Consider the following 57,671-nt stretch of genomic DNA (forward strand, 5'->3'; position numbering starts at 1 on the left):
ATTTGTCGCCATTACTTCGGGCCGGAGACATTGAAAAAAGTCATTGACCAAATGGCGCATTACAAAATGAATATACTGCAACTACGCCTCAACGAGGACGAAGCCTGGCGCATCGAAATCCCCAGCTTGCCGGAATTGACCGAGATCGGTTCCAAGCGAGGCCACGTGACACATGACGCGGACGGAAAAGTCGTGCAATTGCCTGTCGTTTTAAACGACGGCGGCACCGGCCCTTCGGGCTATCTCACCCGCGAAGACTACATCGACCTTTTGAAATACGCCAAAGCGCGGCATATCGAAGTCATTCCCGAAATCGCTGTCCCCGGCCATGCGCGATCCGCCATCCAGGCGCTGCTCGACAAACCGGGCTACTTAATGATCGATCCGGAAGACAAATCCGAGCACCTCAGCCCGCAAGGATTTGACGACAACATTCTCAATCCAGCGATGGAGGGTGTGTACCCCTTCTTGGAAGAAGTTTTCACCGCTGTCAACGAGATGCACGATGCGGCCGGTGTTCCGTTGGCTCACGTGCATATCGGCGGCGACGAAGCCCCGGAAGAAGCCTGGACGCTTTCCCCGGCCATAGCTGCCATGGGATATGAAAACGTCGATCCCAAAGTCGATCCGGAAAAATCGGTCGCCGTGCATCGAAAAATCCGCGATGACTTCTCGCAAAAATTGTACGAGATCATCGACAACACTTCATCGGGAACCGTGCATGTCGGCTCTTGGCATGAAAACGCACCGTTTGTCACCGCACGGATGGCCGACGGGAAAGCCTATATCACCGAATGGGACTTCGACGGTGACGCGACGTATGCGCGGCTCAAAACCGGACAGCCCACGGTACTCTGCAATCCTCGTACAAGCTATTTTGACATGGCCTACGAAAACAACCCCACCGAGCGAGGGCATTTCTGGTCCGGCTTTACGGATACCAAGGATGTCTACGAATACCGCCCCTTGGCGCTGACCGATAAGCCGTTACCGCAGAAAGAACGCGATCTGATCCTGGGAATTCAGTCTCAACTTTGGACCGAGACGATCAATACGCCCGAGATGCTGGAGTGGTACATGCTCCCCCGGCTGCTACCGTTCGCCGAGCGCGCTTGGAATCCCGATGTCAGTGACGAAGACGTCGCCGACCAATGGCCGGCGTTTGCGGCATTTGTGGGCAACTATGCGTTACCGCGACTGGAACGCGAGGGGGTCCATTTCCGGATTCCCAAGCCGGGAGCGATCGAAGAGGACGGAAAACTCAAAGCCATCGTCCCTTACCCGGGACTGGAAATTCGCTATACGACCGATGGCAGTGATCCGGTCGTCGAGTCTCCGCTCTATGATCCGCAAGATCCTCCGGCATACGACGCCAAGATCAAACTCCGCGCCTTCACTCCCGAGGGTCGCGGCAGTTCAACCGTACCGGTTGAGGAATAGCGCCAGCCAAGATCCGGCAATAGCAGCCGTGATCGACAGACGCGCGCAAAAAAACAGAGAGCAATGGAATCGTCCATTGCTCTCTGTTTCGTATTTACCTGACTCTCAGGACGTATCGCCAATCTGATGCGGAGACTTGGCGACTCAACTAGCGTGTCCAGGTGAAGCCGGCGACGAGTCCGCCGACGTGCCATGAGTCACGGCTATCGTTTAAACGTGGTTCCGGAGCGTAATAGGTAATGGCTTGAGCAGGCCGACGGATACGCCAAGCTTGCGTGTAGTTATAACCGATCCGGAACTTCGAGCTGTTGAATCCGGGCAATCGTTTGAAGACCGGCAGGTTTTGCATCACTCCAAGTTCTGCCATGAAGGAGACTTCGAAGATTGGTGCATAAGTGACATCCGTATCTTCGTCACGACCATTCAGCGGATCCTGGTTTTTGAGGTCCGATTGCAGTGTGGGGTCCAGTCCGTATCCCGTGTACCGCAACTTGTTTGATTCGAAGTTCGCAGCGATAGAACCTTTGACCTCGGTGATCAATTTCAAGTTATCGCCACCAAGTGCCCATTTCAGTCCCATTTGCGGACCAACCATATTGCTGGTCATGTGGCTGCTAATATCGGTCGTGTACGGGCTGATTTGATATTGCCGTCCGTCCGGGGCGACAACCGCTTCGGAATAGCCGGAGTCGGAACCGCGATAACCGAATTGCTCAGAGATTCCTAAGTAACGCACACCAAACGATGCGTGGAAGTTACTCACCCCGTTTTTGTATTGTGCCGGGGTCGTGTAGAAGTTCAATTCACTCCCCCAAGATTGGGAGTTAAACTTCATCACCACACCTTCGTCGAACGGCAACCGTCCAAAGTCGGGGAATCGACTAGCCAGTGTGAAAACCGGGTTTCCATCGCCATCAACATAGAAGATGTCGAAAGGACCTTCTCCGTTGGACGCGAAGTCATCAGGTGTCCGATCAAGCGAGCCTTGCGCAGTGAAGGTGGTTTGCTCGTCGCCGGGAACCCAAAAGCCCACGACTTCCCAACTACTATCGTCAGGATTGATGACTCCAAATCGGCCACGAATAGCGGGGCGCGAATTGTTGTACCCAAACTCTTGCGTGGATACAGGATTGTTGATGTCCTTATCAGGCAAGTGCATGATTTGCCCCAAGAACTCACGAGCCGTCCAGTCATAGACCGAAGTTTCGTTGGAGACTTCTGCTCCTACGAATCCGCCGTCATTCCCACTGTGGGGACGTTTGACTTGAGCGTTGAAGAAATCAACACCAATGTAGAAGTCTTGTTGACGACGATTGGTGCGGCGGTACCACATCCCTTCGTCGTAATAAGTTTGATCAAACGAGTTGTCAAACGGTGAGACTTCGGGCCAAGGTTGGACCGGGTCTGAACCGTACCCGCTTGAGTAACCGGTGAATTGCCCAGCATCCATCGGCGTACCCATCTGGGTCGCCTCAACGGTGCCGGTCCCGGCTTGTGGTTGATAGACGCCGGATTGATCCGTGACGTCGACGGGGTAGTCTTGAGCGTGGGCTGTGGCAACGCATGCCGCGTTCACCAATAACGCCATCACCCATTTTGACCAGTGTTGCATCCGCATCAGATTTATCCTTACTTAAACGCATGGTCTGCATTCAAGAACAACGCCAGCCCCCCCCATGATTTGGCGACAAGCGTACGACAATTTCGTCCTGCGAGTTGTATCGGTCAGGGAAGTTGGCATTCTGTAGCGATTGTCCGGGAATTATCCATTCTCGGTCTTGTCGCAGCTGTAATGATGCTGGCGGTCAAAACAAACATCACGAATGAAGCGGCAGCCATGCCGGTCCATCTCAATGCGACATCACCCGCGCTAAGTCGAAAAACTTCAAAGAGTTGCGAGCTCAATCAACTCTGCTTTGCACAAGCAATAAGAAACAAGCGACACCTCCTCCGCACGGAACTGGGGCGCCAACAAAAAATTGAGATGAGCGCAAAACACTCCCCTACTTTTTCGAAATCCCAACCTAAATTGCCGTCGAAGACCCCAAATCCACCATCGCCTCAACAACAGCAACCACCCCATCAGCCATCAGCCATCAGCCTACTGCCTACTGCCTACTGCCTACCGCCTACCGCCTCACAACACCGGACCAATACTCCAAGGGCAAAACTCTTCGTCGCCAATGCCCTGAGCCTCGCTCTTGGTCTTCTCGCCGCTAGCGGTCGCTACGATCATCTCAAAGATCTCCGCTCCGACGTCTTCAACGGTGCTGCCGTCTAGAACCTTGCCGGCGTTGATGTCCATGTCGTCAACCATCCGTTCGTACATGGGCGTATTGGTGGCGACTTTTATAGAGGGAACCGGCTTGCAGCCGAAGCAACTCCCGCGACCGGTCGTAAACACCACCACATTGGCGCCGCCGGCCACCATGCCGGTCACTGAAGCGGGGTCGTAACCGGGGGAATCCATAAAGACAAAGCCCTTTTCGGTCACCGGTTCGGCATACTGATATACCGCTTTGAGAGCAGTACGGCCCCCTTTGGCGATTGCTCCTAACGATTTCTCATAAATCGTGGTCAGCCCCCCCTTTTTATTGCCGGGTGAGGGGTTGTTGTTGATCTCCACACCGAATTTCGCCGTGTATTCCTCCCACCAGCGAACCCGCTCAATCAATTTCTCGCCGACCTCCTTCGTCGCCGCCCGCCGCGTGAGGGTGTGTTCTCCCCCGCAAATCTCCGGCGTTTCGGCCAAAATCGACGTGCCGCCATGCGCGATCAGCAAGTCGCTGGCAATCCCCAATGCCGGGTTGGCGGTCACACCACTATTACCATCGCTCCCACCGCACTCGCATCCCAAAATCAATTCCGAGACCGGAATCGGTTCGCGGCGGACCTTGTTGGCTTCGGGGAGTAGTTCTTTTAAGACTTCCACGGTCCGCTCTACGGTTTTGCGGACGCCGCCGACATCTTGAATGTTCAAGATTAACGGCAACTCTTCCGGTTGCTGGCCGGGAATTTGCAATTGCACCAGACCCGTTTTTTCCGCCAAAAACGAACCCGGTCCCGTTTCGCACCCGAGTCCCACAATGACATAGGCCCCAATGTTGGGATGCTTGGCGAAACCGGATAAGACGCGGTTGAGTTGATAGTGATCGTCTCCGCCATACTGCATCGCGCAACCCGCTTTGTGCACCAGCGGAATGATGCCGTCAACGTTTTCGTATTGCTCCAGCAGCGCTTGGTCGAATTGCGCGGCGGCATATTTCGAGGTGCTGGCCGAACAGTTCACCGTGGAAATGATTCCTACATAGTTCCGCGTCGCAGCGCGGCCATCGGGGCGGCGGTAGCCCATAAACGTGCGTCCGGTGATCGGCGCCGGATCGGGTGGAATGTCGCTGGCGCAGGCGTAATCCAATTCCAGTTCGCCAATGACCACGTTGTGGGTATGCACCCAGGTCCCCGCTGGGATATCGCGGGAAGCGAAACCGATCGTCTGTCCGAATTTCTTGACCGGCTGCCCTTTCGCGATGGCTGTGACCGCAACTTTGTGCCCCAAATCGATCGTGTCGTTCGTGGTCAAGCTGTGACCCGCAATTTCTAATGTTGTCCCTGCGGGGACTTGTCGCGCCGCAACAGCAATATTGTCGTCAGCATGCAGCGAAATAAACGGGTTGGTCGTAACGGCGGACATCGATCATGGCTCCCGGGGAATCAATAGTTTGGAAGTCGCCAGTATAACGCCGCGCCGTTTCTCTCGTCCACGCAGTGAATTCTCCGCAGTGAATTCTTCCCCGCCACTTGCATCCAGGGGGCAGGACAGCTTCAATGGAAGGCAACATAAGTGGTACTTTCACCACACCTGCCTCCCTCGAAAAACTTCTCAATCGCACACCCCTATAATCCTCCGCGGAGCAAGAACCCCATGACACGTCGCTTGTTAATTCTACTAATGGCAGGCATTGCCCTGTTACCCGCCACACTGACATTTGCCGCTGACAAAGAGTTGCGGGTGGGAATCATCGGTCTCGATACGTCCCACGTACTGGCCTTTGCTGGAATGCTCAACTCCAATGATCCTGGACCAGAATTTGCCAATTGCCGCGTTGTGGCGGCCTATCCCAAGGGGAGCCCCGACATTGAGAGCAGCACGAGTCGCGTTCCGGGATACACTGAAAAAATCAAAGCGATGGACGTGGAGATCGTCGATTCCATAGATGCTCTGCTGGAAAAAGTCGACGTGGTGCTGCTGGAAACCAACGATGGACGCCCGCACTACGAACAAGTTCTGCCGGTTCTCAAAGCAGGCAAACCGGTTTTTATTGATAAGCCGATCGCCGGCTCGTTGACCGATGCCGTCGCGATTTTTGATGCAGCCCAGTTTTATGACGTACCGGTCTTTTCATCCTCGTCGTTACGCTACTCCGCCGGCGCCCAGGCAATTCGCAACGGTGCCATCGGCGAGGTCGTCGGTTGCGACGCCTATAGCCCATGTTCACTCGAAGCGACGCATCCCGACTTTTATTGGTACGGTATTCACGGCGTGGAAACGCTGTTCACCTGCATGGGCACCGGTTGCAAATCGGTCGTCCGCGTGGGCGCCCCCAACATGGATGTTGCCGTTGGGACTTGGGACGGGGGACGCATCGGTACGTTTCGCGGTATTCGCGGCAAAGGGGGATACGGCGGCACGGCGTTCGGCACGAAAGAAATTCGACCGATCGGAAAATATGATGGCTACAAACCGTTGCTCGTCGAAATCGTGAAATTCTTCCGCACGGGCAAACCGCCGGTGAGTGCAGCGGAAACTCTCCAAATTTATGCCTTCATGGAAGCGGCCGACGAAAGCAAACGCCAAGGGGGCGTGCCAGTCACCCTGGCCAGCGTGATGAAAACCGCCCGCGCCGCAGCCGCTGAAAAAAGCCTAGCAACCCCCAATCAACTCACAGAAGCCGAAAAGGCCGACGGTTGGCGGTTGTTATTCAACGGCAAAGATCACACGGGTTGGCACTGCAACAACGGTAAAGAGATCGCCACACCGGTTGAAGAGGGAAGTCTGGTCCCGTTCAAATCGGGCGGCTATTTGATTATCCATGAAGATCAATTCGGCGACTTCGTGCTCAAGTGCGACGTCAAAATGAGCAGCGATGATTGCAACTCCGGAATTTTCTTCCGCGTCGCCGACCCCAAAAATCCCGTAATGACCGGGTTCGAAGCCCAGGTGTATAGCGGCGGAACGGGGATTCACGATTTCGGCGCGATATATGACCTTATGCCGGCCACCCGCGATGTTGTTGCTGAACCGGGCGATTGGAATTCTCTGCAAATCACCTGCAAAGGCCCGCACATTCAAATCGTCGCCAACGGCGAAGTCGTTTCGGAAATGAACTGTGATGATTTCACCGAAAAAGGCCTACGGCCCGACGGGACCGAGCACAAATTCGGCTCGGTGATCAAAGACGCCGCCCGCAAAGGCTATCTTGGTTTTCAAGACCACGGCCAAAAAGTGTGGGTGCGGAATGTGAAAATCAAAGAGCTCGACTAACCTGACCGTTGCGGTCGAAAATCGTGCAGACGGCCCTCTCCCGACGGATTCGGGGGAGGGCCCACTTCTTTGTCCGGGCTTGGTACGCTGCCCAGCCATCTGCTATAACGCCACCATTAGATCGGACGCTTTTTCGAGACCCGCATCACACAGGGCACGGATGAACTATGGCAATTCTTGAAGCGGCACGCAAAGTCGGATTACTCACCACAGACAACACGCTCTACATCGGCGAAGTCGCCGCGACCGACGAAGCTCTCGGCGTTCGCATAACGTTGCTGGATGAATCGACAGGGCTGTTTAATGGGCACGACCTATTCGTCACCTGGACGCAAGTCCGCCGGGTCTGGATTTGCAACAACGAACACGAGGTCGGACGGTTTGTCCACGAAATGGAACAAATGGTCGGTGCCACGTAGTCATTCTCAAAACAGCGGTTAAATCCGACGATCCACTGCGGTTGTTTTCTAAAGATTGGGGCGTTCCCGATAGCCTTTAGAATTGAGAAACCGCGATGGAAAATGTTTTCGCCAGACCAACAATAGCGTCGTTGCCATCTTGCAACGCTGCATGCAAAACCGGGCAACGCGCTGCTCGGCGGGGGAGCCTGGTTTGGCTGATCGCCATTGTCGCCCTCTCAATGACACCAGACCCGTTTGAGATGCGCTGGGCGGCCGGGCTTTTCTTGTTGGCCCCCTTGGTGCTCATGCCGCTCACATTGCCGCTGACGGCAGCGCCGATGCCGTCGAAGTCCGTCTCGCAATTGTGGGCCCTTCTGTGGCGAATCCAATTCCCCGCAGCCACCCTGGCCGCAATCTCTTTTACACTACCCACCGGCACGTGGGCGGGAATACTGGCAACTCCGTGGTTGCTAACGACCGGGCTGATCGCCCTCATCGGTCTGTTGGATTTCTACACGGGTCAAGGTCGGTCACTGGAACGTCTCTGCTCCCAGGTGGCGATGCTCTACCTGCCGATTGGCGGTGTCGCAACCGTGATGGCGCGTTCGGAACTGACGGTCTTTGGTTTCAGTGACATCATCATTCTGGCGACAGCGGTCCACTTTCACTATGCGGGGTTCATCTTGCTGATACTCGCGGGAAAAGTCATCCGTCATCATCGCGGCAACATCGTCCGCTTTGCCACAGCTTTGGCGTTGTTCGGAATCCCGGCGCTGGCGACGGGGATCACCTTATCGCGGTTCAATTACCGGTATCCCGAATGGCTGGCCGCCGGGGGTCTGTCCACCGTGGCGATGATCATCGCCTGGGGCCAATGCCGCGTGGCGGTGCGGAACTTCTCCGGGGTGCGCCGGTCCCTGCTGCTCATCTCCGGGCTGTCGTTAATCGCAGGAATGTGCATGTCCATTCTTTTTGCCGCCGGCGTTTTTCGCGGCGTGCATCTACTAGGGATCGACATACCGTGGATGTTGCGTTATCACGCGGTGATCAATGCGTTCGGGTTCGCGCTGTCCGGCGTGTGCGGTTGGCATTTCGTTGAGCAGCAAACCATGACTGAGCCTGGGCCAAACTAAATTTTGTGTGGAAGGCATTCACAATGCAAATCCTATTTCGCCCACTGGGTGGGAAGCCTGACTTAGCCCCCTGGCTGGAACGGGAAACCTGGGAAGCGACGCGACCGCGTGAGGAGCGGTTAGTGCGGGAGAATGCCTACACAGGCATCGCAGGCCGCGAGCCGCCCGGCGAGCCGATGCAAGCGGGACTGCATCGGGCCTTAGCAGAAGTCGTGTTCTCCTATCGCGCTTTTCCAGAGTCGCTGGTCACGCCGAATTTATTGCGGACTCCCCTCGAATCAGGCGACACGGTTGGCACGCAATACCATCTGTTCCCCGGGATCGATCTGTTTTTCGCATCGCGGGTATTGGAAACCTTTGATGCTCCCCAAGACGGTATCTGGCGGACCGGGTTTACCTACACCACGATTGTCGGACATCCAGTGATGGGCAGCGAAACCTTCAGTGTCGAAAAAAATCTCACCACCGGCGAAATCACGGTCGCCCTGCGGTCCTGGTCGCAACCAATCACACGGTTGGCCCGCTGTTTCGCGATTCCCTGTCGCATCCTCCAAGCCCGCGCCGGACGCGCCGCTGTCGAGCGACTACGTAAATTGGCGGAGGAGTTTCGCTGCTCTACGGACGACGCCTCGACAATTCCACAGTCAGCTTGAGCACGCAGTCTTGAACCATGAAGCGTTAGGGGGAAACGAACAAAGCGACGCACCCCACGATCAGAGGGTACGTCGCTTCTAGATTCGCTATGACAAGCTCGCTGCGAATTAATCCTTCGGGGAAATTGCGTACAGCTTGCTCTTGTTGCTGATAAACAACACATTATTAGCAACGATCGGCGTACTGTACACCGACTCTTCCATGTTGATCACGCCCAATTTGGGGAGCAATTCGCCGTCGACTTCATGGAATGCTTCTTCAGGATCGGTGGTCAACGGAAAGATCGAAATGTCACCATCTTCGTCGCCGATGTAGACGCGACCTTCCACGATCAACGGCGAACCCCAGGCGGGTGAGAGCATGTCGTACGTCCAATGTACTTTGCCTGTTTTGGCATCCAAGCAGTGAAACAGACCACTGAAGTCGGCAATAAACAAGATATCGTTTTTGATTGCCACCGTGCCGCAGGAGCGATGCATCTCTTCCATGAAGTCAGCAATCTCTCCGTCGCCATCCCAGTCGAACTGGCTGTAATGCCAGACGGCGGCCGAGTTGGGATTGGGAGTCGTTTTTTCTCCATTGGCTTCGTTGACGGCTTGAATGCGTTGATGGGGAATCGGTTCCCCCTTAGCGTCGACGGCGAGTTCTTCACTCACGTCGCCGCGCTTCGTGGGATCAATGCACCAGAGATGGCCCAGGCCCTCTTCGTGTTCCGGATCTTGACCCACGGCGACATAAACCAGACCGTCATAAACCACGGGCGTGGCAATGATGTTATTACGGGTTCCGCGGCCACCCAGTTTCCATTCCGATGTCTTGGGATTGCAGTCGAACTTCCACAGCATCTTGGAGTTGCCTTGCCCATCCCCTTTGGGATCGAAGCTATAAATCCAGCCGTCACCACCGGCGAACAATGCCTGCGGCTGCCCACCCAAGACCGCATAGGTTGGCGAGGACCATTGGCCGTGCAGGATGTTTGTCCCGGGCGACTTGTCGGTCCATATCACCTTGCCCGTGTTGCGATCCAACGCAATAAAGCTGGGTGCGTCGGGCGAGGGCAAGTTGATGTGTGATTCGTCGAGGCCGTTGGACGTATTGACCAGCAGGACGTCGCCGGCACAGGTGACCGAACAACTGCACATGTTGTGCTGCGAAACCTGCAGGTCGTCCATCATGTTGAACTTCCAAATCACGTCGGCTTCGTCTTTGTTTTCGTTCGGCTCTTCGGTGTAGGGTCCGTTGTTTTTTCCGTCTTTAAAACCGGCCGTATCCAAGCAGACGACTTCACCACGGCTGGAGACGTACCACAAACGTTCGCCATCGGCGTAGGGAGCACAACAAATGCCTTGCAGCGGCCAGTCGTGCACGCGGCCGGTGGGGAGCTTTTCACTGGAGTGCTGCCACAAAAACTCTCCGGTTTGTTCATCGAAACAAAGCAGGCAGCCCAGATCGACCCGTGCCGGATAACGCTTGACGTGACCGGCGCCGTTGTTCGTTCCCACATAGACTTTTCCGTTGGCGACCACCGCGTTGCCGTAGGTCTGCGAGCCGAGATCGGCCGACCATTTGATGTTTTCTCCCTCAGCCACATCCCACTTCGTGGGGATATTTTTACCGGCTGGAGTGTTATTGCGTGCCGGACTGCCGCCCCATTGCGGCCAGTCGAGCGGCTGGACGTCCATTTTAGAAATCGCTTCGAGAGCCAGTTCCGTTGGACCGACCTTGGGTTCCGACTCGGCCGAAGGGAGGACCGCAGTCACGACGCCGACGAGAGTCAACACCGAACAGCCGACGAGTACCTGTGACAACTTGCGTTTCATGGTCAAACACCTTGTTGGATTTTGTATGAGATCAATGAGCACTACGTTATTTTGAGGCTCGATGATTGACGATTGTTATTTTTGTATACAGCCGCAGTGTGGAATTGGGCGGGTTTTTAGGTGGGGAAAGCCCAACTTTGTGTGGCCCTCACCCCGGCTCTCTCCCGATGGAGAGAGCGGAATAGGGCTGCCGGCAGTTCACTGGTTACTTGTTGCCGATAACTTGGACGTTATCGATGAATAACTCCGCCTCCTTGGCATTTCCAAACAGGCCGGGGCTTCCGGTCAGATTGGGGACCATGTCGACCGCTTCGACGAGCCATTGCTCCGGTTCCGCCTCGTCCCGCTTCCAAACCTTGCCGCGTAGGACCGCTTTGCCGTCTTCAATCGCGGATTGCAGTTTCATTGTGTACCACACCTCCGGTTCCCATGTGAACGGAATCGTTTGGGCCATCCGCAATTGCGGCGGCCATGTGCGGATCTGCAATTGCTGACTATTCCCCATCAAGTCCAGCGTGTACCGCTGACCAATCAAACCGATGTCGGGCATTTTTCCATTTTTGCTCGCACCGAGCACGTCGGCTTGAATCGTATAGTCATGCAACCCAACGTGTCCCATCCAAGATTGGCTACGCGCCCCTTTGGGAATGGTTTTGATCTTGGTCATCACACCATTGCCATCCACCGGTCGTGTCCCTTGTTTGACAGTCAATTGAATGACGTCCGGTGTCGGCGTCGCCCAATCCCATTCGGCGACCACTTTTTCATCCGCCAATAACTGCAGCGCCGGATCGAGTGCCGCTTTCGCTTCGTCTAAAGTACGAATCGAATCCGAGCCATCCAGCCGTTCCAAGAACCGCAACAACGCGCTCCAAGTCATCCGTGGAGAATCGTCGGCGAATTTCGCAACCGGCCGGCCGCTGTTGATGTAACTGGTCATCAAGTAGATATACAGCTGTGAGGCCAACGGACTTTGCTGTTCCAGTTTTTTGAGCAAATCAAAGTCCAGAGCAATGTGCCGATAGCGCGCCCCCACCCAGGTCACCGGGACTTGGCCATCGTCGAATTCGAACTTCCACGGCAACGGCGGCACGATACGAATTCGAGCCGTGCCGGACAGATCGCCAACGTTGGCTGTGACTTTGACTTCGGAATGCGCGGGATCGTTGGAGGCTTCGTACTTCCCGTCTCCGCTGATTGTGCCAATGCCCTCGATGCTAAATTTCGCATCGTCGGCCACCTTGAGAAATTGCCCCCGTGCGTTGTAAAGCCGCGCTTGATACTGCAGCTTTTGTCCCGGCTTGAGCAAGGCTTCGACCGGTACAACTTGCACCTGCGTGGCGACATCATCTGCGGATACGGGAGTCACCTCCGCAGGGGCGGGACGCGGATCAGCTGTCGGCTGTTGATCCTTTTTCCCAATGCAGTACATGCCTTCGATGAACGGGATATAAATCCGACCATGCGAAATGACTGGCGAGCCATGTGAGCTTCTGTCTTTCAACATCAGCTTATGGACGATCTTAATCCGATCGTCTTCCAGTTTGAGGATGTGCCAGCGCCCGCCTGTGCTACAGACGTAAATCTTTCCGTCGGCATACACCGGGCTGCTCCGCATCATGCGGCCGATTTTCTTTTTGGCGATCGTCTTGCCTGTCTCAGGGTCAAGCACAATCACGCCGCCGCGGTCGTCGACCGTGACCAACTTGCCGTCCACCATAATGGGCGAACTTTTGCCGACCATCATCCGTTCGTTGCGCCAAAGTTCTTTGGATTTTGTCACATCTCCTTCACCAGTGCCGTCAATGGCGAACACAGCGCCCATTTTGGTGCCGACTAGGTTTTCTTCGCTATGCCCGGCAAATACCCGGTCTCCCACTACCAACGGCGTTACATTGATGCCTCGCCGTGAAACGTCGTAGGACCAAATCGGCTTGCCGGTTTGTGGTTGAAAGGCGTGCACGCCGCCATCGCCCGATCCGAAGACCAAGACTTCTTGGCCATCAATCGTCGCTAGCACTGGGCTACTGTAGTTTGTGTCATACGGCAGTAAACGTGTGCCGTTGAACCACACTGGCTGCCCGTTGCGTTTGTCGAATGCGATGAAGCGATGCGCCGGTTTGGCCATGTCGCCCCAATCAATCATAATCGCACTGATGATCACCAGGTTTCCATGGATGACCGGAACGTTGGTCCGTCCACCGTACGTGGTCAGCGCGCCGTACTCTTCGGACAAGGAGTGCGACCAAATCGTCTCGCCGGTCTCCCCATCGATGCATTGAAACAGTCCGCAGACACCCAATGCATAGACCCGCCCGGTTGTCGGATCGCCAACCACCGAGGACCAGCCGACCCGTTCCGCCGGGACATCCGAGAGATAAACATTAAATTTGTTTTCCCAAATCTTCTCGCCCGTCACAGCATCGGCGCAGACCACTTTTTCGCCTTCGCGGGGACTTGCCACGTCGTCCCGCGTGATGGTGTACAACTTGCCCCGCATGATGATCGGAGTCGAACGAGAGCCCAGGTACTCTTTGAACCACAAGACATTCTCACCGTCCGGTGACCAGGAATCCACCAGTCCCGTCTCGCGGGAAATCCCGTTGTATTCCGGACCACGCCAATGCGGCCAGTCAAGCGGATCGACTTCAAACGTCTCCTCCGCAGGCAGGGAACCGGGAACGGTGACCACGGCCGTGGCCAACGCTACAACGGCCAGACAGCGAACAATGCAAGTGAATCTCATGGCGGCCTCGCGAGTTGACTTGGTGGTAGGGGCCTCTGGGCAGAAGGCAACGTGTCGAAGGAGGGACCGTTGGGCAACGATCGCTTTGCCCTGGTTTGTTATCGTTAAAAATAACTGAACGGCGGCTGACCGGCAACCGGGTGGGAGCGGAATTGCGAGCGCAATCACGTAAACATCGGCACATATTTAACGAAAACAGCCCGCGGAGCGATGGGCTCAGCGGGCTGGACATTTGTGGAATAAAACACGGAGACGCGTTTATTCAGTCTTCTCTTCAGTACCGGCTGCGGCTTCAGGCGCGGGAACGTCGACACCCGTTTCTCCCTCAGCAGCTTCTTCAGCCGGTGCATCGGTCGTGCCGGTCGTGCTTCCGGCAGCCGGGGTTCCTTCCGGTTTCACACATCCGCCCATGCACGAAACCACAAACGCCAGCGACAACGCACCAGCCAACCATTTTCCTTGCAACAATTTCATCAGTCACTTGCCTTTACGAGGTTTTTGAAAGTCGCGAGCCATCAAATCAGCCCGGTCCCGGGACCGCAATTCACGCCGACATCTGGTGAATGGGTTTCGTACCGGGAAGCACCCACTTGTGCGCCGTTAATTATTAAAGAACACGGCCGAGCTTTGCAAGGACCCCGCCCGCTTCAGCGATGACAGCGAAATATCGCCCACTTGCCGTGGAATTGCCGGTTTTCTCCGGAAATCCTGGCAAGATTCCCCAGCGCCAACCGGCCAGGCGAATTCTGAACAAATTTGAACTTTGTCAGGCAACCGGCTAAAAATCATCTGGGGCCGCCCCTACTGCGGCATCGCCATCGTGCGGCATTTCGTCGCCATCGTCTTGCAATACCGGAGCCGACATGGGTGAGGGCATAGCCGCATCAAGCTCCGCCTGGACGAGACGATACAAGTTGGCAATCAACCCCGCAGCGACATCGGCATGGTGTGTTTCCAACACAACTTGCAGCTGATGAATCGTCTCGCGCTTGCGATTGATCTTGCGGGCGATCTCCAACACGCCTTGCTCGGTCAATGGACCACCGACGCCGAAAGTGCTGTAGAGTTCGTCCCACTCTTGCTGTGACCACCCCGCGAAATGCGCAGCTGCACCACGATAGGCGGCTTTTATGCAGGTATTTGTGCGCAAGTCGAACTTCGCCCGCGGATCGTCTTGCCGCCGTTCTCCCTCGGGCGGCCACCCCGGACCACCGGCGTCGACCGGCATCGCATCGGGTGAAAGTTCGTGCGGGTCGATCTCCAGCGCAACTGCCAGCTTATAGAGTGTAGAAGCCCGCGGCTTGGCGATGTCGCCCCGCTCGAGGTGATACACGGTTGTGCGCGAAACCCCGGCGACTTCGGAGAGCCGGTCCATATTCCAACCTTTGCGCATCCGAAACGCTTGCAACCGAACAGACAGGCTCTGCCGCGCGTTGACCGGCTCCCGCAAATCGGATTTTGACCCCATGGGCAATTCCCATCAATTTATCACAAATATGAACAAATCAGAACTTTGTTCTTGAATGATGTACAAATAGACAGTACCCTATCGGCGACAGAAAGTCAAACCGTTACGAAATATGAAACGCGGAAGGCTCTGCACGCTGCGAAACACATCGGCTTTCTGTCACGTTTGTCCCGTTTCCTGGTCCCCGATCACAAGGAAGAGAACAGCCATGGTTAAAGAAGCACGTTTTTCGTTCCCCGTTGATGAAGCGGGATTGTCTCCCAGAGACCTCTGTGACGATGTCGATGACGATCTGGATGATCTGGTCGACGACCATGACATGCCCCCGGCACCGGCGAGTCAAAAACGGACAAGTCGGCGACAGACGCCGATCGACAAGCGGACCGATCGGCGGCACCTTGCCGGAGCGGACTGGTTAACTGACGCCGATTTTCTGGATGAAGAATAGCCGACAGCGCGTAACCGGATTTGGAGTCCGCAGATCTCCTCCACATTCGCTGCTTAAAAAAGTACGCTGCCTAAAAAACAAACTCTGGAAATGAAGCCCGTTTCGTCAAGGAGAAGTTGCTCACATGCCAAATCATGAACTCCGCAAACAGATTTCACTGTTCGTACCACTCTCGCACTGGAAGGCCATCCGTCAAGAAGCCGCTCGCCGGAATATCCCCATGACGGAACTTTGCCGACGCTGGATGAAATCCGAGCTGACGGCTTTGTTGGATCAAAGCGGCACAAACAATCGCGGCCAGTAACACCGGCCAGTATCCCCCACGGCCCAGCGGGCGGGCCCACCGCCCTTCGAGCTTCGAGCTTGTGCAGGCCAAGCTCGGGGGCTTTGACTGGATTTTCTCGTAAGCGATCGATTCTCGGAGATAAGCAATGCTCGTTTGAATCGCCAAGACCGTTAATCCCGCTTGTGGGGCAATTTTGGGGGTCGAGTGGGTGCCCGATAACATGCGGAAGCGGCGAACGCCTAATAAACACTGGCAATAAGCAGCAAGTTATGTTCTCAGATCTCGGTCGGCTCACGGCCGTAGGCATTTCTTGCTAGCTACGCATATCGATGCCCACTGCGACGACATATTTCGGCGCAATCACAACGCTGGTATTGGAATCGATTTGGCGTCTGGTGACAGCCTGCCCTGTGTCATCTACCCACGACTCAGCCATGTCAGCAGAGGTCTTCAGGCCAACCAAACCGATATGGTAAAAACATTGAAATAGCGTTTTACGAAAGTCCTCAGGCTTGATCAGTTCATCGACTACACCGCGTGCAGAACTATGCAATATGCCTTTTCCGCCAGGAATATCAGAAACGATGTTAAGACACAAATCAACCACGTGTGCACTTCTAACAGTGTGAATCTTAAATGAAGTCGTGCGGCCGGATAGCAACTCAGTGAAGTCAACTAAGTCGGGATAATCTGCGTGCCACTCGTCTGCAAGAGCTCGCAGCCTGGCACGCGAATACTCCGCAACGGCCTTAGTAAATTCAGTTTCCGATAGTCCAGATTTATCAATTGCAACTAAAACGCAGATATTGAACAACGCAATGACATCACGAGGACGATCTGCAATTGAATAAATATATTCACCCAAGGATTCACCACGGTAGGTCTTTGGCAGCAAGTCCTTGTAGCCGACAGGCTTCTTTGTGTATCGTCGCCGAACGAGTTTCCTAACACGACTATCGAGCACTTCAAGAATTTGCTGCTTGCTCCAAGATAATGGTAGATAGAGGCCTTGGTATTTTTCTTCTTGAAAGCCAGACTCACGCGTTCGGCGGAAAACACGCTCAATTAGATCACGACGCAATGCAATTACAATTTTGGCGTGACTGACGGGGATAAACTCCCTCGCTGTCATTATCAGCCCCATAATGAGCTTGTAACGAAGGCGCTCCTCAACCCAATTCGCGTCTAAGCCGTCAATTACGATGTAGTATGTTTTTTGTTTGTCACTTAGCACCTTGTCAAGAAGCGAAAAGACTTGATGGAGGTCACGAACCTGCGTTTTGCTTACGACTTCTTGACCACGATTAATGACTTCAGCACGCTGCTCTTCGGAGAGTTTTTTGCCCTTTGACAGCTCGCCGCCAACATGCAATACATCTGTGCCAATGGTCGCCTTAAGTGATTGCTGAAGATCATTTTCTACTTTCTGCGTGATTTCTTTGATGCGAAACTCCGTCTCACTCCAGAAACTTTTGCCCCATTCTTCGAGGTAATCAATCGATTGTCGTAAGTCTGAGTCTTCTCTGTTGGAATGCGAAAAGAGCGTGCGAAGGCGATCGTAAATCGTTGGAGAGTTATCGCCGACTGGATGTTGGTCAAAGAATCGGGTAAGGATTTCTACGGTAAACACATGGCGCCAGAGGAGCTTATAGAACGGATCCAGATTTATCCCAAGTTCTGTAAAGAAATTCAACACGTTGGAGTTTGCAATATACGTAAGCGCAAGGTTCTCGGGCTTTATTTCAATAACACGAGCGCCGTCTGTCGTCTTCAGCTTATGTATGAGAGCAGTTTTCCCGGTACCAGTACGGCCAAGAATAATAACGTGCCGGTCTTCAGGGTTCGATAACAATTCCAAATCGCCTGTTTCAACGAAGCAGGAGTTGAGGAACTCTGCATCTTCCTCAGCACCGGGAGCACCGATGTTATCTGTCTTGCAGAAACGAAACTGTTTTGATGGTTTTGCACTCAAATATCTGCATCCTACTCTATGATAGCCCACGTCACCGGATGTGAACCCAAAATTAAATTTCGAGTGAGTACGACTGCCCGTGATACTTTTGTACCATCAGCAACATATTCAAAATGCCACGTTTAGTCCAGCATTATCGGCTAGGCGAACGCCAACGCATGCGTCAAAGGTCGTTTCGTAAGTCCGCTGCGTGACCGCCCCACTACCAGCGTGTGCCGGGGTCTGTTACGACCAAGACATGGAAACGCTCATAATCGCCGCGCCCCCAGGATATCGGCAAATAGCCAAAATAATTGCTGTAGAACCCTGCCCCATTGCTCATGACTTGTCCGCCCGGCTGCGTCTCTTCCAGCAATGAAATTGCCCGGCAGTGATACTTGGCCGTTTGTATGAAAAACGTTTCGCTGCAGACAATAGAATCGCCCTTGCGCGGCTGAAAGGCGGGACTCAGCACTGACTTGGCCCCAGCTTTTTCTGCATACCACTGAAAGCCCCAATGCCCCCCATACCAAACCGAGCCCTCAAGCGGTTTTGTCGCGACAAGTTCGCGAGCTGCGCGGCGACCGAAGTCGGTTCTGCTTGCATCGAAATCAATGATAAGAAATCCTAACAGCAGCGATCCCGCTAACCAGACTCCCAAACCGGCCCGACGGATCGAGCGTGAATAGTGACGGCTCTCCAGGATTAACAGCAATGCCAGGGCCGGGACCGACAACACCAAATACTTGCTGGGCATATGAATGTACAAACAGATGGGTAAGGTAATCAGCAGCCATAAGCCAAGCAGAATCCGTAGCGCGTCGCGACGTTGACACGCGTCATACAAGATGTCCACCAAGCTGACCGCCCCCAGCCCCGCCATGACAAACACCCACCAAGGCATGAGCGTGACCCAACAGATCAGCGTCGTGGGCAGCAGGGCCACCAGTGTTTGCCAACGAAACAGCTGCTTGCCCCGCATCAGCAACCACGGCACAGCCAATGGTAACGCTAAAGTGAAGTGACCACAGAACGCCAGAAAATTACTGCTCGCACTTCGCAGGTTCAGAAAGCTTGTGGTTTGAGCCAGATTATTTGTCTCTGCCGCGGTATCCCCTGTCACCCAAGACACAACAAGCACAGCGGCCGGAATGGCAGCCAAAGCAGCCACGCTCAACCACCAGACAGATCGTTTTGCAATTTGCCCCTTTAGAGGCAGTACCAGCGTCAGCGCACAAATCCCGACAATCCCCGCCGTATGCGAACGGGTCAATACCGCGAGGCTCAAAAACACAAACGCCAAAAATGCCTGATGCCACTTTTGATGAGCCTGAAATGCCAGCCAGCGTTCCAGCCCCGCAAGGGCAAACGCAAGCCCCGGAATGTCCGGCATCGCAGTGCTGCTCATCGCAATCACGGTGGGCGTGGCCACCAACATCAGTGAGGAGACGAGAGCCTCATTGCGGGAAAACCCGAGCAACAAGGCAATCCGCACCATGGAATAGGCCGACCAGCAGAGGAAGAGGGTCACCGTCAAATGCGCAACCCACTCCGCCCCATCCGCCAGCACCGTCGGCACTAAGATGTATGCCATCATCGGCCCCGTCGGCGAGAGGATGGAAGCGCGATCAAAGCGATCATTCCAAGCGATGTCGAACGAGGAGGGATGCCAAGGGTCGGTCAAGACATGCTGTGCTTGAAACAGAAAGTAAGGATCATCAATCGCGAATGCTTTGTTGTAAAAATAGCCGAAAAATGCGAACGCGATGATGATCGCCGGTAAGGCGGAGACCAAGGAGGTAGACGGGTTCAACTTCAATACTCACCTCGGTGCGGTGCAGTGATCCCGCTGCGTCTTATTGATGAAATGACTGATCTGAAGAATCGAGTCGTGCTCTTGAATCGAAGACAGGATGGGTCGGTGCGTGAAATGGGTCAAATTCGCTTGGGAGCGGGTAAGAACCTATGCTTCAGAAGCCGCTTGATCCACCGCTCGCATGCAATGTGATGTTATCCCAGGGTATCACACTGGTTCGAGAATTTCGTAGTCTTTTCCCGCCGAATTCGGTAATTCCATGTCGTAACGAATTCCAGTCAAAGACGCGAATAAATCAATGGGCACGTCGAATACGTGATCAACATCGTCGTCATCGTCAGCCTGCTCTCGGAGCTTGGCATCGCGGATTGCAACGTATCCATCAGGAGGTTCACCATCCGTTACCAAATGTGCTGGCGATTGCTGTGCGTCATGGAAGACAATCCACTTTTCCACTCCGTTTTCCCATCCCGTTGCAAAACTCGACATGCACGTCTCGTTCACATCGCAGAACAACAGTTCAGAATTAGCAGATAATTCGGCCAAGGCTTCGCTATGAGGTCGCGGATAGTCATTTAGGTACAACAGTTCCCAGCCAGTGGAAACCGTGGCACCGCAAACCGGAGACTCGGCAATCTCTTCATGCTGGCCAGTTCGTCGGACGCCATATCGTTCGTATAGCGTATCAGCGTCAATTCCACGAACGGCGATCAGTGCGATACGGAAGCCCATAAAATGTCCAACGATGTTCTGAGTGGGGGTAACGACTAAGTTCAAGCGGCGGGCACATTTGACATTAACTTCAAAACCAACGTCGTCGCCCGCTCGCTCGCGTACAACGCCTGGTTATGCCACACGTAGTTTGGTTCGTACACAGATCTCTTTTGCGATCGGTTCTTCGTTGATGGCGGTGTAGACGAAGAACCCACACCCGTCAGTATAGACGATTATTCGCTGATCGGTATCCGTACCGATTTCGAAGGCGATATCGAGGTCCACGATGGCTTGCGCCGGATTGACGCTTGGTGGCTGTGAAGGATGTGAAAATATTGGACCATAATCGATGCCTTCTGGAATCGTGGCGTCGTTGGAGGTGATCGAATTCCCAATTCTCGGCGGCGAAAACACAACGACGGTCGAGAGTATCCACAACGAAGTCATTGTCCCCAATCCAGACGCGATTGTTTCGAATTCAGATTCAACTGGTTCTATCAGCTTGGGGCGAGTGACATCAGCGCATTCGTGGTCATCATCCGGTGTAGCGATTTCTTCGGGAATGATGAGGACATCGAATGTGTCGGTAGCAAGTTGGACAGCCCAACGATCGGTGGAAACGGCCATCAGTTGGCGACCAATCAACAGAGCGAGTCGTTCGCGTTCCATCTCGGGGATATTCGCATCATATCGCATCAATCGAACTCCGGATTCTGTGGCATAACGTCTAAAATCACCGGGTGGTCGCCAGCGACGTGGATTCGAGATTCTGATCGGACGGCAACTCCGGGGCATGGTTGTGTTATGCGTCTTGGACGAGCAGATGTCGACAGCAACGCCGTAGAATCATGCAACTTGGCAGAGCTAACAGCAGAAACCAACTGGCAACGACAATGTACGGGATCACTGCTGTCTCGTACTTGATGATGCACGCGAGAATGATGAGAAATGTTGCGACGGTGTACGATGCGGTGAGTATCGTCATGGGGTAGATGAATCCGATGATCGTCGCCCGCTTCAGTTTAGATTGAAGAGAAAACGAATCCACAAACTGAATGGAGCGAACCCAGATCATTATCGATAGAAGCACGGCGGCGGCCGATGCGGCAAGTCGATATGTTGCCGAAGTTGTTGATGCAACTTGCAGCAAGGAAATCGCAGACACAATTAAGGCGGTTGGTAGAAATCCAGCAGCGTCACCAGCATTCAACGAACGAGGACGGAGCGGTGATTTGGTTTCTGGTATCGGGAAGAGGTACTCCGGCGCCCAGAGCGGTGCGAAAACCACAAGGCATAAGGCCGGGCCAATTGCGAGAGTATAAATGAATGCGTCTTTGAGCTCGACTATCATCCGACACCTTGAGGCATCACGATCAGGATCACCGGGCCGAGAATTGACGTGAACGAGCGAAGCGAGCCAGCCCGGCTGTTCCAGCTCCGGTCCATCCGTTTGTTATGTTTCGTGCCACAAAACGTAGATCGTCAGAGTGCTATTGTCGTTTTCTGTGAATCCAATGTTCAAGCCCCGGGTTCCTTGAGACTTTGGTGGAGGCACGGTGAAGTTCCCGCCAACGAGTGTTTGGGAAGAAACGTCCCACCAGTCATCTTTGGCATCTGGATCTAGAGCATAAACGCCAAAGTCAGATTTGAATTTCGCGGAATCGACATGGGTTGCGTCAAAGATTTTCGATGGGTCGTCAGTCTTTGCGAGGAATTTGAAGCGGATGACATCGTCCATTCCCGATTGGAGGGAGAACCCGAGTGGTTCGATGTCCAGATCGGGATTGATGTACATCACATCACGGCAGTATTGAATCTCTTCTGGCGACGGAGTCGCCGTGCTTTTGGGGTTGGGAAATCCCATGAAGTCGGTTTGGCATCCGAGCAGACAGCATGCTGTGAATATTAGACAGGTACGCATTTCGCTTCTTAGAAATCTAACTTGTCTTCCACTCAACAATCCACCTGGAGAGTAATCCGGACAAGCTTGGTGGTCAATTGCAGAGATCACGTGGGTGGCCTCAAAGACTTGTTCGAGCCATTGGAGTTTTTAAGTATCGTTGGCAACTTTGCAGGCCGGCCGTCCGGCGACTTCTTAAACAGCGTTAGAGTCTAGCTGGATGACCGGGCGTTTGCCAATTTTTTAGCCGGCCCGTCTCCCGTGACCGTTCTCGTCACTGCGCATCCCAGCAATGAGCCGGATGCTGCCGTAGATGACGTGCACACGATCCCGAGGCAACCGGGAATCATTCAGGATGGCATCTGGCGGCACCTTCAAAAGCACTTTTCCGTTTTGGATGCACTGAAGGGCGGCATCATGTTTCAGCTTCAAATAGTCATCCCGCCATGAGCCGTAAAACACAGACGTTCCGTCCTCCCAAAATTTGTCGAAGCGTGGGAGATGACGACAGCACGCGTGTGGACAACACCAAGCGTATCCATCACCTTTGAACTCAACGAGCAGTGCGTCATCGGGATTGGCCAACAACTGCGAGCGAACGTGTCTCCATTCGACAACGCGCAGGTCTCGTTTCATCGAACGCCGAAACGCCCACTTTCGAGGTAGGTTGGCGATCATACTTGGAAGAACCAGGACGAAAATAACGTACCCGAATACCGCGAATCCATAAAGCGTCCCGAAGATGACAATCGGCGGACCAAGCATAATTTGGATCGGCAACGACTGTGCGCCCAGCCATGTGTAGATGTTATTCTCGCTGTTATGTTCGCTCATGGTAAGAGGTTTTCAACTTCCTCCAGTTGATGTCGTTAGGAACCGCCGCTCCGGCCGCCGTACCTCTGTAGCAATTTCACCTTCTCCGTTTGCCCGCGAGCCATTGCGATGTCCAGGGACGCAGTGGTCCGTCTGTGCCGGACGTCCCCCACTCACTCGTGGCGACTGCGTTGTGCCTAGAACCAGTTTCAAAACCCGGGCGTGCCTGTTCAGGAATCTATAATACAAGTGTTTGCGTGACGCGTCAGAGGGTTTTGAAACTACTTGTAAATAGCATCAACCTGAATAATCCGCGATTAAAATCAGTCGAAGTCGATGATTGAAGAGGAAAGCAAGGCTCGAACTTTATTCTGTGCCTCGCTGGAAAGGTTACCGGGTGGAACGTAGATAAATTGCACACCGCGAAAACGAGAGAGTCGGCTGATGTCGGAGTCAGTCGGAAAGTCGCCCTCAAAATTAAGTGAGTTCAGGCCCAACTCGCTAATCGTGTCCAATTGCCGATCTGTAAGTGAATCATATGCAAGCGTAAGTGCTTCTAGGTTGCGAAGGTCGGGCAGCAGGGCGAATGTCGTTTCCTTTGGCACCTCAGCTGGGATCTCAAGCTGCACAATGGGGGGACGGCCGGTGATAATCTCTAGAAAGCTAACCCAGTCGTCGCCCTCCGCGCCCAATGAACACAGCGTTTCGTACGACGCGTATTCACGCTCTGCGGCACGTCGTACTGTGAGGATAGAGACGACAACAGCAACGCACACCACAATCGCGATGCATGCCGGTATTGTCGAACGACGGTTGGTAGCGTTATTCATAGAAAACAATGTGCCTAACAAGGTTGGTCCAGAAAGTGTCGTAGACCCAGTTGTGCCGGATGAAACCCCACTCGCAACGGTCGGTACAACGGGGCCTGCGCCACTTCGATCAGATCATACGATTCGACTGTTGTAAAAAACACAGGTAAAGTAGCGCGATCGTTTTCGGATGGCCAACCAGGCGCTCGTGCAGCATGCAAGGAAAACGACCACTCCAATCATTGCACATCCCGTGCGCCCCACGAGGAGTAACAGTCCACCGTGTCGAACACGACCAATGACGACCGGATCCCACATCATGACGACCGCATAGAGACAGACTAATGTCATGATGGCCCCAAAAAATTGGGACCACGCAACCGACAGCACGCTGGCTAACTCATCAGAGCACTTCACAGGAGTAGTCACTGAGTTGCCGATCGCCGAAAGCAGTTGCTTTTTATCTTGGTCCGAGGCGATGCATGTCCTCGCAGTTTTGCGTTTGTTTCCGTCGTGGTAGGTCAAGACGATGTCGGGTGAAAAATCGCTCCAGACGATCTTTTCCAACTGTTCGATCGGAAAGGCTGTAGCGGTATGCTGAATCATCTTTAACGTGGCAAGCACTTCATCAACAGTCGCCCCGCCCACCAGCCGCAACCGCGCGACTTCGGTGCCATAAAGCACGCTCACAATACGCAATTTGCCCTCCTCAATGGCGGTGATATGCAGCGGCCCCCCGGGATAGTCGTTGACATAGCTGGTGCAAAGGAATTGTGGATTAGGCTGCGCATCCATTTGGGCGAAATCTCCAATTACAAGTCGGGCCTAGCAGACCGTTGGAGGGATTTGAGTATTTTTGGCAACATTACGGGCAGATTTCGCGGCGACTTCGTCGGCCGAAATCGAATCTATCTGGGGCCCCCACGCATGTCTTGGTCGCCTGCCGTTGTGTCACCAAAACTTCCACCACGGCTTTTGGTGCGTAGGCAAGACTTCGTCTTTGGTATCCAATACTTCTCCCCCTGGGCCGTACTCCTCGCCGTCATCACCCAAAACCTTGGCGTCCACACTTGATGCAATTTGGTACATTTTTCTAAGGATTTCGTCGTCAGGATTCTTAACCGAGATACGGCCTCCCCAAAAGTCTAACCAAGCCTTGATGCCCGACACATCGTAGCCCGAGTATGCGGTCCATACAGCAAGTCCTTTGTTTTCATATCGAATCACGTCGCCATGTGGTGTTCGCACCTCGGCCTCGTTGTCCATCCGCATGGTATCATCCGCCGCAACGTAGTCACGCCATTCTTCAAACGAGATTCCGCCGCCGACTTCCTCGTCCGACCACTCGTCGTTTCGAGAGATGTGAATATCGTAACCCATGAGGAACACTCGGTAAAACAACTTAAATTTCTCTACAATCGAAACAGTGAGTGACGTCGGTCAACCGGTTAGCTAACGCAAACCATGTTCGACAATCAATCTCACAAACTGTCAGGCGGCTGCCTGACCTACTCGCTGTGCCGGACGCCCGCCACTCACAACGGCCGGTTTAACCGGCCCAACGTCACTTTATTCCGTTTTTTAATAGTTCAATTAGAATTTGGATCACCGTGAAAACGCCGTTTCGCGATGAGAACATTGAGTCGAATGTCGCGAACCGGGATGGTCAGCTTGAGCTTACTGTTGAACGATTAGGTAAGTCGGCAACGTGGATGAATTGATCAACGCGTCCAGAAAATCTGAGAAGTTGAATCATCTAGGATGTAGCAATAGGGTAGGGCGACCTTGAGTTTTTTGATTCCTGCATTCGTGACTTGGGTGTTGTAGAGATACAGCCCTTGAAGGTGGGGCAGCCCTCGGAGATGCTCAAATCCAGCATCACTGACTTGGGTGTTTTCGAGCGATAGGATTCTAAGCTTGGTCAGCCCTCGGAGATGCTCAAGCCCAGAGTCACTGACTTGAGTGTTGTCGAGAGATAGGGTTCCAAGGTGGGTTAGCCCTCGGAGATGCTTAAGCCCAACGTCACTGACTTGGGTGCTATCGAGCAATAGGTGGTCAAGGTTAGTTAGCCCTCCGAGTTGCTCAAGCCCAGCGTCACTTACTTGGGAGTTTTCGAGATACAGCTGATGAAGGTGGGGCAGCCCTCGGAGATGCTCAAATCCAGCATCACTGACTTGGGTGTTTTCGAGCGATAGGACTCTAAGCTTGGTCAGCCCTCGGAGATGCTCAAGCCCAGAGTCACTGATCTGGGTGTTGTCGAGCCATAAGATTTCAAGTTTGGTCAATACTCGGAGATGCCTCAAGCCCACGTTACTGACTTGGGTGTTACTGAGCGATAGAATTTTAAGGTTGGTCAACGCTCGGAGATGCTCAAGCCCAGCGTTACTGACTTGGGTGTTACTGAGCGATAGAATTTTAAGGTTGGTCAACGCTCGGAGATGCTCAAGCCCAGCGTCACTGACTTGGGTGTTTTCAAGAGACAGGGCTCCAAGGTTGGTCAGTCCTCGGAGACGCTTAAGCTCAGTGTCACTGACTTGGGTGTCGTTGAGGTATAGATCTTCAAGGTTAGCCAGCTCTCGGAGTTGCTCAAGCCTAGTACCACTGACTTGTGTGTTGGATAAACCAACTGAGTATACCCTCTCGAACACTCCCAAATACTGATCATCCACCACATCTGGAATCCAGGCAGGACGGACGATCTCCCATTCGATTGATCCGCCAAGCATTTTAACTTCTGCTATCACCGTTTGATTACGATGATACGGCAACCACACCATCAACGCACCACCGCCAATCAGTAACACCACAGCGATGAGCACCAGAGTGCCCGTGCGTGGCAGACGACTTTTGGGCGTGGTTTCGGTCATTGTGTACGCTCTGATGTGACCTCTGTGTATTCACCGATCAACATCGAGTAAGTAGGGCAGGCTCCCGCCTGCCGTTGGTTAGATTGGTCACGAAATCGCATCTGCGGCAGGCGGGAGCCTGCCCTACGTCACTTTCAAATTGATCCGTATCACGCTCGTAATACGCCCCCCAATCAAACCGTAACCACAATCTTCCCCGACAAACCCCCACTCCCTTGCAGCGTGCCTTCTTCCTGCAATTGATGCGCCGCTGCTGCTTCGCTGAGGGGGAATCGCTGGCCGATGTTTGGTGTCCAGCCGCCTGCTTCATATAAGCGGTGGATGCCTGCGGCGCATTCGCGTTGTTGTTCCGCGCTGGCGTTGAACATGGCGAAGCCGAGGTAGCTGAGGTCCTTGGTGTAGGAGGGGCCGACGGGGAACTCGGGGCGGGCGTCGCGGCCGGCCATGAAGATGATGCGGCCGCCCATCCGCATCAGGCTCACGGTCCGGTCAAAGTCTGGCGAACGTTGTGTTTCATACCAGAGGTCGATGCCGCCGTGCGGTTCGATGAATTGGCGGATCTCGTCGTCCATGGTGGGCGAGTGGTAATCGACGACCAAGTCGGCGCCTAATGCTTTGCAGGCGGCTTGTTTTTCGGCGTTGCCCACGGTGGCAATGACCGTGGCGCCGGCTCCCTTGGCCAATTGCACCACCGAGGACCCCACGCCGCCGGTGCCGCCGTTGACGAACACGATTTCGCCCGCTTGTAGACGTCCGCTGCGGAACAGTCCCAAGTGCGCGGTGATGCCCACCAGCGCCCCGGCGGCGGCGGCTTCGTCGCTTTGGCCGGCGGGTGTGGGATACAACCATTGCTCATCGACGGCGGCATATTCGGCGAATGTCCCCGGGCGGCCGATCAATCCTTGATTGCTGCCCCACACGCGATCGCCGACTTTGAATCGCGTCACCCCCTGCCCGACCGCTTCGACCTCTCCCGCCAGATCGCAACCGATGATGTAGGGAAACTCAAGCGGCAAGGCAATCATGCCGCTACGGATGTAGGTATCGATCGGATTGACGGCGACAGCGGCGACTTTGACCAAGACCTGATTGTCGGTCGGCTGCGGTTGCGGCTGGTCCCCGTATTGAATGCAATCGGGGCTGCCGGTGGATGTGATGAATGCCGCTTTCATGGCGTCTCGCTTTGTTTTTCAAAGTAGTTGAATCGACCGGGGTGCCAATATCGCAGATGGCCGACGATGGCCCAGAGCAGCAGCGTCGCCACCGTGATGGCCGCCCCCCAGTATAAAGAGACGGGGCGGTAATTCCATGTGACCGTGTGCGTTCCGGGCGGGACCTCAACGCCACGATAGAGTCCCGCCGCCGTGGTCGCTGCTGCAGGTTTGCCATCGATGTCGACTTGCCATCCGGGATATTCCAAATCTGTTAACACCAACATCCCGCCATCTTTGGATGCGGCGCGGATGACGATGTGACTGGGGCGATAGGTTTCGATTTCAACCGTTGCCTCCGGCGATGGCGATTCCCAATACGCTCGCCCGCGCGTCTCGCTGAGTTCATAAAGAAACAACGGATCATTCGGAGAGCGGGCCCAGGCGCGATGCAGAAACGGATCGACTCCATACCACAACAACCGCATCGGCCAACCCAAGGACTCCAACGACTGCCCACTTAAAACATGCGTAACCCCCGCTTGCTGTACGGCCGCCAATTGATCGGCTGGAGGCGGAGCGTCCAACGGAAACGGAGCGGGCAGCGACAACGACTCGTCAAAATACTCCGCCGGCCCCAAACCCAAGTAGACGGGATACGACGCCGTGCCGAGGATGTTGGTCAGATTCGCCCCCGGTGCATAGAGACGCGTCGGACCCGTGAATTCGGCTAATTTCTGCGCAACGGGACTTTCGTCGACGTGCCGCAGCGGAGCGTCGGACAGCATGACAACATTGGTGACAGCGCGGCTGACGTACCACAAATCGGCCGTCGTCGCTGCAAACACAACCGCCACCAGCACCCACCGTCCCAGCAGATTCATGCGCTGGCAAATCGCATCGAGCGCGGTCCCAGCGAGCAATGCGAATGCCAGTGTCACGACAATGCCATAGCGTCCCGGTCCCATAAAGAAACTGAACCCCGGCAGATATTGCGTAACCGGCAACAACCATCCCGGGGTATACAGCAATGCCGCAATACCCAGCCCGATCCAGAAGATGATGTGTCGCGAAAACAATTTCCGCCGCAAAAAGACAATGCCCGCTAACACCACTACCAACGGGGCGAGACCGAAATACAAATGTGCTTCGACTTTGTTAGTCATCGCTGAGTCGGGTGGCAGGTTTTCATTTAGCACGCGATCGAGATCAACGTCCGCGCGGTACCATTTCCAAGGCATCACAACCTGCGACCAATACCAGACCGGCATATGTCCGTAACCGGTGTTCGCCGACGCGCTGCGCTGGCTGCGGCCACGGAGTTCCCAGGTGGGGGCTAATTGAATGGCGGCGAGTGAGAATCCTAAGACCATGGCGGTCAGCAAACCGGTTGCACAGCGGCTACGCAGGGCGCGTGTCTCTTCGGGAAGACTGGCCGCCGTGAACCACAAGCGCAATGGGATGTAGGCCAGCAGCACCAATTGCGTGATGAACGCCAAATTGAAATGCCCCGCCAACATCGACAGCGCCAGCGTCAACGACAGTACAAACAGCCATAGCCACCGCCGCGATTGCAGAAACGACTCCGCCGCCCACAGCGAGGCGGGAAGCCACGTTCCGCCGATGATCGCCCATTCCAAACACATTCGCGGTGGAAACCAGCCGTAGGTATAAACCAGCGCGACCAACACCGCTGCCAGCGCGCGCAGGCCAATGGCACGAGCGTACAACCACGTAAAAATAAACGCCAATACGTAATGCAAAATCTGGTTAGCAACGTAAGCGCCGTTGGCCTCAAAGATGCGATAGAACACCTGGTTGGGCGGATAGAGCACGCCGGTTTGGCTTTCGGCGATGGCCGGATAACCAAAGCCGGTGCGATTGTTCCAGGCGGCCAGTTCGCCCGCAGCGAGGCTGTCGGCGAAGAAGGTTTTTTGCGGGAAGAAGTAGGAATACGTATCCCCCCCGATCAACCCACCCCCTTCCCAAAGCGGCAGCCAGAACAGCACGGTGAGCGCCACTGCAGTCAGCGTGACGTAAAATAGGCTGCGAACCTCGGAGGATTCCGGAGGAGAGTTTTTTTGCACGATGCGGGCCGATGCGAGGGGACAGATTTCATGGGCGGAGACATCCCCGCACTGACAAACTGATTTTAACTCAGCACCGCCCTGCCGCAACCAAGCTAGAGTGATTCACTGACCCACGACCGAGCACGAGTGACTCCTACTCATGACGCGTTCCGGGAGGGCGAAGCTCCTGCTGAGCCGCATTGGTTCATTGGGCGTGATTTGCGAAATCTTTTGACGAATAATACGAATTGGTCGCGCGCGGCTCGGCGGGAGCCTCGCCCTCCCGGGACGCTTTTTGTTCTGGCTTGTCACCAAGTTATGAGGCGTATTCTTCGCCGCTACGCTATTTTTCAGACCAGCCGGGTAATGAGATTGTTGTTTGGTAATTCGAATAATTGTAGAGCGGATTACGCGTTGGCTTATACAGTTTTCCGGGGAGTGGGTTGTTGCTTTGTGTGTAGACCCACAGTTCGTTGGGACCCCAGACGACGATTTCATCGCGGCAATCGCCAGTGATATCCAAGACCGCATTGCACATGTCGGGATGACCGTCGTTGGGAAACCTGACAACGCGGCGGCCCCAACCGTCCCACATTCCGCCTTCGCGGACGTTGGGTGAGAGGACGAAAAATTCCGGAGGCTGACCGGTCCAATTGATCGGTAAACACATACTGCCGTGTTGGCACGGTTCGATGTCTTTGTAAATGTCACCGCGAGCATCATAGTAATGCACGATACCCTGATTGCCCCAATAATTAATCGAGACCGCTTCTAAGCCGGGCATGTCGGTGCGAAAATCGCCGACGACCGGGTTTTGCACGTGTCCGAGGTAATGGTGCTTGATGATGTTACCTTGCATGTCGGCGAAGAACATGCCTTCGTCGCTAGCGGCACACAGGATCCGCGGCTCATCGTCCGGACCACCGAAGCGAACAACGGCGATCCCGTCGGCATGGTCTTTGACTTTGTGGTCCAATGACCACAGATGCTTGCCATCGCCATCGAATAGGTTATAGCCGATGGCCAATTCATCGCGGCCATCTCCGTCGACGTCGTAGGCAATGGGATAATGCCCGGTGTTGCATTCTCCGCTCCACATGATTTCTAAACGATCATTCAGCGCCCAAAAATGCCGGTAGCGGTCTTTGATGATGATGTCGCTGTCGTGGCCCGTGCCCCGCAAATCGCAAAAGTAGAGCGAATCGCCTAAAATGCGGGGAAACTTGTCGTAGGGGGCCTTCGTGGTCGCCGGCGTTTTTGGCGTGGGGGCTTTGTAGAGCGTTTTTCCAGTGGTACCGTCGGCGACGATGATTTCCATGTTCATGCAGTAAATGACTTCAGCTTTGCCGTCGCCATCCAGGTCGTGAATTTGAAATCCAACATCGTTGGTGAGGTGGTCCTTCCAGGGATCGGGTTCGCCAACTTGCCACAGTTGTTCACCGTCTAACGTCATGGCGGTCAGACAACTCAATTCGCTGTTGCGATCCTTGGGACCATGATGCCGCACTTGTCCAAACAACACGTCGACCTGACCGTCGTTGTTGAGGTCGCCGAAACGGAGATTGCGGCCAACGCCGAATTCTTCGGTTTGGATTTTCTTCCAGACCACCGGTTGCGGATTCGCTGCCTGCAGTTTTTGCAATTCCGCTTCGCGCTGGGCGATGGCGTCTTCGACGCGCTGCAGCTCATTTGCCGTGGTCGTGACTTTGACCTGATGGAAACGGGTTGGCACATCTGCCATCAAACCGATCTTGCCGGATTCATAGGTCGCATCGGTCGCGGTCAGTGTTGGGCTATCAACAAATTGGGCTTTGATGTTTTCACCATCGACTTGAATGCGGGCGACGAGTGGTTCTCCCGGTTTCCAGTCAAATTTTTCGGACGCAAGGATTTTTTCGTACGGTTTGCGGTAGGCGGTCGCGTGCCGGACCATTTTCAGAATCGCCTGATCGCCATCGACGCCGAAAAAGTAATAACAGCGATCATTGCGATAGCGAAACACGACGCCGCTTTGGTCGCGATCCGATTCGGGCACAAAGCGGACTTCGCAAGCATAATCCCGCCAAGCTTCGTCACCGGCAACAACCATGGGATGGGCATGCTTGGTTTTGACGTTGTCGTAGATTTGGGCCAAAACCGCTTCGCCGTCCTGCTCAAAGACCTTCCACGCCCGCTGGGAACTGATGCGCGAGGTGAAAGAGGTGACGCTCCAATGCCCTTTGGGAGCACTATCGGGCAGATAATGGTATTCGGTGTGCGCGCCGACCAGACTGGAGAATTGCCCCGGTTTCAGATCAGCGAAACCGTCCTCCAACAGAATCTGTTCCTCGACGCTCTCCTCAGCAGCAACTGCGGCACTTGCAATAGCCACAACTGCCAACAGGGTGAGAAACAGCACGGCATATTTTTGCCACAGGGATTGGGTCGTTTGCAACGTAGGATCCTCATCAGGGGGACATCAAGCACAGGCCAATTCCACCGCCAACGCGCGGACCGCCTCCCTATCAAACCTAATGAGATTGCAACGGGAAATCAAACGAGTAACGTTCCCATGAATCAAGCCGTGATGCACGTATTCCCATTTGCAGAAAAGAAAGACTCACGCAAAGCCGCCAAGGCCTGAGCGCAGCCTGTGGCCGCGACTCAACCGGGGCGATATTTCCTTAGCCACAGATTGAACACGGATAAAACACAGATTAACGGGTGTGAAACCGCAACATCCCAAACCGACGGCTTGCCGTCGCATTGTGCGTTCCGTGCCAGACCACGTACCGGTGTAATTTTTGATACAAAATAAAAGGGGATTGAATTGGTGGAAGATTTCACAGCGCGTGTGGCGCGCAAACTTTGACCGTTTGCAGTGCAAAGAAGGGACCGGGACAAACCGATTCAGAAATGAACGCTGCGTGGCGCGGATATCGTTTTTGAACGAAAGTTGCTTTAGTAGATAGCGCTCGAGCGAATCAAACCGCTGCTAACCGCATTGACATCGCAAATCTCTTTGCGAGCTTTGCGACTTTGCGTGAGGTTTTTTTTTGCAAACGACAGTAGACCAGCATCCCAGCGAGAATTAGTATTCGCGGCGCTGTCTAGACGAAGGGATGTCCATTGCCTTGCGGTACTTGGTGATCGTGCGGCGGGCGAGTTTGTAGCCATGTTTGGCTAATTCATCGACCAGGGCGTCGTCGCTGAGCGGGCGGCTTTTGTCTTCGGCGTCGACGATCTCACGCAATTTGATGCGGATCACATCCCAGGCGACTTCCTCACCTTCGGCGTTCGTCGTTCCGCCGCCGAAGAACCGTTTGAGTGGGATGATCGAACGGGGGGTTTGGATGTATTTGTCGTCGACGGCGCGAGAGACGGTCGTGACGTGCACGCCGACCACGTCGGCAATCTGCTCCATTTTGAGCGGGACAATATACTCCGGGCCTTTGTCGAGGAATTCCGTCTGGTGATCGACAATGGCCTGCGAAACGCGTTTGAGCGTGGAGTAACGTTGCTCGACAGCGTCGATAATCCAGCGGGCCGCGTTGATTTTGCGTTTGACGTATTCCTTGGTCGCCGCATCAGCATCGCCGGCGAGTAGTTCTTGGTACTTGCGGCTGATCGTCAGGTTGGGCGTGTATTCGCGTTCCAGTCGGATGGTGTATTTTCCGTCGTCATCTTTTTCGATGTAGACATCCGGCACAATGCTTTGCGCGGGGGCAGCGTCGAAGCCGCGTCCAGGCCAAGGATTGAGATGCTTCAGTTGCTCACAAGCTTCTTTGATCACATCCAGAGAATAGCCGGTCTTCCGTTCGATCACCGGGAGCCGGTTTTGATACAGGTCGTCGAGATGCGAGGTAATTAAGGCGATCAACACATCGCGGTAAGGCGTGTCATCGTCGATTTGCAGCAGCAGGCATTCTTTTAGATCCCGCGCGCCGACTCCGCGTGGTTCGAGTTTTTGAATCAATGAGAGCGCGGTTTGCGCATCATCGGGAGAAATCCGCACGCTGTAGACTTCGATCATCTCCTGCAGCGAATCGTGCGGCGCGCCGTTTTGCCCGACGATCGGCGTGCCGCGGGGGTTGACCGGCAACCGGCCGTTGTCGTCGAGATTTTGAATCAAGAACTCGCCGAATTCGCGAACAGCCGGAGAGCAATTAAAAAAGTGGAACTGCTCCAACAGGTTTTCTTGCAGCGATTCGGGGCGCGACTCGATATTGGTGATCGTGTCGTGCTTGCTACTGCTGAGATCGTCGATTCGATTTGCTGAGGGGTTGGTCGAGGAAAAATGGTCGGGCCATTCTTTCGACATTTCCATCAAGCGTTCGAAGTCGGCTTCGTTGTTTTTGTCGTTGTCGACAACGAGTTCCTTGCGTTCGAAGTCGGCGGACTCGCGGTCGTCGCGGTCGCGGTCCCGTTCGAACTGCAATTCGGAATCCGACATGTCGGCAGCGGTGTCGGGCACCGCCTGCTCGAGCAAGATGTTCTCGGAGAGTTCTTGATCGATGCGTTCCTTGAGCGCCATGACCGGCAACTGCAGGATTTCCATGGACTGAATCATCCGCGGGGCCAGCTTCATTTGCTGGCTCATCTTCATCTGTTGCGAAATATTCAGTTGCATGTTGGAATCGCTTCGGCGAGGGACGAACTCAAAGTTTTCCGTGGTTGGCGTTGACTTAAGACGATGAAATTAAAAAGGCTGTCGGCCCCGCATGGCATCAGCCAGGACTTCGCGGTTAGAGAACTCTAGCACGCTTCCTGCGGCAATCCCCCGCGCCAGGCGAGTGATTTTGACCGGCAGGCCATCGAGAACGTTACTGAGGTACAAAGCTGTCCCGTCCCCTTCGAGTGTAGGATTCGTGGCCATCACGATTTCCGTTACAGGTGTATCTTTCACGCGACGAATCAGAGCATCAACGGTTAGTTGTTCCGGCCCGACTCCTTCCAAGGGAGAAATCCGGCCTTGCAGGACGTGGTAGCGGCCGCCGAATACGCCAGCAGCCTCGACAGCCATCAAGTCACGAGGCAGTTCCACCACACAAACCACTTGGGGATCGCGCCGCGAATCAGAACAGATGCTACAAGTCTCTTCATCCGTTAAATTGAAACAAACGGAACAGGGACGCACGGTCTGTTTGACCTGCTCAATGGCGCGCGACAGTTGCAGGGCATCGTCAGGGGAACATTGCAAAATGTAATGCGCCAACCTCTCAGCCGATTTGCGGCCGATGCCAGGCAAGGCTTGGAATTGATCGATCAAGTTTTCGACCGCCGGTCCATACGGATTCACAATCGCACCATTATTCCCTGGCCAATGGCCCCAGCTGAGCCGATCCCTAAAACCCGCGCCGTTGATCCGAGCCACCGGCAGTCTCGGAGAGCGTTTTCCGAACACCATGGATGTGGAAGAATCTCACGCGGTTGAACAATCGCCGCCATGGCGGACTAAGTCGCTGAATTTCCACCCCCCAAACCGAGTTGCGACAGTGCGTCACCCAGTCCGGGAAGATTCATATCACCGGTTAGTCCGGCCATCTCGGTCGCGGTTGCTTCTTGCACCTTTTTCAGCGCCTGATTTGTGGCAGCCACGATGAGGTCTTCCAGCATTTCGCGGTCGCCATCGTCAATCAGCGATTGTTCAATCTTACAGTTGACGATTTGTTGTTTCCCAGTGACTTCCACGGTCACCATCCCGCCACCGGCAGTTCCCTCGGCGCGGATTTTACCCAGATTCTCTTGCATGGCGCTCATGCGCGATTGCATTTCCTGCGCGTTTTTCATCAACGACGCTATGTTTCCCAAACCTTTTAACATTGGACTCGCTTCCTTCACATTGATCAGGTGCCGCGGTCAACGCTCTTCGACCTTCACCACCGTCGCATTGAACACGGTCATGGCTTTCCTCACCAAAGGATCATTTTCGGGATCAATCCGATGTTTGGTGCCTGTTGGTGACGCCTTCTCCTCGTCCGGTATTGAGGCTGGGGATGGGTCATCCGCCAATTTCAGGGTAATTCCCACCTTTCGCCCGACAACTTCTTCGAGTGCAGCCTCCAACCGCCCCATCTGGTCGCGGCGTTGGCAGTACTCGAGATTGAAATGATAGCTCTTAGGGAAGGATATTTCCAGTGCGTTTGGCCCGATAATTGCTATTCCCGAGGACCGTTGCACATTGGTTTTCACCATATCCGGAACCCTCGTAAGGACTTCCGCCCATATTTCCTCTTCCGAACCTGTTTGAAAATCGATCGTTGGCCGTGTTTCTGGATCGGGAATCGCAGCTGAAGGAGTCTCAGTGGGGAGGGGGGCCATTTTTTTTTGAGGTGGGGGCGCGGATGTTCGATTCGCTGCCGGTGGCTGCCGCGTTGGTGCTGCGCCATTCGTGGCGGGGAGATTGACCGCACCCGATTTGACCTGACGGATTAGGTCGGATAGGTCGTGTAGGTGTTGTAGTAATGACATCCGCACCAGCGCCAATTCAGCCAAGGCGCGTCCGTAGGCGACTCGCTGCATGCGGCCTTTGGCTTCCGAAAGGATCTCCATCGCAGCCACGATGGTCTCCAAGCCCCACCGTTTGGCCTGTTCAATCAGTTGGGGACGCAATTCGGGGGAGACCGAACTGAGCCGGACCTGCTCCGCCCCAGATGCTAAAACCATCAGATCACGAAGATAGTCCAACAACTGCGTCGTGACTTCACCGAGTTGAATCCCCTCTTCCAAGGCTGCGTCGAACGCCTGGAGCGCTGCTCCCTTCTCGCCGGAAATTACTGCTTCAAACAATTCCACCAACCGCTGATCGTCGGCCGTGCCAAACAGACGATGCACGTCGGCCGGGGTAATCGGATCGCCGCCGAAGGCGAGTAGTTGGTCGAACAACGATTGGCTGTCCCGCATCGACCCGGCCGCGCGACGTGCGATCAATTCGACGGCGGCATCTTCAACCGCAATCCCCTCGGCCTCGGCAATCTGTTTGAGCCGTACGCTGATGTTGGGTGTGTCGATCGTCCCAAAGTCAAACCGCTGGCAGCGTGAGAGAATCGTGTCGGGTAGCTTGTTGGGTTCGGTCGTGCAGAAGATGAATTTAACGGTCGGCGGCGGCTCTTCCAGCGTCTTAAGCAGTGCGTTAAACGCCTCCCGCGTGAGCATGTGGACTTCGTCGATGATGTAGACCTTATAACGGGTCCGCATCGATTTCACGTTCACATTCGCCCGCAACGACCGGATATCCTCGATGCCGCGGTTCGACGCTCCATCGATTTCCAGCACATCGACGTCGGTCCCGGCGGAGATGCCCAGGCAGATTTCGCAGGTATTGCAAGGGTCGCCGTCTTGTACGTTTGGGCAGTTGAGCGATTTGGCCAAAATCCGCGCCGTCGACGTCTTGCCGACGCCACGTGCGCCTGTAAACAAATAGGCGTGCGCAACACGGCTACTGGAAATGGCATTGCGCAGGGCCTGTGCCACCATGCCTTGGCCGACAACTTCGTCGAAAGTCTGCGGACGAAAACGACGGGCCAGGACTGTGTATTCGGTATTGGGTGTTTGCATCGTCACGACATACGGGAGATACGAAATGGTTCAAAGGTTAACCGGCACGACTGCAGTGCCCGGTCCGTCCTTATTGTCGCATTCCCGTCGTCGCAAGCAACGTCGCGGCAGAAATAATCAGAAAAACGGCGCGGAATCTCGTGGATACCGCGCCGTTAGAATTTTTAGGACCGCTCGGTTTTCTATGCGAACAGGTTTATTTGAGAACAGGAATTTCATTCCCGGCCGGCTGGATGGAAACTTTTCCAGAATCCAGCTCAGAGGGGGGCGGCGCCAATTCCGGCATTTCGTATTCAGGCGTTTCCGGCTTATCCTTGCGTGCGAATTGGGGGACCGAAAGCGCGGGCATCGCTAGCTTGGGCAACTGCGGAGGAGCTTCGCCCGCCCAGCGGATGGGACCATCTGTTCCATCGCGCTGCATAGGACCGATGCCCATGGCCCAAACGCTTTTGGCCAGCTTGTTGGAGATTTTAGTATCGGAACTCCAGACGAGGTTGCCGTCGGTGCGGTGATAAGCAAACAGTCCGATTTTTGCTTCACCCAGTTGGTTGGTTTTTTTGTACAAAGCCATTTCCGGCAGCGACGCCGGCATGCCGGGGATGCCCGCTCCGAGCGATGACTCGGGGATACCGATTAACAGGTCGTGGTGATCCGTCCCGATGACACCGGCGCGGGCTTCGACAACGTAGTCTGCTTCTTCTTTTTTCTCCAACACGTAGCAACCATTTCTCAGCAAGTGATATTTCAAACTACTGATCAAGTATTTTTGTTGCACACTGTCGTCGATGTTGCTGGTGTCGAAGAAGACTTTTTGATGGGCTAGCGGACTGACGTCGATACTATTGACCGATTCGTCGATCGCATTGGAAATCAGGCGTTGTTCAGTGGCGGTACGGGGGGTATCGGACCACCGCGTTGTGCCACATCCGCCCAAGCAAGCCGCAAGAAAGACAAGAGAAACAATTTGAGTTGGTTGATTCATAACGTAATGCTCGCGCCGGCGCAGAGTTCGCCGCCGTTTTTGAGAGAAGTGTAGAGATGATCGATACGAAAGTTGAGAGGAGAGAGGGCGGATTTTCGCCATTTCGCAGGCTCGGTCAATAGCGATCAACCAAGAAACGTCAACTTAAGATCATCTCGATTGGCAGATTGCGCTGCTGCGAGGCAACTACCGGTTCGCGCTGCTGAGTTGCTAAGGGGTAACAACAAATTAGCGAGCGGTCTGCTCCACCAGCATTCGCAAGTGAATTGGCAATTGCCGGCGGCAATCACTCCCAACGGCGTTGCGGTTGGGGTTCTTCGGCGACTTGCGCGCCGGGAAGATCCTTCAGAGCATTCCGCAATTCGACGGTCAACTGCTGGTTTTCCAACATTTTCCAAGCCAAGTTGACGCGATTGTCGACGCGGGCGACTTTCCACAATCCGGTCGGTGAGCGGTGCAATTCGATTTGCGAATTGACAAACGGCATCCCGGCATGCCGAAAGACCGAATCGGCGGTGGCGGTGTCCCCTTGCACGCGGACCGATTTGAGATCAAACGTCAACTCGCCGTTTCCGCTAGCGTTTGCCGGCGGCGGGGCCCAAGCCGATGCGTAATCGTCCGCCACGACCGCTACCTGCTCGCGCAATTCGGGGGTCATCAAACGGAGAACCGTGGGACGATCGTTGGATTTGATCGCTTCAAGAAATTCCGTGACGACGTACGTGGGCTGCTGGTTGGTTCGCCACTGTTGTATACCGGCGAAGATCAGCAGCAATCCGCCGCCGACGAGTGCCACATTCCACAATTTCGGTGTCACTCGACCATCTCCAGAGGCGGAAAATGCAATGGAAAGCCAATGGCTCGCACAGCCCGCTGCCATCTCTAACAACAGTCGAGACCGGGTCACACTGACGGCTGGCTGCCGATTCGTGTTTGCACCCGGGGTCCGTTTGCACTGGCGGACAAGCCGCCGGTGGCACCTATCTTTATCAAGAGACGATTAGGCGCTGGGGCGGAGATTCCAATAGGCGGAAAGGACATCGTATAAGTCGGCGGAGATTTGGACTTCGTCGTTGTCGAAGTCGTGCAACCAAGCGCGGTCGGCTTGGACAGCTTCAGCCAGGATATGGGTGATCTCGCTCAACTTGACGGTCATGCCTGGCTCGGCGACGGCGGTACCTTCGTCTTCACCAGTAAATAATCTCAGTCGATGACGCATATCTCAATGTCTTTCCATGACAACTGTGAGGTTTTGTTAATCCGTTTCCCCCCACCGCCCTTGCGGGCGACGCGCCGTTTTGCGATGCGGGTTTGAGTTCCAGATCCATCTAGAAACTCAAAAGATTTGCATCGCTGTTGCGCGGGCTGAAGTCCGGTTTTCCGGACAGCCAATGGTATTATCGGAACCGTGGCGGCGTCACTTCAGTCAATTCTGACGAATAGTCCGATTATTCCCGATAGCCTTCATGGGGAGATTCGGCGAATCGTGATGGACAAATCACGGTCCGTTCGGCATCTTCTGCCGGTCGAGCGATCCATTCGGCGAGATCCGCGCGTTGTGAGGACGTGGTTTAAGATCGCAGCGACGCACCGCACAGCGCGACCAGCGCCAATGCCGCAGTTTCGATGCGCAAGATGCGCGGGCCGAGATCAACCAAAGTTGCGCGCGCATTCGCATGTGAAATCTCAGCCTCGGAGAAGCCCCCTTCGGGTCCAATGCAGATCGTCGTCGGCCGCTCACCCGCCACCCAATCCGCGCGCCATGCTGTGCCGCCGGGATGAGCGATGAGCAACGGATCGCCTGCGGGAAGCGATGTTAAAAACTCCGCCCAGTTTTGGAGTGGAGTAATTTCCATCAATCGCGCGCGGCGACATTGTTTTGAGGCGGCGATGACCGCCGCTCGCATTTTCTCCAACTTCGTCGCCCGTGGATCAACAACGCTCCGTTCGGTTTGCAAAGGGACCAAACGCGTCACGCCCAATTCGGTCGCCTTTTCCACCAACCAGCGAAAACGGTCCCCCTTGGGAACAGCTGTGGCCAGGATCAAAGGCGCCGGCAGTTCCGCCGCTCCCGGTTGTCGCGAGAGGATCGAGACCTCAACTCGTTTTTTGCTCGCCGACTCGACCCGCGCCGTCGCTTCGGTTCCATCGCCATCAAACAGCTCAATCTCATCGCCCGGCTGCAACCGCAGCACATTGTGCAAGTGGTGCGCTTCGGGACCGAGCAATTCAGCCGTCGGACCGTTCAAATTGGCGGGAAGATAAAACCGGGGATGTGTCACGGGTTCGTTTTCAAAATGAGAGAAACACTATTTACAGTGATCGCGTGAATCGCATTGCCGACCGGTCAATCGTGACAAGTGCCACATTTCGAGTCAACGTTCGCCCGATTTCCATGCGATCTGAGCGGAGAAATGGCGGCTGCGCTAATATGTTTGTGTATTCCACACGCTACGCACGTCTGTTCGGTTGGATGCGACAGTCGAGTGGGGTATGGTAGGTCGTTTCCTCCCGTCGACGCTGCGTGCGAAACATGACGTTCCAACTCCTGAGGTCATCAGATGCGTAACAGGTCGCCGCAAAAATGGGTTGTGTGGATCACACTCGTGATCGGTCTGACCGCCGCAGGTCGGACGCACGCCGCAGAGAATTTCGGCATTCTCCCCACGCCGCAAAAAGTCGAATCGCAAAACGGCAGTTTTACGATCAACCGCGAAACCCAAGTGGTGCTCGGCAAAGACGCCACCGACGCGGAACGGTTCGCGGCCGAGGATTTGCGAACTGCGCTCCAGGAGATCTACGGCTTCCAACTGCCGCTGGGCGCACCGGACACGTCTCGCCCAAATAGCATCGTGATCGGCAAACCGGGTACGAATCAACTCGTCAACAAGTTGATGCAGGAACACGGCTTGTCGTTTTCAGCCAAGACAAAAGAGCAAGGGTATGTCCTGGGAATTAGCGACCAGGGAATCGTGATCGCTGCGGAAAATGAACCGGGACTGTTGTACGGCACGATGAGTCTACGGCAAATCGCGCAGGTCCAAGGAGCGAAGAAGCCATTGCCGGCGGTGCGGATTCACGATTGGCCGCACCTAAAAATGCGAGGTGTGCAGGAGGAGACCGCTTACGGACAAGCCTCGACGATGGAGAATTACAAAGCGATCATCCGCTTCATCGCCCAATATAAGATGAATACCTACTTCATCTATTTGGAAGACAACTACCGCTTCAAGAAATATCCCTCAATTGGCGTCGGTCGCGGTGCTTTCGATGCGGATCAAATCAACGAACTGGAAGCGTATGCCAAGCAGTATCACATCGAGTTGATCCCCATCTTCGAAATGCTGGGCAACCAAGGGACCTTGTTGATGAACGCTGAGGTGTTGCCCTTTAGCGAATATCCCGGTTCGCACTCCTTTGCTACGGACGATGCGGCTTTTGAATTTTTGGAGAATTGCTTTCTGGAATTGATCGACGTCTTCGATTCCAAGTATTTCCATGCTGGATTAGACGAATCGTGGGACCTGGGATTCGGCAAAACCGAGGCGGCGGTCAAGAAGGATGGTCGCGGCTTGGTGCATGCACAACACTACCGCCGGTTGAACAAGCTGTTTAAGGATCACGATAAAACGATGATCATGTACGGAGACGTGATCGTGAATCGTAAGGACCCGTCGGTGATCTTAAACGCGATTCCCAAAGACATCGTGCTGATGGACTGGGTGTACGGTCCAAAGCAACATTACGACAGCGTCGACAAATTGGCGGCACATGATTTTCCCTTGATGGTGCTCCCGGGCCTGAACAACTGGAGCCGGATTTTCCCCACGACTTCGGCGGCGCTGATCAACATTCGTAATTTCACGCTGGACGGTATTCGGCACAATGCGCTCGGTTCCTTCACGTCGACTTGGGGGGACTTCGGCTCGAAGAATCTGCGAGAGATGAATTATTTCGGCTACGCTTATGGAGCCGAGGTCACATGGTCGCCACAATCGACCGATGTGGAGAGTTTTTACAATCGGTTTTTCACGCTGCACAACGGTCCGGGGACGGCGACGCCGTTGCGGGCCGTGTTTGCGTTGTTGGAGAAGTGGCCGTTTGGGTTACCGATTGTCGATTACTTCCGGCATCCCTTTGCGCCGCGTTATGAGTATGGCGGACGAAAACCCGACGCCAGCAAAACGGCGCATTCCGAGCAAGATCTCTGGCGGGTCCGCGAGGATGCTCGCGTGGCCGAAGCCTTGATCGCTGCGCTACGCCCGGTGATTACCCGCCGCAAGGGCGACCTGGACTATTACGAATATTGTGCCCGCATGCACCGCAATTATGTGCGCGGGCAACTGTTGGTCCGCAGCTTGCGAGACTTTGCTGCGAGTGACCCGTCCCCGGAACAAATTGCCGCTGCGAAACAACGGTTCGCCCGCGAGGCCCGGGCGGTGCGTGATGAAACGTTGGCATTGCGAAACACGTTTCAAGAATTGTGGTTGCGGACGAATCAGCCGGACAATCTGCAATTCGCCGTCGATGAGTACGACATGCTGATCAAAGCCTGGGATGAGACGGCGACGCGGGCCGAGGCGGGTGTCTTTGCATTTGATTCGCGGCCGGCGTCGCAGTGGATTTATCATCCGCACGGATTCGAGAAGCAGGAACAAGTTCAACACGCGTCGTTCCGTAAGACGTTTGAAGTGGATCCGCAGGACATCGAGTTGGCCGGCATCCAAGTGCAAGGGGACACGCATGTGAAATTGTTCGTCAACGGCAAACAGATTGGCGAACAGTTCGCGCGGCGGAATTTTTCAGCTCCAGTCAATCCGCATTTGCTAGAGCTGTATGACATCAAGTCATACCTGGAACCGGGCAAAAACGTGATCGCCGTCGAGGCACATGCCTATGGTACGGAGAACCGTCAGTTGGAACCGGGCGGACCGGAGCGCTGCGGCGGATTTCATCTTTACGGTGAATTGATTGGCAAAAATGGGCAGGTGACGCCGATTTTTTCTGACTCGTCCTGGAAAGTCAGCGACAAGCCGGGTGACGATTGGACGTCGACCGGCTACGATGATGCGAACTGGCCGTCGGCTCAAGGCGATGAGAAACCAACGGTCTGGATCAGTTATCCGGACTTTCGAACCGGCCAAAAAGGTTTCAGCGACCAACGTTAAATCGATTCAATTCCCTCAGCCCCCGGCTCCGCCGGGGGGGCCATACGATAAACGGCGTACCACCGCCCACAAGGATAGAGAAAAAGATGCAACTGGATTTCATTGACTGGTCAATCATCTTTGGTTTTTTCGCGATCTCCCTGGTGATCGGAGCCGTCGTTAGCCGGCAAGCGGGCAAAAGCTCTGCGGATTTTTTCCTCTCCGGCCGCAACATGCCGTGGTGGCTGTTGGGATTCTCGATGGTGGCAACGACCTTTGCGGCGGACACGCCGGGATTGGTCACGAACATCGTGCGAGAAAACGGTGTCGCCGGCAACTGGGTCTGGTGGGCGTTTTTGCTGACCGGTATGTTGACGGTTTTTGTGTACGCCAAATTGTGGCGGCGGTCGGGGATTACCACCGACTTGGAATTTTATGAACTGCGTTACAGCGGAAAACCGGCGGCGTTTTTGCGGGGCTTTCGCGCGTTGTATTTGGGCGTGTTCTTCAACATTATCATCATGGCCAATGTCTCCTTGGCCGCAATCAAAATCGGCCATGTGATGCTTGGTTTGGATCCGGCCGAAACGATTGTGATTGCCGCTACGGTCGCCGTGATCTTCAGCGCCATGGGCGGACTGAAAGGGGTGTTGCTGACGGACTTCTTGCTATTCATCATCGCCATGGTGGGATCCATCGGCGCCGCCATCGTCGCTCTACAACAGGCTGACATTGGTGGCATGGCCAAATTGATCACGCATCCCAACGTTCAAGACAAAATGGCAATGCTGCCGCCCTTTGACCTCAGCACCGATGCCAGTCGCGATCTTTTGATAACGCTGTTGGTCATTCCACTCTCCGTGCAGTGGTGGAGCGTGTGGTATCCCGGAGCGGAACCGGGTGGCGGCGGCTATATCGCGCAGCGGATGTTGGCCGCCAAAGACGAGAAGCACGCCATCGGCGCGACGTTGTTCTTTAATGTTGCGCACTACGCCCTGCGGCCCTGGCCCTGGATCATTGTCGCTTTAGCATCGCTGGTGGTTTTTCCCGACAATGCGTCATTGCAAGTGGCCTATCCTGATATGCCCGCCGATCAGGTCAAAGGGGACTTGGCTTATCCGGCCATGTTGGCGTTCCTGCCGCACGGCTTGCTGGGGCTGGTGGTCGCTTCCTTAATCGCGGCATTCATGTCGACAATTTCAACACACCTCAACTGGGGTTCGTCGTACATCGTCAACGACTTCTACCAACGATTCGTGCGTCCCGATGCCGGACAAAAAGAACTGGTCCGTGTCGGCCGGATTTCTACGGTGCTGATGATGGTTTTTGCCGGCATCTTGGCGCTGTTCCTCAGAGATGCCTATCAAGGATTTGAAATCCTGTTACAGATCGGAGCGGGAACCGGGTTGTTGTTCATCCTGCGTTGGTTCTGGTGGCGGATCAATCCCTACAGCGAAATCGTGGCGATGGTGGTTTCATTTGTGGTCGCCCTGTGGGCTGCCTTCGCCGCTCCGGAAGAGATGCCTTCCTGGTTAAAACTGATCGCGGGCGTCGGAATCACGACGGTGGCCTGGGTTGTGGCGACGCTGGTCACCCCTGCCGATGACGAAGAAAAATTACGCAGCTTCTACCGCCTCGTACATCCCGGTGGCTGGGGCTGGAAACGCGTGTTGGACAAAGCCGCCGCGGACGGAGTCCCTCTGCCGACAGACGGTAATTCCCATATCGGCCTGGGCGTGGCCTGCATGCTCGTGGGTTGCGTGGGGGTCTATTCCGCGCTATTTGCCACCGGTTACTTCTTATACGGCCAAACCACGAACGCGATTATTCTGACAGTCGTCGCGGTCGTCGCGGCCGGGTTCTTAGCCACCATGTGGAGCAAAATCACCGCTGGCGACAACAGTACGCCGGGGCAGAAACCGAATATCGTGGAAGACTAATTCCGCTGTTTTGACCGGCTTACTGAGAATTCACCACGGAGGCACGGAGGGCACGGGGAAGAAGAGGCATTAGGCTTTAGTCCGTAGGCTGTAGCAAAACATGCGACCGTCAATTCCTACAGCCTATAGCCTATAGTCTACAGCCTATTTCCCCTCCGTGGTGACCCTTACTAACAATTCCTCTCAGGCTCCGAAACCATGGCAAACGTCTACTACGTCGGGGATTGGGCGCTGGCGATTGGGCCGCTTTATGCGGAATCGCCGTTTAATTGTGGGCATAAAGGGGCGGAGGTTTTTAATGACAGCACGTGGCTGAAAACGGCGCTAGAAAGCAGTGGCGAGCACCGGGTGACGTGTGTGCCGACGTGGGAGTTCTATAAACTGCCGCCCGGTGAGTATGAACGGATTCTGGATGAATACGACGTGCTGATTTTTTCCGACGTCGAAGCCAAGCTGTTTCAGCTTTGTCCGGATATGTTTGACCGCCGGAAATTCGGCAAACAGGTGCTCACCTTTCCCGACCGCATCCGCCTGACCAACGAAGCGGTTCAGAGCGGATTGGGGGTGATGTTCCTGGGCGGGTGGATGAGCTTTACCGGCGAACTGGGCCGCGGTGGCTGGGGACGAACCAAGTTAGCGGAGATTCTCCCACTACAGTGCCTCGACATCGAAGATCTGGCCGAGAGCAGCGAAGGCTTTGCCATCGTGCCGGAGTTGCCCGACCATCCGGTGTTGGCCGGTTTGGATGTCGCCGCAGCACCACCGATCTTGGGTTACAACATCACGCGTCCCCGCGCGGGCTGCGAAGTGGTCGCTCGATTTTCAGAAACGGGCGACCCGGCGATTGCTGTCGGCCAATTCGGCAGCGGCCGCGTGTTCAGTTACACATCCGACCCCGCGCCGCACTGGGCCTGCAATTTCGTCTATTGGGACGAGTACGCCGCCTTTTGGCAAAACGCCTGTCGGTGGGCGGCGGGTCAGTAATGCGAATTTGTTAGCGAAAATTGCGACCTATTCGTATCTCGCCTCACTTGATAACTTCCCCGGCATTCGGAATGCCCATTCGACCGTGTCCGCAGTCGCTCGTAAAACGGGGAGATGTCACGATGAAACCAATACGTTTGGTATTTCTGGTGGGAGCGTTTACTTGTTGTGCAATGTGCGTGGGAGGCTGGATTGCCGTCCAACCCGATGTTTCCAAGCGAGATCCGCTGCGGACCGTCTCAGAATCCCCTGAAGACCGCTTGAAGAGCATTCTTGCGCAAAAGTTATTGACGCCAAACTTTGTAGGTACGTTCTGTGTAATCGAGGCGGACACAGTCAATAAGACGGAAAAACACGCGGAAAAAACGATACAATTCAACGGGAAAAACGCCGAAACGCGTCGCATTGGTCCGCCGACTTCGCAAGACTGTTTGGCTTATCTTAAAACCCGAACATTGCCCGCTGGTTGGAAAGTGATTCGCTCCGAGGGAATCGAACACGGTATGCCTTTGGAAGGAGCAAATGAGCCCCTGTTTGGTGAAGACATCGTAAAGATCGCCCTTGCCAACTTTGATGAAGGTAATTGGGTCGCCCTTGTCGACAGCGACGGGAATGACTTGAACGGCGAACCATTGTCGCCGGATGATCCGATGTCTTCGCCCATCGACAGCATGAACTCGATACCCACATTCCCGGAGGAAGACCCGATCATTTTTGGGTTAGTCGGACTGGCCCGGCCGTATGAATATGCGTTGAGTTTTTTTAACAGCCGCGTTGTCGCACTTCCCGGCGGTCGCTTGCAATGGGAATTGACGCCCAAACCCAAACACAAAAGTTGGATCGGGAAAGCAACGATTGTGGTTGATGAAAACCGACGAGAAGTCGAGAGCGCCACCATCTCCCGTTTAGGGTCCGACATTCACCATGCTTGCAAGGTGCTTTCCATCAAACGTTCGCGTGACGGAAAGGACATCGACGTCGTCATGCCCGTGACCGGCCACCGGGTGAAAAACGATTGACGTTGCCGCAAACTCGCGCCGCGAACCTACTCGGCCGGTGCCGGCGGAATGACAACGTTGCTTGCCTGCACGTCGGGGAAGTAGACGTACGGCACGGCTGAGAGCGCTAGTGCGGGGTGGCCGTTGTAGTATTGCCAGAAGTGGTGATTCTTGACGTAAGGGGTGACGTCGCATTCGGCGATGCGGCAGGCGAACGGTCCCAGTTTTCGTATGTCCCGTTTCGTCAAGCCTTTTTTGCCCAAGGCGGCTTTGGAGAAGGGGCGTCGGAAGGGGTACAGGGAGAGTGCGCCGTCGTGCCGGGAACGAAAATTCAACAAGCATTCCGTAACGCGCATGGAGCAACCGTAACGTTCGCCGGGATTCATCCAATGATGGTCTACGGCTGCGGCTCCTAGCACGGCGCGGAACCGATGCGATGCGCCCGGCGGATGTGATAAGCAGCATCCTTGCACGACTCCGCCCCCCAATAAGTGCAAGGTCGACAAAGTCATCCGTGCACCGTGGCTGTGACCGATGAAGCTGACGGGATGGTCGCAGGGGATCGATTGAGTCAGCGTCGCCAGCTGAAATCCATTGCGGGCACTTTTGCGTCCTAGACCTTGAATGTCAAAAGGGGGCAAAGTCGGGTCGCTGGGCCAGGTCACATAAACATAGTTCAGCGGTAGTTGCGGGGCAGCGCCGCGGAGCCAGCAGAACGTGCGTTGAGCATCATGGGGTACGTCTTGCCACGTGACATAGCTACCGTGAATCATGAAGCACACGGGAACGCGGGGCAGCAAGGAGGCCAGAAACGCGGCGTGACTGGAGCGTGTCAGGCAGCCATCGGGCGTGCGGCACAGGAAGTCCACACAGTTCGGACAAATCGGACAGGGTGTCTTTTGCGGACAACACCGTAGACTGACAATCCAATACGTTTCAGCAGGACAACACCGACAGGCAGTCGGTCCACATTGACCCGGCGTAGATGCGGCTTGTTGTCCCCCAACCACGGGCATGAATTGTGGAGCGGGAAGCGTCTGCGCCGCAGCGGTTGGTGCGCGGGCGAAGAATGCCAACAGCAGGATGCATGCGGCGACGCGGCGGCGGGAGTCGAATAACGCGAGGATCCGCATAATGTGCATCAGGGGTGCTTGGAAAATCGAGTGTTCGGGAACGCGTTTTTTCAGAATGGCCCGCAACGCTGATTGCAGAGTCTCCCCGGCGCGCAGCGTGTCTTATTTCGTCATCGAGAGATTGACCGAATCATCTTGAGCATCTCGGAGCACGCCGGCGGCACTCAACCACAGCACCGGTTGATTATTCGTGTCGTAGGGCTTCGATCGGGTCTAATTTGGCAGCTGCGAGGGCCGGATAGATTCCAGAGAGTATGCCGATGAAGACTGAAATCCCGAATGCGACGGCCAAGGTCCACCAAGCGACGACCGGTTCCAGGCCGTCAAACATCTGAAACATCTTCGAACTGGACTGGACCGAGGAGTCCATAATTGCCGTTTTGGCCAACCAGCGAATTGCTGAAAAGGCGACCGGCGTGAGTAATCCCAAAGAGACTCCCAACAGTCCGCCCGTCCCGGCCAGCACGCTGGTTTCGGTGAGGAATTGTTCGGTGATATCCCCCCGTTTGGCCCCCAGAGCGCGGCGGATGCCGATTTCGCGGGTCCGTTCGGTGACGGTCGCCAGCATGATGTTCATGATCCCGATGCCTCCCACGACCAAACTGATGAGCGCAATGGCCCCCAGGACGACGTTGAAGATGACTTTTAACTGCTCCGCCTGTTTGAGCAATTCCATCGGTACGACGAGATCGACGTCGTTGGAATCCGCGTGGTAGCGCGCCAGCGTTTCGCGAATCACATTCGCTGTGGGGACGACATCCTTGGCATCAGCAACACGAAACGTGATTTGACTGAGTTCGACTTTTTCGCTGCTGCGGCTGCCGGCGGTAATGATCATCACTTCATCGCCGATACGGGATTGCAGCGTATCCAAGGGGATGTAGACATCCTTATCGAAATCTTGCCCCGACATACTGCCCCCGATGGCCGCCGACGCGGTACGATGTGAAGTCATCCCCACGATCGAATAGAACACGTTGCCAATACGGATGGACTTGCCGCGGGGTTCTTCGCCGGGAAACAACGTCTCAGCGACCTCATGACCAATGACACAGACGTTCGCAGTATCCTCTTGGTCTCGGTGGGAAATAAACCGTCCTGCATCCATCTTGAGGTGATTCACACTGAAATAATTCGGTGTACAGCCGACAAGACGGACGTCCATATTGCGATGCATATACCGCGCAGGTTGGGAAAATTCGCGAATGGGCGTGGCATCGACAATGGTGTTGACGGTCTGCTTGATGCGTCGAAAATCATCCCGCAGAATCCCATACTGCAAAACCTGTGTCTGGGCGTTGTTGCTCTTGGAACCTTCAGCCGGTTTTTGGCTGATGACGATGATATTCGTCGCTCCCAACTCAAGCACTTGTCGCTGAGCTTGTCGACTGGCTCCTTCGCCGATGGCCAACATGGCAATCACTGAAAATACGCCGAATACGATGCCCAACATCGTCAGCAACGACCGCAGTTTGTGCAGCAGCAGGTTTTTGAGGCCAAGTCGAATCGTACGGAGGAGTCGCAACATAAGATTTTTACACGAATCGAAAAGACGCGGGAGCGAAATTCAAAACGTGCCTCGTTTGAGGAGCCGTAAGCTGTGTTGTTGGAAAGTTCAATGAAACAATGACAGCGGCGCGGAAGTGACTATCGAACCGCTTCATTGGATTCTAAAGGGTGTGGATAATCGTCGGGGAGTGTTTGCCCAAACTCTTCCCGTTCGATCAGTCCATCCTTCATGATGATCCGTCGCCGGGCTTGGTCGGCGACGAGCGGTTCGTGCGTCACCATGATGATTGTGCGACCTTCGCGATTGAGATCATGCAGCAGTCGCATAATTTCTTCCTCGGTGGTCGAGTCTAAGTTTCCCGTTGGTTCGTCCGCGAGAATGATGTCAGGATCATTCACCATGGAACGAGCGATCGCGACGCGTTGTTGTTGCCCCCCGGAAAGTTGGGGAGGACGGTGATCCAACCGTTCCGCCAAGCCGACCCGCAAGGCCAACTCTTCGCACCAATCGCGGTCTTTGGCAGACATCGCAGGGTACCCCGGCCGATAAAACAGCGGGACGGCAATGTTTTCCAAGACGGTATACTGCGGGATCAAGTTGTAGGATTGAAAGATAAAGCCGATCCGCTCGTTGCGAATTCGCGAGAGTTCGTCATCATCGAGCAGCGAAACATCTTCGCCGCCGAGGCTGTACGTGCCGAGCGTGGGACGATCCAAACCGCCCAGCAGGTTGAGCATCGTACTTTTGCCGCTCCCCGAGGCGCCCATGATGGCAATAAAATCGCCTTCGGCAAATTGCGTCGTCACCCCCCGCAGGGCTTTAACGACGACCGGGCCCAGGTCGTAGTGCTTTTCCAGTGCGATCAATTCTGCCACGATACTCATTGGCTGCCACCACCGCCTCCGGCACCACGTTTCTTGGCAAATGCGGCCGCCGCGACTTTAAATTCTGCGAGGTCGATTTTCTCATCGCTGTTGGTATCGGTTTTACTAAATCCGGCCGCCATTGGACTGCCGGCGACTTCTTCCTTGGTAATCACGCCATCACCGTTTTTGTCCATGACCTTAAAGATTGCCGCAGGATCTCCTGCCGCGCCGGCAGCTGATTTCTTTTTAGGCGTTTCCCCTTTTTGTTTTTCGCCAGGTCCTTTTTGTTGTTTTCCGCTACCCTTCCCACCACGCGCCCCACTCCGACCGGAGCGACCTTTGCTGTCGGGAACGTCACTTTGCTTGACCGCTTTTTCCGGTTCGGCATCCTCGAGCACAGTGAATAATTCCGGCAACGAGGTGCGAGGCGCGAGAATCACTTCTTCCCCTTCCGCCAAGCCGACGGGAAATTTTGCATCGGCAACGGGCGTCTCGATTTCGCGGACTTCGGTTTCGACATCGTTGGTCGCCCCGGCAAAGACCCGACGGATCTCCGGGCCGGTCGCTTTGTTGACGAACACAAAATGTTTGCCATTGCGGGCTACCAATGCTTGTACCGGAATTTTCAGCACATCGTGGAGCACATCGGAGATAATTTCGACTTCCGCGGTCAGACCAGGTTTGAGCCCCTCAGCGCTTGAATCATCGGTTTCGATGTAGATGACGGCTGTGTATTCGCGGAGGTCGGGTTGTCGCCAACTTGGTGAGTTCGGCACCGACGCCACCGATTTGACATAGCCATTATGAAAACGACTCGACTTGCGGCTGACCTTGATAATGGCGGGCATGTCGGCTTGGACGAGACCGATTTTTGATTCGTGAATCCGCGTGTCGACTTGCATCTGCGACAGGTCGGGCAATTTGATAATCGCCTGACGGTTGTCCACCGTCGCCCCTTCCTCAATCACGCGTTCCTGGCTGCGGCGGCTATCGGAGACCGCATAGATCACCTGTCCCGATTGCGGCGCGACAATCGTGCACTCAGCGATCTGCTCAACAAGTTTGTCGTGTTTGGTTTTTTCAACTTCAGCAGTCAGCACACGGGCTTCGTAGTCCGCCTTGGCTTGATTGAGCGCCGCCTCAGCTTTTTGTTTCTCGCGTACGAGTTCGCTTTTGGTTTGTTCGGCCTGAGATTTTTTTTCGGCAATATCTCGTGTGTATTGGAATTTCTCCAACACCTCAAATTCCAATTCAGCGGTCTGCAAATCCAATTCGGCGGTCGTCACAGCGACACGTTTCTGTTCCAATTCGTTTTGGTTGACGTAGCCTTTTTTACTTTGCCGCTTGGCGAAGGCATACGCGTCTTTACTTTGCGCCAGTTTCTCTTTGGCCAAGGTGATTTTGGACTCAGCAGCCGTTTTCAGAACGGGGTAATCTCCGTCCTCATATTTTTCCAAATCAAGTTTTGCCAGATCCCGTGCCAATTCCGCGGTAGCAATTTGACTGTCGTTGAGGTTTTGCTGGATCTGCACCGCATCTCTGGCTTGGTCACGCAACGACTCGGCTTGCTTTAGAGCGATGACCTGTTGGTCCAGATTGTCCTGATACACCGAAGCGTCGAGCTTGACCAACACCATCCCCTCGTAGGCTTGTGTTCCTTCGGGAACGATCGAGATGATTTTCGTCTGGCCTTTGACATTGCTGCTGAGCGTGACGTTGGAGGCACTGTCCAAGTTTCCGGTGGCGATGACCGAAATGCGGAGATCGCCCCGTTTCACCGGCGAGGTGACCAAGTCGGTCCGCACTGTTGTGCGCGAGAACCAATTCGGGAGTTTGCCTTCCACAGTGGCATAGGCGACACCGCCGGCCGCCAGGACGACAACGGTCAGTAAAAGCAGAGTCCCTTTACCGATTTTACCGGTACGATTGGTTTTTCCAACTCGACCCGATCCTCCTTGGCAGCCCCGATGGTTGGTATGGCTCCATTGGGGAGAGCGGGAGGAACTTTGACGACGATGGTGGCGGATGTTGTGTGGCATCTGCTCACTTTCAGCAGGACGGATAGATTGAGGCGGGGAATATCCAGGGTTAGTAGAATAAACCCCGGTGAGTGAGGAACGTTTCGGTCACCCGGCACGAATCGCAACATTAGTTATCGATTCTGCAGGCGGAAGTCGCTCCAGTCGTAATTACTATCATATCCAAGTTTGACCAAATGTTAAGCGGTTTTCCAGCAAAATTGGCAACAGATCACTCTGTTTTTGCTGGTATGTCCACTGAGTGGTCAACAAACACGAGATTCTGGTCCCCCTACAAAAGCCGGACTTGAGAAACCCCCCGGTGTCCCATAGGATGGGGCTTAATCATGCCACGACAGATTCCCTCCCTGTATCGTTCCCCCTGCGACACGACCCACCAAGACAACTCGACCGGCGTTATGCTATCATCTAGGTGATTCAATCCGTAAATTCCGTCGACGTTGCACAAAAAACAATGGCGACAGTTCTGATCTGCGGACGACGCCAACGGTATGCTGCAGCGAATTATTGATAATTCGACCGAATTCCCCTTTCTGAAATGATATACGACGCGAGGATTCACTCCCATGGCTTCCGCGGCAAAGATTGTACTGATCGAAGATGACCGCGAGATTCGGACGACACTCACCAGTGTGCTCGCCGCTGCCGGTTATGACGTATCGGCTGCGCAAAATGGAATCGAAGGCCAAAAGCTGATCAAGTCGGCAGAACCCGATTTGATTATCACCGACATGATGATGCCGCAACTCGGCGGCTTTCCCGTGTTGGAGTTTCTGAAAAACTTAGACAATCCCCCGCCGGTGATCATGATCACCGCCAACGAAGGGGGACGTCACAAGGCTTATGCGGAAATGTTAGGTGTGGCGAATTACCTGCGCAAGCCGTTTGCCATGGATGTGATGCTCGATGCCGTCGAAGAGGCCTTAAAAGAAGGTAAGAAGAAAGCCGACTGAGTCTCGGTTCAATTGTTTTTCAAATCACGCATCCGGCACTGGCGGACTAGACGCTGGTAAGACCCGGGGCGGGCTGTGAAACCTGTAAGGATTTTCGCCATGCGTCGGCCCACTGCACAGCACAATCACGACCATGCCTTCACCGCCATGAATGCGGAACGTGCCGAAGGACTCACGGTCCACAGTCGCCGCAATATGCTCAAAGCGGGACTGGCGGGAATGGCCGGGCTTTCGTTGCCGCAATTATTACGAACCCGCGCCGCTGCCGCCGAAACCGGCCGCGCGATGGCGGGTGGCAAAAGCGTGATTCTGTTGTGGATGACCGGCGGTCCCAGTCATATCGATACCTGGGATATGAAGCCGAACCGGCCGTTCAATAATCGGGGGCCGTTTTCACCCATCAGCACCGCCCTGCCCGGCGTGCAGATTTGTGAGCACCTGCCCAAGCAGGCGGCGATGCTCGACAAGTTCACGATCATCCGCTCAGTCGATGCTCGCAAAAGCAGCCACGAACCCAATCGCGTGTTTCAAACCGGCAACCGCCTGGCAGCACCGCGGACGAATCCACTGGGCGACAAGTATCCGGCGATCGCCTCGGTCGTCTCAAAGTTTCACGGTGCCAACCAACCCGGCATGCCGCCCTATGTCGCCTTCATGCGGTCCAAGTCGCACATCGGCTACGCGGGATATTTGGGCAAACAATACGATCCCTTCATCGGCAACGAAGCCGCTGACCTGCCGATTTATTCCTTACTGGGCGAGGACACAGGCAAGACGAGCGGCGCGAGTTTGTTTAATTTGCCCTTAGGTTTGCATCAAGACCGACTCGGCAGCCGCAGTGCGTTGATGCGGGAATTTGACCGTTTGCGCAGCGACCTGGATCAATCCGGCTCGATGAGCGCGGTCGATACCTTTGGCCAACAAGCGGTGGAGATGGTCACCGGACGCCGCGCGCAACAGGCATTCGACATTTCACTAGAACCGGATGACGTCCGCGCGCGTTACGGCAAACATCTGTGGAGCCAACAAGCGTTGTTAGCACGGCGGCTTGTCGAAGCGGGGGTCAGTTTTGTCACGCTCGATTTAAGTTACCACACAGCTTCGGGCACGTGGGACAACCATGGAATTCCCGGCGGCGTGTATGGGGGAATCTCCAAGGGCTTAAAGCCATTATTGCCGTTATTTGATCATATCGTCACAACCTTGGTCGGCGATTTGGATGAGCGCGGTCTGTTGGATGACGTGCTGGTGATTGGCATGGGGGAATTCGGGCGGACCCCCAACATGGGAACACAAGGCAGCACCGATGGTCGCAATCACTGGCCGGTGGTGATGTCGATGGCGCTGGCCGGCGGCGGAATGCGGCACGGGCAAGTGATTGGCGCCACGGATCACAACGGCGGGCAAATCAAAGAACGTCCCGTCACGCCGGGGGATTTGGCGGCGACGATTTATAAGCACATGGACGTTCCGCTGGATGCCACCTATCTCGATCCCCGTGGTCGCCCGAACTTCATCGTCGATGAAGGTTCGCCCATTGCTGAATTGTTTTAAAGCAATGGTGCCCTGATTCACGAAAGCCGTTTCAAAACCAACCAGAATGAGGGTGCCACTGGCTTTGCCAGGTGCACCCAACGCATACACTAGACCGGAACAAACACTGTTGGACAAGCCAGCAGTGGCACCCGAGGTAGCCGAGTTTTGAAACTGGTCCTATGCACATTGCCATCATCACTGCCGGCGGCGCGGGAATGTTCTGCGGGTCGTGTATGCATGACAACACCTGGGCGCGAGCTTTGCAAAACGCCGGGCATGAGGTCAGCTTAATCCCGACCTATACGCCGATTCGTGTCGACGAAACCAACGTCAGCACCGATCGCATTTTCTTCGGTGGCTTGAATGTCTATTTGGATTATCGCTTTCCGATCTGGCAAAAAATCCCCCGCGGATGGACGCGCTGGCTCGATTCCCCCGGACTGTTGAATCTGGTCACACGGTTCGCGATCAGCAACGACGCCCAAGAATTGGGCGCGCTGACCGTCGCCATGCTGCAAGGCAGCGATGGCCCCAATTTTCGTGAGACACACGAACTGGCTGATTTTCTCGGCCAACAACTCCAGCCGGATGTGATTTGTTTTAGCAACATCTTGCTTTCCGGCGCGATGCCCCGGCTACGCGAATCGTTTTCCGGCCCCGTGTTTTGCCTGCTGCAAGGCGACGATATTTTTCTCGCCGATTTGCCGGAACCGTTTGTCGGCCGCGCTTTGGAATTGATCAAAAGTCACGGTCAATTGTTCGACGGATTTTTGACGCATAGTGATTATTACAGCGACTTCATGTCGGGCTTTTTAGGCCTGCCCAGGGAGAAGTTCATTCACCTGCCGTTGGGCATTGATCTAGCGGGACATGACGGCCTACCGCTACAGCGTGATGAACCGCCCACAATCGGCTACTTTGCTCGTATTTGTCCAGAGAAGGGGTTTGATCAACTGCTCACCGCGTTTGGGTTGTTGCAAGAACGGCATCCGCACGTGCGGTTTCGTGCGGGGGGCTACTTGGGCAAACGGGATGCGGCATTCTTCAAAAAACTGCAACCGGCAATCGAGGCCTTGGGACCGGCGTTTGAATACGTCGGCAGTCCGGAAACGCATGCGGAAAAGGTGGCGTTTCTTAAGTCGTTGGATATCCTGTCGGTGCCGACGACTTATCATGAGCCGAAGGGGATCTACGTGTTGGAGGCATTGGCCAACGGTGTCCCCGTCGTGCAGCCGCGGCACGGCGCGTTTCCGGAATTGATCAATGCCTCAGGCGGCGGACTGTTGGTCGATCCCGATGACCCGCAAGCCTTGATGCAGGGTTGGGAATCGTTGATTCTGGATCCGACGCGTCGGCTGGAATTGGCGCAGGCGGGGCATACCCACGTTCATGAGCGATACGGCACTGATGCGTTGGTCAACGACAGCGTGCGGATTTTTCAAACGGCCACTGCAAGCAATGTTCCCGCAGCCCCCGGCATTGCCGAGGACCGTGAACGCTAGCCCAACAGTCCATCGATCGGCACGCCGGTGTAGATATGGTGCGGGCGTCCGGTGTCGTCGTACCACGCTGCAGTTTTGGGAATCCCCAGTGCGTGATAGATGGTGGCGGCCATGCTGTCCGGCGTCTGTGGGTCGGCTGCGGGATAGCCGGCTTGTTTGTCCGACGAGCCGATGACCGTCCCACCGCGGACCCCTCCGCCGGCAAAGAAAACCGATTGCACCGCTCCCCAGTGGTCGCGGCCCGGACCGAAAAAGGTGTCGGTCAAATGTGAAATTTTCGGCGTCCGCCCGAATTCACTCCCCATGACGATCAGCGTACTATCAAATTGACCGCTGTTTTTCAGATCATCCATCAGCGCGCACAAGGCGCGGTCCGTGGGCGGAAAGAGTTTGTTCTTCAGCCGCGGAAACGCATCGCCGTGTGTGTCCCAGGTTTCGTTGTTGCCAAGATTGACCTGCACCAAATTCACGCCGGCCGAGACTAGTCGATACGCCATCAACAACGACCAGCCAAAAC

46 protein-coding genes and 2 pseudogenes (2 of these 48 running past the window's edge) are annotated in these 57,671 nt (G+C 54.9%); 15 read left to right on the forward strand and 33 right to left on the reverse strand.

What is annotated here, in order from left to right; genetic code table 11:
• Positions 1-1,440 carry the 3' portion of a family 20 glycosylhydrolase gene (locus Mal52_RS21135; protein ID WP_145378503.1) on the forward strand. 1,221 nt of this gene lie to the left of the window's left edge, so the window shows 1,440 of its 2,661 coding nt (coding positions 1,222-2,661); its start codon lies beyond the left edge, outside the window; its stop codon occupies positions 1,438-1,440.
• Positions 1,441-1,588: 148 nt separating this feature from the next.
• On the opposite strand, the gene Mal52_RS21140 is transcribed toward Mal52_RS21135, so the two are convergent.
• The gene (locus Mal52_RS21140; protein WP_145378504.1) at positions 1,589-3,058 is read right to left on the reverse strand and encodes a hypothetical protein; all 1,470 of its coding nucleotides are present in this window, start codon (positions 3,056-3,058) and stop codon (positions 1,589-1,591) included.
• A 519-nt stretch (positions 3,059-3,577) separates the two neighbouring features.
• Positions 3,578-5,131 carry a UxaA family hydrolase gene (locus Mal52_RS21145; RefSeq protein WP_145378505.1) on the reverse strand — a complete coding sequence of 518 codons (1,554 nt, stop codon included), beginning with the start codon at positions 5,129-5,131 and terminating at the stop codon, positions 3,578-3,580.
• A gap of 231 nt (positions 5,132-5,362) precedes the next feature.
• On the opposite strand from Mal52_RS21145, the pseudogene Mal52_RS30595 reads away from it, so the two are divergent.
• The 5 genes and pseudogenes from Mal52_RS30595 to Mal52_RS21165 all read left to right on the forward strand — a co-directional run.
• Positions 5,363-6,355: pseudogene (locus tag Mal52_RS30595) on the forward strand (Gfo/Idh/MocA family protein); the annotation flags it as partial.
• A gap of 60 nt (positions 6,356-6,415) precedes the next feature.
• A pseudogene (locus tag Mal52_RS30600) lies at positions 6,416-6,982 on the forward strand (3-keto-disaccharide hydrolase); the annotation flags it as partial.
• A 167-nt stretch (positions 6,983-7,149) separates the two neighbouring features.
• A complete protein-coding gene (locus Mal52_RS21155; protein WP_145378506.1) occupies positions 7,150-7,401 on the forward strand; it encodes a hypothetical protein in 252 nt (83 codons plus the stop codon).
• Positions 7,402-7,622: 221 nt separating this feature from the next.
• Positions 7,623-8,516 carry a YndJ family transporter gene (locus tag Mal52_RS21160; RefSeq protein ID WP_197534373.1) on the forward strand — a complete coding sequence of 298 codons (894 nt, stop codon included), beginning with the start codon at positions 7,623-7,625 and terminating at the stop codon, positions 8,514-8,516.
• Between the two features lie 23 nt (positions 8,517-8,539).
• A complete protein-coding gene (locus Mal52_RS21165) occupies positions 8,540-9,169 on the forward strand; it encodes a DUF1990 family protein (protein ID WP_145378508.1) in 630 nt (209 codons plus the stop codon).
• A gap of 108 nt (positions 9,170-9,277) precedes the next feature.
• On the opposite strand, the gene Mal52_RS21170 is transcribed toward Mal52_RS21165, so the two are convergent.
• The 4 genes from Mal52_RS21170 to Mal52_RS21185 all read right to left on the reverse strand — a co-directional run bounded on the left by Mal52_RS21170 (position 9,278) and on the right by Mal52_RS21185 (position 15,204).
• Positions 9,278-10,990, reverse strand: coding sequence for an outer membrane protein assembly factor BamB family protein (locus Mal52_RS21170; protein WP_145378509.1), 1,713 nt, complete (start codon positions 10,988-10,990; stop codon positions 9,278-9,280).
• Between the two features lie 205 nt (positions 10,991-11,195).
• A complete protein-coding gene (locus tag Mal52_RS21175; RefSeq protein ID WP_145378510.1) occupies positions 11,196-13,736 on the reverse strand; it encodes an outer membrane protein assembly factor BamB family protein in 2,541 nt (846 codons plus the stop codon).
• Positions 13,737-13,994: 258 nt separating this feature from the next.
• Complete coding sequence (locus Mal52_RS21180; RefSeq protein ID WP_145378511.1) at positions 13,995-14,210, reverse strand: hypothetical protein; 216 nt, start codon at positions 14,208-14,210, stop codon at positions 13,995-13,997.
• A gap of 304 nt (positions 14,211-14,514) precedes the next feature.
• Complete coding sequence (locus Mal52_RS21185; protein ID WP_145378512.1) at positions 14,515-15,204, reverse strand: helix-turn-helix domain-containing protein; 690 nt, start codon at positions 15,202-15,204, stop codon at positions 14,515-14,517.
• A gap of 208 nt (positions 15,205-15,412) precedes the next feature.
• Here Mal52_RS21185 and Mal52_RS21190 point away from each other — a divergent pair, with 208 nt between their 5' ends.
• Entirely contained in the window at positions 15,413-15,652 is a 240-nt protein-coding gene (locus Mal52_RS21190) for a hypothetical protein (RefSeq protein ID WP_145378513.1), read from the forward strand.
• A 124-nt stretch (positions 15,653-15,776) separates the two neighbouring features.
• Complete coding sequence (locus Mal52_RS21195) at positions 15,777-15,956, forward strand: hypothetical protein (RefSeq protein ID WP_145378514.1); 180 nt, start codon at positions 15,777-15,779, stop codon at positions 15,954-15,956.
• 295 nt (positions 15,957-16,251) lie between these two features.
• Here Mal52_RS21195 and Mal52_RS21200 read toward each other — a convergent pair whose 3' ends face one another.
• The 22 genes from Mal52_RS21200 to Mal52_RS21305 all read right to left on the reverse strand — a co-directional run bounded on the left by Mal52_RS21200 (position 16,252) and on the right by Mal52_RS21305 (position 40,828).
• The gene (locus Mal52_RS21200) at positions 16,252-17,910 is read right to left on the reverse strand and encodes a P-loop ATPase, Sll1717 family (protein ID WP_145378515.1); all 1,659 of its coding nucleotides are present in this window, start codon (positions 17,908-17,910) and stop codon (positions 16,252-16,254) included.
• 202 nt (positions 17,911-18,112) lie between these two features.
• The gene (locus Mal52_RS21205) at positions 18,113-19,708 is read right to left on the reverse strand and encodes an ArnT family glycosyltransferase (protein WP_145378516.1); all 1,596 of its coding nucleotides are present in this window, start codon (positions 19,706-19,708) and stop codon (positions 18,113-18,115) included.
• Positions 19,709-19,912: 204 nt separating this feature from the next.
• Positions 19,913-20,482, reverse strand: a complete 570-nt coding sequence (locus Mal52_RS21210) for a hypothetical protein (RefSeq protein WP_231962408.1) — start codon at positions 20,480-20,482, stop codon at positions 19,913-19,915.
• Between the two features lie 69 nt (positions 20,483-20,551).
• The gene (locus Mal52_RS21215) at positions 20,552-21,115 is read right to left on the reverse strand and encodes a hypothetical protein (protein WP_145378518.1); all 564 of its coding nucleotides are present in this window, start codon (positions 21,113-21,115) and stop codon (positions 20,552-20,554) included.
• Positions 21,116-21,221: 106 nt separating this feature from the next.
• Positions 21,222-21,404: a hypothetical protein gene (locus tag Mal52_RS21220; RefSeq protein WP_145378519.1), complete on the reverse strand. Its 183-nt coding sequence runs from the start codon at positions 21,402-21,404 to the stop codon at positions 21,222-21,224.
• Between the two features lie 468 nt (positions 21,405-21,872).
• Complete coding sequence (locus tag Mal52_RS21225) at positions 21,873-22,283, reverse strand: hypothetical protein (RefSeq protein WP_145378520.1); 411 nt, start codon at positions 22,281-22,283, stop codon at positions 21,873-21,875.
• A 279-nt stretch (positions 22,284-22,562) separates the two neighbouring features.
• Positions 22,563-23,153: a thioredoxin domain-containing protein gene (locus Mal52_RS21230; RefSeq protein WP_145378521.1), complete on the reverse strand. Its 591-nt coding sequence runs from the start codon at positions 23,151-23,153 to the stop codon at positions 22,563-22,565.
• A 302-nt stretch (positions 23,154-23,455) separates the two neighbouring features.
• A complete protein-coding gene (locus Mal52_RS21235; protein ID WP_145378522.1) occupies positions 23,456-23,962 on the reverse strand; it encodes a hypothetical protein in 507 nt (168 codons plus the stop codon).
• Between the two features lie 114 nt (positions 23,963-24,076).
• On the reverse strand, positions 24,077-24,736 hold the full coding sequence (locus Mal52_RS21240; protein WP_145378523.1) for a hypothetical protein: 660 nt from the start codon (positions 24,734-24,736) through the stop codon (positions 24,077-24,079).
• A 156-nt stretch (positions 24,737-24,892) separates the two neighbouring features.
• Positions 24,893-25,321, reverse strand: a complete 429-nt coding sequence (locus Mal52_RS21245; protein ID WP_145378524.1) for a hypothetical protein — start codon at positions 25,319-25,321, stop codon at positions 24,893-24,895.
• A 341-nt stretch (positions 25,322-25,662) separates the two neighbouring features.
• Positions 25,663-26,808, reverse strand: coding sequence for a leucine-rich repeat domain-containing protein (locus Mal52_RS21250; RefSeq protein ID WP_145378525.1), 1,146 nt, complete (start codon positions 26,806-26,808; stop codon positions 25,663-25,665).
• Between the two features lie 173 nt (positions 26,809-26,981).
• Positions 26,982-27,980, reverse strand: a complete 999-nt coding sequence (locus tag Mal52_RS21255) for an NADPH:quinone reductase (protein WP_145378526.1) — start codon at positions 27,978-27,980, stop codon at positions 26,982-26,984.
• On the reverse strand, positions 27,977-30,046 hold the full coding sequence (locus Mal52_RS21260) for a glycosyltransferase family protein (RefSeq protein WP_145378527.1): 2,070 nt from the start codon (positions 30,044-30,046) through the stop codon (positions 27,977-27,979). Before Mal52_RS21260 ends, Mal52_RS21255 begins: the two co-directional genes overlap by 4 nt.
• Before the next feature lie 325 nt (positions 30,047-30,371).
• Positions 30,372-32,462: a hypothetical protein gene (locus Mal52_RS21265; protein ID WP_145378528.1), complete on the reverse strand. Its 2,091-nt coding sequence runs from the start codon at positions 32,460-32,462 to the stop codon at positions 30,372-30,374.
• 636 nt (positions 32,463-33,098) lie between these two features.
• Complete coding sequence (rpoN, locus tag Mal52_RS21270) at positions 33,099-34,637, reverse strand: RNA polymerase factor sigma-54 (protein ID WP_145378529.1); 1,539 nt, start codon at positions 34,635-34,637, stop codon at positions 33,099-33,101.
• Positions 34,638-34,706: 69 nt separating this feature from the next.
• Positions 34,707-35,306 carry a recombination mediator RecR gene (gene recR, locus Mal52_RS21275; protein WP_145378530.1) on the reverse strand — a complete coding sequence of 200 codons (600 nt, stop codon included), beginning with the start codon at positions 35,304-35,306 and terminating at the stop codon, positions 34,707-34,709.
• 155 nt (positions 35,307-35,461) lie between these two features.
• The gene (locus Mal52_RS21280; protein WP_145378531.1) at positions 35,462-35,830 is read right to left on the reverse strand and encodes a YbaB/EbfC family nucleoid-associated protein; all 369 of its coding nucleotides are present in this window, start codon (positions 35,828-35,830) and stop codon (positions 35,462-35,464) included.
• Between the two features lie 36 nt (positions 35,831-35,866).
• Positions 35,867-37,564: a DNA polymerase III subunit gamma/tau gene (dnaX, locus tag Mal52_RS21285; RefSeq protein ID WP_145378532.1), complete on the reverse strand. Its 1,698-nt coding sequence runs from the start codon at positions 37,562-37,564 to the stop codon at positions 35,867-35,869.
• A gap of 196 nt (positions 37,565-37,760) precedes the next feature.
• The gene (locus tag Mal52_RS21290) at positions 37,761-38,546 is read right to left on the reverse strand and encodes a DUF6655 family protein (protein WP_145378533.1); all 786 of its coding nucleotides are present in this window, start codon (positions 38,544-38,546) and stop codon (positions 37,761-37,763) included.
• 286 nt (positions 38,547-38,832) lie between these two features.
• Positions 38,833-39,363, reverse strand: coding sequence for a hypothetical protein (locus tag Mal52_RS21295; protein WP_145378534.1), 531 nt, complete (start codon positions 39,361-39,363; stop codon positions 38,833-38,835).
• Positions 39,364-39,546: 183 nt separating this feature from the next.
• On the reverse strand, positions 39,547-39,765 hold the full coding sequence (locus Mal52_RS21300; protein WP_145378535.1) for a hypothetical protein: 219 nt from the start codon (positions 39,763-39,765) through the stop codon (positions 39,547-39,549).
• Between the two features lie 352 nt (positions 39,766-40,117).
• Positions 40,118-40,828, reverse strand: coding sequence for a 16S rRNA (uracil(1498)-N(3))-methyltransferase (locus Mal52_RS21305; RefSeq protein WP_145378536.1), 711 nt, complete (start codon positions 40,826-40,828; stop codon positions 40,118-40,120).
• A 279-nt stretch (positions 40,829-41,107) separates the two neighbouring features.
• On the opposite strand from Mal52_RS21305, the gene Mal52_RS21310 reads away from it, so the two are divergent.
• From Mal52_RS21310 to Mal52_RS21325, 4 genes are all read left to right on the forward strand, one after another.
• A complete protein-coding gene (locus Mal52_RS21310) occupies positions 41,108-43,714 on the forward strand; it encodes a glycoside hydrolase family 20 zincin-like fold domain-containing protein (protein ID WP_145378537.1) in 2,607 nt (868 codons plus the stop codon).
• Between the two features lie 86 nt (positions 43,715-43,800).
• Positions 43,801-45,633 carry a sodium:solute symporter family protein gene (locus tag Mal52_RS21315; RefSeq protein ID WP_145378538.1) on the forward strand — a complete coding sequence of 611 codons (1,833 nt, stop codon included), beginning with the start codon at positions 43,801-43,803 and terminating at the stop codon, positions 45,631-45,633.
• Between the two features lie 198 nt (positions 45,634-45,831).
• Positions 45,832-46,617, forward strand: coding sequence for a glutamine amidotransferase (locus tag Mal52_RS21320; protein WP_145378539.1), 786 nt, complete (start codon positions 45,832-45,834; stop codon positions 46,615-46,617).
• Positions 46,618-46,739: 122 nt separating this feature from the next.
• Complete coding sequence (locus Mal52_RS21325) at positions 46,740-47,636, forward strand: hypothetical protein (RefSeq protein ID WP_145378540.1); 897 nt, start codon at positions 46,740-46,742, stop codon at positions 47,634-47,636.
• 26 nt (positions 47,637-47,662) lie between these two features.
• Here the strand turns inward: Mal52_RS21325 and Mal52_RS21330 are convergent, their stop codons facing one another.
• The 4 genes from Mal52_RS21330 to Mal52_RS21345 all read right to left on the reverse strand — a co-directional run bounded on the left by Mal52_RS21330 (position 47,663) and on the right by Mal52_RS21345 (position 53,163).
• On the reverse strand, positions 47,663-48,757 hold the full coding sequence (locus tag Mal52_RS21330) for a hypothetical protein (RefSeq protein WP_231962409.1): 1,095 nt from the start codon (positions 48,755-48,757) through the stop codon (positions 47,663-47,665).
• A 175-nt stretch (positions 48,758-48,932) separates the two neighbouring features.
• Positions 48,933-50,276, reverse strand: coding sequence for an ABC transporter permease (locus Mal52_RS21335; RefSeq protein ID WP_145378542.1), 1,344 nt, complete (start codon positions 50,274-50,276; stop codon positions 48,933-48,935).
• Positions 50,277-50,395: 119 nt separating this feature from the next.
• Positions 50,396-51,142, reverse strand: coding sequence for an ABC transporter ATP-binding protein (locus Mal52_RS21340; protein ID WP_145378543.1), 747 nt, complete (start codon positions 51,140-51,142; stop codon positions 50,396-50,398).
• Complete coding sequence (locus Mal52_RS21345) at positions 51,139-53,163, reverse strand: hypothetical protein (protein ID WP_145378544.1); 2,025 nt, start codon at positions 53,161-53,163, stop codon at positions 51,139-51,141. Before Mal52_RS21345 ends, Mal52_RS21340 begins: the two co-directional genes overlap by 4 nt.
• A gap of 566 nt (positions 53,164-53,729) precedes the next feature.
• Here Mal52_RS21345 and Mal52_RS21350 point away from each other — a divergent pair.
• The 3 genes from Mal52_RS21350 (at position 53,730) to Mal52_RS21360 (ending at position 57,154) form a co-directional block, all read left to right on the forward strand.
• A complete protein-coding gene (locus tag Mal52_RS21350) occupies positions 53,730-54,116 on the forward strand; it encodes a response regulator transcription factor (RefSeq protein ID WP_145378545.1) in 387 nt (128 codons plus the stop codon).
• 99 nt (positions 54,117-54,215) lie between these two features.
• Complete coding sequence (locus Mal52_RS21355; RefSeq protein ID WP_145378546.1) at positions 54,216-55,670, forward strand: DUF1501 domain-containing protein; 1,455 nt, start codon at positions 54,216-54,218, stop codon at positions 55,668-55,670.
• Positions 55,671-55,831: 161 nt separating this feature from the next.
• On the forward strand, positions 55,832-57,154 hold the full coding sequence (locus tag Mal52_RS21360) for a glycosyltransferase family 4 protein (RefSeq protein ID WP_145378547.1): 1,323 nt from the start codon (positions 55,832-55,834) through the stop codon (positions 57,152-57,154).
• On the opposite strand, the gene Mal52_RS21365 is transcribed toward Mal52_RS21360, so the two are convergent.
• Positions 57,151-57,671, reverse strand: the final stretch of a protein-coding gene (locus Mal52_RS21365) for a DUF1501 domain-containing protein (RefSeq protein ID WP_145378548.1). It continues 964 nt past the right edge of the window; 521 of the gene's 1,485 nt are visible here — the last part of the coding sequence; the start codon falls outside the window, past its right edge; the stop codon is at positions 57,151-57,153. The two genes, Mal52_RS21360 and Mal52_RS21365, sit on opposite strands and share 4 nt — an antisense overlap.

This window comes from Symmachiella dynata, assembly GCF_007747995.1.
Taxonomy (GTDB): Bacteria; Planctomycetota; Planctomycetia; order Planctomycetales; family Planctomycetaceae; genus Symmachiella; species Symmachiella dynata.

What these genes read in the sequence shown, in the direction of transcription:
- Mal52_RS21140 (WP_145378504.1), bottom strand. Translation starts at nt 3,058, where the DNA reads ATGCGGATGCAACACTGGTCAAAATGGGTGATGGCGTTATTGGTGAAC.
- Mal52_RS21145 (WP_145378505.1), bottom strand. Translation starts at nt 5,131, where the DNA reads ATGTCCGCCGTTACGACCAACCCGTTTATTTCGCTGCATGCTGACGAC.
- Mal52_RS21155 (WP_145378506.1), top strand. Translation starts at nt 7,150, where the DNA reads ATGGCAATTCTTGAAGCGGCACGCAAAGTCGGATTACTCACCACAGAC.
- Mal52_RS21160 (WP_197534373.1), top strand. Translation starts at nt 7,623, where the DNA reads ATGACACCAGACCCGTTTGAGATGCGCTGGGCGGCCGGGCTTTTCTTG.
- Mal52_RS21165 (WP_145378508.1), top strand. Translation starts at nt 8,540, where the DNA reads ATGCAAATCCTATTTCGCCCACTGGGTGGGAAGCCTGACTTAGCCCCC.
- Mal52_RS21170 (WP_145378509.1), bottom strand. Translation starts at nt 10,990, where the DNA reads ATGAAACGCAAGTTGTCACAGGTACTCGTCGGCTGTTCGGTGTTGACT.
- Mal52_RS21175 (WP_145378510.1), bottom strand. Translation starts at nt 13,736, where the DNA reads ATGAGATTCACTTGCATTGTTCGCTGTCTGGCCGTTGTAGCGTTGGCC.
- Mal52_RS21180 (WP_145378511.1), bottom strand. Translation starts at nt 14,210, where the DNA reads ATGAAATTGTTGCAAGGAAAATGGTTGGCTGGTGCGTTGTCGCTGGCG.
- Mal52_RS21185 (WP_145378512.1), bottom strand. Translation starts at nt 15,204, where the DNA reads ATGGGGTCAAAATCCGATTTGCGGGAGCCGGTCAACGCGCGGCAGAGC.
- Mal52_RS21190 (WP_145378513.1), top strand. Translation starts at nt 15,413, where the DNA reads ATGGTTAAAGAAGCACGTTTTTCGTTCCCCGTTGATGAAGCGGGATTG.
- Mal52_RS21195 (WP_145378514.1), top strand. Translation starts at nt 15,777, where the DNA reads ATGCCAAATCATGAACTCCGCAAACAGATTTCACTGTTCGTACCACTC.
- Mal52_RS21215 (WP_145378518.1), bottom strand. Translation starts at nt 21,115, where the DNA reads ATGCGATATGATGCGAATATCCCCGAGATGGAACGCGAACGACTCGCT.
- Mal52_RS21220 (WP_145378519.1), bottom strand. Translation starts at nt 21,404, where the DNA reads ATGACGATACTCACCGCATCGTACACCGTCGCAACATTTCTCATCATT.
- Mal52_RS21225 (WP_145378520.1), bottom strand. Translation starts at nt 22,283, where the DNA reads ATGGGATTTCCCAACCCCAAAAGCACGGCGACTCCGTCGCCAGAAGAG.
- Mal52_RS21230 (WP_145378521.1), bottom strand. Translation starts at nt 23,153, where the DNA reads ATGAGCGAACATAACAGCGAGAATAACATCTACACATGGCTGGGCGCA.
- Mal52_RS21235 (WP_145378522.1), bottom strand. Translation starts at nt 23,962, where the DNA reads ATGAATAACGCTACCAACCGTCGTTCGACAATACCGGCATGCATCGCG.
- Mal52_RS21240 (WP_145378523.1), bottom strand. Translation starts at nt 24,736, where the DNA reads ATGGATGCGCAGCCTAATCCACAATTCCTTTGCACCAGCTATGTCAAC.
- Mal52_RS21245 (WP_145378524.1), bottom strand. Translation starts at nt 25,321, where the DNA reads ATGGGTTACGATATTCACATCTCTCGAAACGACGAGTGGTCGGACGAG.
- Mal52_RS21250 (WP_145378525.1), bottom strand. Translation starts at nt 26,808, where the DNA reads ATGACCGAAACCACGCCCAAAAGTCGTCTGCCACGCACGGGCACTCTG.
- Mal52_RS21255 (WP_145378526.1), bottom strand. Translation starts at nt 27,980, where the DNA reads ATGAAAGCGGCATTCATCACATCCACCGGCAGCCCCGATTGCATTCAA.
- rpoN (WP_145378529.1), bottom strand. Translation starts at nt 34,637, where the DNA reads ATGCAACTGAATATTTCGCAACAGATGAAGATGAGCCAGCAAATGAAG.
- Mal52_RS21280 (WP_145378531.1), bottom strand. Translation starts at nt 35,830, where the DNA reads ATGTTAAAAGGTTTGGGAAACATAGCGTCGTTGATGAAAAACGCGCAG.
- dnaX (WP_145378532.1), bottom strand. Translation starts at nt 37,564, where the DNA reads ATGCAAACACCCAATACCGAATACACAGTCCTGGCCCGTCGTTTTCGT.
- Mal52_RS21290 (WP_145378533.1), bottom strand. Translation starts at nt 38,546, where the DNA reads ATGAATCAACCAACTCAAATTGTTTCTCTTGTCTTTCTTGCGGCTTGC.
- Mal52_RS21300 (WP_145378535.1), bottom strand. Translation starts at nt 39,765, where the DNA reads ATGCGTCATCGACTGAGATTATTTACTGGTGAAGACGAAGGTACCGCC.
- Mal52_RS21310 (WP_145378537.1), top strand. Translation starts at nt 41,108, where the DNA reads ATGCGTAACAGGTCGCCGCAAAAATGGGTTGTGTGGATCACACTCGTG.
- Mal52_RS21315 (WP_145378538.1), top strand. Translation starts at nt 43,801, where the DNA reads ATGCAACTGGATTTCATTGACTGGTCAATCATCTTTGGTTTTTTCGCG.
- Mal52_RS21320 (WP_145378539.1), top strand. Translation starts at nt 45,832, where the DNA reads ATGGCAAACGTCTACTACGTCGGGGATTGGGCGCTGGCGATTGGGCCG.
- Mal52_RS21325 (WP_145378540.1), top strand. Translation starts at nt 46,740, where the DNA reads ATGAAACCAATACGTTTGGTATTTCTGGTGGGAGCGTTTACTTGTTGT.
- Mal52_RS21330 (WP_231962409.1), bottom strand. Translation starts at nt 48,757, where the DNA reads ATGCACATTATGCGGATCCTCGCGTTATTCGACTCCCGCCGCCGCGTC.
- Mal52_RS21335 (WP_145378542.1), bottom strand. Translation starts at nt 50,276, where the DNA reads ATGTTGCGACTCCTCCGTACGATTCGACTTGGCCTCAAAAACCTGCTG.
- Mal52_RS21340 (WP_145378543.1), bottom strand. Translation starts at nt 51,142, where the DNA reads ATGAGTATCGTGGCAGAATTGATCGCACTGGAAAAGCACTACGACCTG.
- Mal52_RS21345 (WP_145378544.1), bottom strand. Translation starts at nt 53,163, where the DNA reads ATGCCACACAACATCCGCCACCATCGTCGTCAAAGTTCCTCCCGCTCT.
- Mal52_RS21350 (WP_145378545.1), top strand. Translation starts at nt 53,730, where the DNA reads ATGGCTTCCGCGGCAAAGATTGTACTGATCGAAGATGACCGCGAGATT.
- Mal52_RS21355 (WP_145378546.1), top strand. Translation starts at nt 54,216, where the DNA reads ATGCGTCGGCCCACTGCACAGCACAATCACGACCATGCCTTCACCGCC.
- Mal52_RS21360 (WP_145378547.1), top strand. Translation starts at nt 55,832, where the DNA reads ATGCACATTGCCATCATCACTGCCGGCGGCGCGGGAATGTTCTGCGGG.